Source organism: Ruegeria sp. F12 (assembly GCF_056533885.1).
In genome coordinates, this window is record NZ_JBQFOV010000005.1 from 113700 (window position 1) to 167280 (window position 53581).

The window sequence follows — 53581 nt, forward strand, 5'->3', positions numbered from 1 at the left end:
CTTGTGGCTCTTCCGGGATCGAGGCCGACAGCGCTGCGCGCCACGCATCCAGCCGCTGCGCCAGAGCGTCATCCTGCAAAGCCAGAATGCCAGCTGCCATCAGGCCTGCATTGGCCCCACCGGCGGCGCCAATCGCCATGGTCGCCACAGGAAACCCCTTGGGCATCTGAACGATGGAATAGAGGGAATCGACACCCGACAAGGCGCGCGTCTGTACCGGCACGCCAATCACTGGCACGCGGGTTTTTGAGGCCATCATACCCGGTAGGTGCGCCGCCCCTCCGGCTCCTGCGATGATCACATGCAGGCCACGCGACACTGCGGTCTTGCCATAGTCCCATAGACGGTCAGGGGTACGGTGGGCGGACACGATACGCTTTTCATAGGCAATGCCCAACTCGTCCAGAATATCGGCGGCCTCTTTCATCGTGGGCCAGTCCGATTGGCTGCCCATGATGATCCCCACTTTCACATCGCTCATCCGCTTTACGCCCCTGCCTGATGAAAGAGCGCGCACTATAGCCAAATCCGCATTCGTGGCAATGCGTCAGGCGATGATGTCAGGGGTCAGACGGTCTTCGATCAGACGAATAATGTCCTTGAGCCGCAGTTTCTGCTTTTTCAAGCGCTTGACGGTCAGTTGATCGGCCGTTCCGGTGGATTGCAGCGCCTCGATCGCTTCGTCCAGATCGCGGTGCTGGCGGCGAAAAACCTCCAGTTCGACCCGCAAAACGTCATCGGTTTTCATCGAAAGATCGGTGGGCGCGTTCATGAGCGACTCAGTGATTATTGTGGTGCTTGTCACACAAGATAGTGTGTCAGGGTTTATCCTGCCAGACCTTGTGGACATCCAGGTACATTCCCATATTCTATTGTACGCGGTTGCCGGAACGGGGCCGCTAAACACGTCGCTTTGGCAATAAAGGACGAAATACGTGTCTAAACTTACCTTGGGCTCATACCCGCATCTTTTGGGGTTCGAGCAACTGGAACGCCTTCTGGAACGGTCTGCAAAGGCCGGAAATGAAGGATATCCGCCCTATAATATCGAACAGACCTCGGACTATTCCTATCGCATCACACTGGCGGTAGCCGGGTTTGCCGAGCAGGATCTGTCGATCACCATCGAGGATCGCCAACTGGTGATCCGGGGCCGTCAACGCGACGACAGCGAGGGGCGCATCTTCCTGCATCGCGGCATCGCGGCACGTCAGTTCCAGCGAATGTTCGTGCTGGCCGACGGAGTCGAGGTGGGCGAGGCGATCATGGAAAACGGTCTGCTGCATGTGGATCTGACCCGCGCCGTGCCGGAAACCGTGGTGCAAACGATCAACATAAGAAAGGGGTAAGAGCAATGAATACACCGGTACAAATCGACGCCAATGGCGACCGTATCGTCTATGTGAAGAAGGTCGAGATTACGGACCTGCCGCGCGAGGTGCGCGAACAGGCGGGTGATCTGGATACGCTCTATGCGGTACATGATTCTGATGGCCAACGCCTGGCTCTGGTCGCCGACCGCAAGCTGGCGTTCAACCTCGCGCGCGAGCATGACTTTTCGCCGGTGGCCGTGCACTGACACGGCCCCTGAGGCGTTTTCCCCGTGACATCCGCCGCTCGCCGGGCCAGATATGCCGTGCAATGGCATGGGATGCGCGGGAATGAGCTGGTTCGATTTTGACTGGGTGGATGCTTTTACCGACCGGGCGTTTGGCGGCAATGGATGTGCTGTGGTGCATAACGCAGCCCATCTGTCGGACACAACCTGCATGGCCTATGTGCAAGAGACGTCTTTGGTCGAATGCACCTTTACCGGCCCCTCTGACGTGGCCGACATCCGGGTTCGGTATTTCCTGGCCAGCCGTGAAATTCCCTTTGCCGGACATCCCACCATTGCCACCGTCGCGGCCATGCGGTCGCGTGGTCTGTTTCAGGGCGATGCCCTGACGCTTGAGACCGGTGCCGGGATCGTCGATATCCGCCTGAATGGTGATGAGATCGAGATGACGCAGATCGCGCCCCAATTCGGCGCGCAGGTCCCAGTTGAACTGGTGGCCGAAACGATCGGCCTGCCGACCGATGCCATCATTTCCCCGCCGCAATTCGTGTCTACCGGTCTGCCGTTCTGCATCACGGTTCTGCGCGATCACGCGGCGTTGCGCGCCGCAAAACTGGTGGAAGGTCCATTGCGAGAGGTTGCGGACAAAGCAGGCTTTTCCGGATCGGACATGGCCGAGCCATTTCTTGTGACGCTGCAAGGCGCGACCGGGGCGGGTGACACGTTCTCGCGCCTGCTGCTGGCCCCACCCAGCCCACCCGAGGATCCGTTCACAGGTTCTGCCACCGGTGCGATGGCGGCTTATCTGTGGAAATACCGGCTGATGGACAAGGACAGCTTCATCGCCGAACAGGGCCATGACATGGGCCGTCCGGGTCAGGCCACCGTCACGCGCGTTGGCCCACCAGAGGCAATGACCGGTATCAAGGTCGCCGGACGCGGCCATGTGCTGATGCGTGGGCAGGTCGACCTGCCCGAGGGGGTCTGATGTCCGAGCCCGCGATTGCCATTCTGCCCTATGGGCACCGGTTGGGGCCGAAACTGGCCGCGGTTCCCCTCAGCGATCTGATCTGGCCCGAGGGTTGCCCGGATCGCCTGATCGGTAAAACCGTCAGAGATCTTGAATCTACCGATCACCTGATCATGTATCCCAATTCTACCGTGCATCTGCGGTTGCGCCGGGGTACCCGGGCGCAGATTTCGCTGATGATGGGGGAACCCTCGGCCATCCACGCAAAACACGACCGGATGCTGCGCTGGACATGGCGTCGGTTCTTTCGTGTGCTGACCTTCCATGACGTCCTGTTGCAAGGCATCCCGAATGCGGTCTTTCTGCCCTATGGCGTCACCATGGTGCCGGACTGGCAGAAGTTGCCCGTCGCAAAGACCAAATCTTGTTCGCTGATCGCCTCGGCCAAGCGCGATCTGGAAGGTCACCAGTTGCGCCATGCGGTGATCGACTGGGTGCGCGAAACGGGCGCGGATGTCGATATCATGGGCCGTGGTTATATGCCGTTTGACCAAAAATCCGACGGGTTGGCGCCTTATCGCTATTCCGTGGTGATCGAGAATGTGCGGGAGCGGAATTATTTCTCGGAAAAACTGACCGATGCAATCCTCTGCGCCACCGTTCCGATCTATTGGGGCTGCCCGAATATCGAGGATTTCTTCGACACATCGGGCATGATCCTGTGCGAATCCGAGGCCGATATTCACCGTGCCATTCAAGTCGCCTCGCCCGAGGACTACGCTGAGCGCCTGCCACATCTTCAGGCGATCCAGCCCAAAGCGGCCGAGTTCGGAGATTTCGAATCCCGCGCCGTTGCGGCCATCCGCGCCGCGCTTCGAACATGAAAAAAGGCCCCCGCGGTGCGAGGGCCTTTGACTGTTTGGATGCAGCTTAGGACGCGGCGATCAGGCCCATGCTCTCCAGTTTTAGCAGCACCTGATGGGCGCAGTTGTCGACATCGACGTTCTCGGTCTCGACGCTCAGTTCAGGGTTTTGCGGCACGTCATAGGGGTCGGAAATGCCGGTGAATTCCTTGATCTTGCCTTCGCGCGCGAGCTTGTACAGGCCCTTGCGGTCGCGGCGCTCGCATTCCTCGATACTGGTGGCGACGTGGACCTCGCAGAAGGCACCGAATTGCTCGACCTCTTCGCGCACGGCGCGGCGGGTGGTGGCATAGGGCGCAATGGGCGCACAGATGGCGATGCCACCGTTCTTGGTGATCTCGGACGCAACGTACCCGATACGACGGATGTTCAGGTCGCGGTGTTCCTTCGAGAAGCCCAGTTCCGACGACAGGTTTTTACGCACGATGTCACCGTCCAGAAGGGTCACAGGACGGCCGCCCATCTCCATCAGCTTGACCATAAGCGCGTTGGCGATGGTGGATTTGCCCGAGCCCGAGAAGCCGGTGAAAAACACGGTAAAGCCCTGCTGGCTGCGTGGTGGTTTGGTCTTGCGCAGCTCGGCCACAACCTCGGGGAAGCTGAACCATTCGGGGATTTCCAAACCTTCCGCCAGACGGCGGCGCAGTTCGGTACCCGAGATGTTCAGGATGGTGACGTCATCCTTGTCCAGAATCTCGTCATTCGGTTCGTATTGGGCGCGTTCCTGCACATAGACCATGTGTTTGAAATCAACCATCTCAACGCCGATTTCATCCTGATGCTGGCGGAACAGGTCTTGCGCGTCATAGGGGCCATAGAAATCTTCTCCGGCCGAGTTCTTGCCGGGGCCCGCATGGTCGCGACCCACGATGAAGTGGGTACAGCCGTGGTTGGCACGGATCAGGCCATGCCAGACGGCTTCGCGCGGGCCAGCCATACGCATTGCGAGGTTCAGCAGCGACATTGAGGTGGTCGAGGCTGGATACTTGTCCAGAACTGCCTCATAGCAGCGCACGCGGGTAAAGTGGTCGACATCGCCCGGTTTGGTCATGCCGACAACCGGGTGGATCAGCAGGTTGGCCTGCGCTTCCTTGGCGGCGCGGAAGGTCAGTTCTTGGTGGGCGCGGTGCAGCGGGTTGCGGGTTTGGAATGCAACGATGCGACGCCAGCCCAGCTTGCGGAAGAACGCGCGCAGTTCGTTCGGAGTGTCACGACGGGCGCGGAAATCATAGTGGACGGGCTGTTGAATGCCAACAACAGGGCCACCCAGATAGACCTTTCCTGCCACGTTGTGCAGGTAGTTCACCGCCGGGTGCGCATCGTCGTCAGCGCCAAATACTTTCTCGGCTTCGCGCGCTTTGTCCGGGGTCCAGCGGTCGGTCACAGTCATGGTGCCCAGGATGACACCTTCCTGATCGCGCAGGGCGATGTCCTGACCCAGTTCGATGCTTTCGGCAAAGTCTTCGCTAACGTCCAGAGTGATCGGCATCGGCCACAGGGTGCCATCAGCCAGACGCATATTCTCGACCACATTGTCGTAGTCGATCTCGGACAGGAAACCTTTGAGCGGGTTGAACCCGCCGTTCATCAGCAGTTCCAGGTCGCAGATCTGGCGCGGGCTCAGGTCCCAGCTGGTCAGGTCGGCAGCTTCTACTTTCAGTTTCTGCGCCGACTCGTAGGAAACATAAAGTTCAGGGATCGGAGCCAGATTGCTCAACATCGTCATGGGAATACTCTTGTCGAAGTTCGGTTTTTTTTACCGGTGGTTCAGTGTCTTTGCGGGGCGTTTGCCCCGACTGTGGGGCGAAGTCCATATACATTCAGGTAATTAAGGACGATATGCGCAGTTTTTACTGCGTTTGGAAGGATTTTTTGACCGGTAGAAGTTTTGAGGACGAAATTCCCGACGATTTACGGTTCGCAGGTGAATTCAGTACGTATGTTCTATTCTGCGGCGGTGGCTGCAAGATCGGTAGCGCTGGTCACAGGCAAGGCGGGAATCGGTCGCGTGACCCCGCGCAAATCAAACGACTTCAAGCCGCTTTGATCTCCGCCGAATCCGGCGGCCTGAAGCAATTCGGACGACACCAGCAGCTCGACCCCAAGGTCCTTGGTTTGCCCTTCTAGCCTGCTGGCAACGTTAACAGCATCGCCGATGATCGTGCGCGTTGCGGTGCCTGCTGCGCCAATTTCACCCAAAACCAGATCTCCCAGATGCAGACCCATTCCGATGCGGATACGTGGGCTGCCTTCCGCTTCTAGCCGCTGATTGAATTGAACGAGGGCGCGACTGACATTTATGGCTGCCTGCAACCCTGCGCGGGCCGAACTTTCTGTATCGGGTGTTTCAAACACCGCCAGCAGACCATCCCCCATGTATTTATCGACCACCCCGCGCTCGGCGGTGATGGCGGGCACGATGGCGTCAAAGAACCGGTTCAGCAGGAATACGATGTCATAGGGCAACTGACCCGTCGTCCGAGAGGTAAAACCACGCATGTCCAGAAAAAGAACGGCCAGTTTGCGCTCTTGTCCCTGGCTGGAATGTGCGCGTTGCCGACCGCCGTCGGGGCGGAACATGCGAAACGCGGTCAACGGTTCTGTTGGTCGAATCTGACAGGCCAGGCGCGCTTTTCTTGGAGCACCCACGGCTGCAAGGCTGCGCGCCTCGACCTCGCTAGGCGAGGGGAGGGCGTCTGCCCCATCCTCGACAATCACCCGACAGGTTGTGCAGCGTCCTTTACCCCCGCACAATGCAGTGTGCGGGATGCCATTGGCTTGCGAAATCTCCAGCAATGTCATGCCTTTTTCGGCGACGACTTCGGGGCCTTCCACGTATTTCACCCGGACCGAGTGCCTGCGCCGCAGCAATTTGCGCACTGCGAAAACAGTTAATGAGGCCCCCAGCGCGATCCAGAAAGCCGTGACAGCATTGCTCTTGATGCTGAACAGTGCCTGAAAGTCCTGTTGAGACGGCCAGTTATAGTGGTCGATATACTGGTCACGCAGAAACGGATCGGCGAAATCCAACCAGAGGCGCCGTCCCTCGGTCAGCAATCCGGCCAGCGCGAACGACGGGACAAACACCGCCAACCCGATCAGGTAGGGCGCAGTTTTTGACCACCAATCGGTCAGGCGCAGCCACATGTGAAGGCCAATGCAGCTGTGAATCCAGACAATCAGCAGCAATGCGCTTTGCAGCCAGATAGCGCTGCTGTTCCACATCAGGATGATGATATAGCCCATCTCGTCATTGACGTCATAGACCTCGTGCGCGTAGCGCGTATAGACGATATGAGTGATCAGCTGCAGCGGGATCAGCAGGCCCAGAACCACCTGCAGCGCCGTGCTGACCGGCATTCTGAGCGTCCTGCGCTGGCTGATCGAATACAGCGCCAAGCCTGTGTGCACAAACAACGCCAAATACAGAAACGCACTGCCGATGTCATGGCGCGTCACTGCGTGGCGGCCATCCTGCATCCCGTGCAGGTAATCGGTATGAAACAACCCCAACCCGATGTTGATGAAGTGAAAAAAGGCGAAGGCAAACAGGACCAGGCCGCTGCCGATCCTCAGCCGGGTTGCCCACCCGCCTTGCCATAGAACGCTACTCAATCAAATCACCTGCACGCGCTTTGTCTGAAGCCGAGTCTGGTACGGGGGAGGCGACGGGTCAAGAATAAGGCGGAACCCAAGCGGTCGCAGGCGCATCGACATGGATCACGTCAGCCGAAATTTTGAACAGCACGAGATGGCTGAGGTCTGGCCGGGACCGAGAGCTGTAGATCAGCCCGTCCGCCTCTTGCGCGCGGGCCGCTTCCGAGAACTGCCAGGTGGGCGAGGGACGGTCCATCTCCTGCCACACGACCGAGGCTGTGCGTTGTCCGCGCAGGTCGACAAGGCGTGCTTTGGTGATCCGGGCTTGTTGCAAAACACGCGGGGGATCATCCTTGCCGACATAGCGCCGGATCGCGACCGCAGCCCCCTCGGCGCTGAGCGACGCGTAAAGCGCTGTCTGCCCTGCAAAATGAAAACGCCCCTCGGGTGCCTTTGCGGGGGCCAGAGGGGCGCCGCATTGGGACAAAAACAGAATTCTCCAGACCGGGCCGGAGAATTCCAACACAGTGTTATTCCTGCTCTGCCAGGAAGCGTTCGGCGTCCAGCGCAGCCATACAGCCCATACCAGCACTGGTCACGGCCTGACGATAGATGTGGTCGGTCAGGTCCCCGGCGGCGAAAACACCGGGGATCGAGGTTTCGGTCGAGCCCGGCTTGGTTACGACATAGCCGCCCTTATGGGTTTCCAGCGTGTCCTTGACCAGCTCATTGGCTGGGGCATGACCGATGGCGACAAAGACACCCTTACACGGGATCTCGGTGATCTCGCCGGTTTTGACGTTCTTGACACGTACACCTTCGACGCCCAGCGGGGCATCAGTGCCGACGACCTCGTCCAGTTCATGAAACCAAAGCGGTTCGATCTTTTCGTTTTTGAACAGACGGTCCTGCAGGATTTTCTCGGCTCGCAACTCGTCGCGGCGGTGGATCAGAGTGACCTTGCTGGCGAAGTTGGTCAGAAACAGCGCCTCTTCCACGGCGGTGTTGCCGCCGCCGATGACCACGATCTCTTGCCCGCGATAGAAGAACCCGTCGCAGGTGGCGCAGGCCGAGACGCCAAAGCCCTTGAACTTGTCCTCGGACGGCAGGCCCAGCCATTTGGCGCGGGCGCCTGTCGCCAGAATGACGGCGTCGGCCGTATAGGTCGTGCCGCTGTCGCCCGTGGCGGTGAAGGGGCGTTTGCTGACATCCAGATCGCTGATGATGTCGCCGATGATCTCACACCCCATAGCTGCGGCATGTTCCTGCATCTTGATCATCAGATCGGGGCCCTGCACCTCGGTAAAGCCGGGGTAGTTTTCGACTTCGGTCGTGGTGGTCAGCTGACCGCCGGGCTCGATGCCCTGAACCAGAATCGGGTTCAGCATCGCGCGGCTGGCATAGACGCCCGCCGTGTATCCGGCAGGTCCCGACCCGATGATCAGAACCTTGGTGTGTTTCGTTTCGGCCATGGTACCCCCAACTCGATATGCCTGACTTGGGCGCTTGGCCCCTTGGCGATTGGATATAGCGACCCAGTGGCGGCGCTTAAAGCCCCTTCCTGATGGGTATCGGCCTTGCGGCTATGGAATGGCAATGAAACAAAGAATGTTGCGCAGAGGCGAAATATTATTGCGCATCAAGTGGGTGCTGATATAACAACTGAAAAAAATTCAGGAGCATTTTATGGTCACGACCCGGCTGGATGAGATTGACCGCAAGATTTTGGCGGAATTGCAGGCAGACGGTCGCATGACCAATGTCGAATTGGCGAAACGTGTCGGGATTTCAGCCCCTCCTTGCCTGCGTCGGGTTCGCACGCTTGAGGAATCGGGTTTTATTCGCGGGTACCATGCCGAGGTAAACGCGCGCGAATTGGGGTTCGAGGTTCAGGTCTTTGCCAGCGTCGGTCTGGAAAGTCAGGCCGAAACGGAACTGACCGCCTTTGAGGAACGCTGCCGCGAATGGCCCTTGGTCCGGGAGTGTCACATGCTGAACGGTGAGGTGGATTTCATCCTGAAATGCGTCGCCCCCGACCTCAGCAGTTTTCAACAGTTCCTGACCGGAGAGCTGCTGACGACGCCGAACGTAGCCAGTGTTAAAACATCACTGGTCATTCGTGGCGCTAAGGACGAGCCCGGCGTGCCTTTTGACGTGCTGGAAGAACGAATGAACCGGACGGCGTAAAGCGCGTCCGTTTGTGTGCGGCACAACACCTTGGTAAGATGGCCGTCACGTACAAAAACAGTACCCAACCCAATAGAATCTGCATAAAGCCCCCACTTAGCAGTATCTGGTAATTTTTAAGCTGTGATCGCGTCGACCTCACCATCGCCAGCGCGCGGCATCAGCAGCGGTCCGAAATCGTTCAGCGAATCGGCATGCGCGAACAGGTTCAGAAAGATCGACCTCAAGGAGTGGCTGATCATTCGCACCGCGTTCACGCCGGGATGATAGGTTTCAAACTGCAACCCATCGACTTTGATAACCGCGTGACGTTTCAGGCAGATGTGAAACAGTTCAACTGGCGTCGGCGGCAATGTCTCGATCACGTTCATTCCGTCCTGGAATTCGTGAACCGGGGTCAGGATCGTCTCATTCCCGTGTAGATGCCGAAGATGCGCCGGAGTGCCCACGATCCGGGCTGATGGCCCCGCGATCACGCCTGAAAGAGGTTTTTGCATGCCGAATGTGTCGGCCATGATGCGGGTCAGCGGACGGGTGCGCCCACGCGAATCTTCGCGCCCCGGTACCAGCGTGACCGAGCCTTTCCACAACACGATCTGCGAGGTGCCATCCTGCGTCAGAACAGTGTCTCCGGGCAGTAGGTCTTCGATGGCGACCGGCCCGGTTTCAGTGTCGACCAGAGATCCGCGGGTAAAGGCGCAAAAGGCATCCTCGAACATCGGCAGGGCTGGTGCGATATGGCGGGTTTGCGCAATGTCACCATTGGGCAGAAGCGCGCTGACCTCATAGCGCCGCAGCTGCGCCTTGGGTTTGTTCGGTGCACGTGACGCGTCGCGCAGCATCGCTGACGTATCAACCGCATTTCTGGCCGCCCGCGAGAGCGAATGTGGAATAGGCATTGTTATTCCGTCCCTTCTAAAGTCCGCTCAGACAGGTTGACCCCTCCGTCCATGCCCGTCTGACCAGTTTTCTTCTTTGTTTTGAATGAAAGGGCGACCTTGGGGCGATCGTCGCACTGACGTCGCATCGCAGCAGTATCGCGTATCCCTTTGGTCAACATCTTGACCCCCCAGACAAACTCACAACAACGCGGGCGGAAATTGCCTGCGCACACATGCCCCTCACCCGCGCCGCGTAAAATACCTGCGGCAGGGTACGCGTCAGGCCGGAGCACCCCTCTGACGCCGGTCTTGGCCCAGGGAACCGGCAGCTTGGTACCCTGAACATCGCGATCAACGCCGTGCCGCCAAGCGGCGGGCAACCCTGATCGAGTGGCTGGAAACGCCCTTCCACGGCATGTCCAGACCTTTCTCTCTGCTCGCCGCGATGACGGCGCTTAGAAAGCGAGATTTTCCCTTCATTCCTGTAGTCCTGCTCTTGTCGAGGTCGTGGCCTCAATTCCCTTTGGACCTAATCTGACGCCATATTGCGGCAGCGATAAGGCTGATCCGGGATCAATTCAGGACAAAATGAAGGATGGCAGCTCCTCTTTCTTTATGCTGTCCTGCACTGCTGGAGCATCGGCAGATAAGCACCTGAGACCGGACAATAAAACTTGGTTTCTTCCGACTCAGGTAGACACAAAGAATGTGGCGAAAAGGTGGCGATATCGCCACAATTCGGTCTAGGTTAATAATTTGATTGCAGAAATCAGGCGGCCATAATCTGCTTCTTTGGCGTGGGTGGCCCGGCGGTAGGAATAAAACCGGTCCGGGTCCGAATAGGTGCAATGGCGCGTCCATTCCGCTTGGCCGATTCCCGCCTGTCGCAGACGGTGCAGGCCAAAAGCGGGCAGGTCGAATTGCAGTCGGTCGCCTTCTCCATTGGCAAAGAAACGCAGGTTATCGGGTGATTCGGCGACAAAACTGTCCAGAAAATCCGGACCGACCTCATAGGCCCGCTGCGAGATCGTCGGGCCGATGACAGCGACTGTATTCGCGCGGTCCGCGCCAAGCGCCTCCATCGCGTCCAGTGTTGCCTCAAGCACACCGTCCAAGGCCCCGCGCCACCCGGCATGGGCGGCACCGATCACTTTGGCTTGAGCATCCGCAAACAGAACCGGCTGACAGTCTGCGGTCAGAATCGAAAGCGCCAGACCCGGTGTCGCTGTCACAATCGCATCCGCTTTTGGCCGGTCGCCGGTTTGCGGGCCATCAACGGTCACCACGGTCGGCGAATGCACCTGATGCACGCCGACCAGCGAGTCGGGGTCGACCTCCATCGCGTCGGCCACGCGGCCCCGGTTGATCGACACGACCTCGGTTTGATCCGAGGACCCGTAGCCGCAATTAAGTCCGGTAAAAATCCCCGAGGAGGCACCACCCCGGCGGCTGAAGAAACCGTGGCGCACGCCTGACAACATGTCCGAGGTCAGTATTTCCAGTGTCATGGTTCCAATCCCGGTGGAGGTGCCGCGTAGGAGGGGTAGAGACCCAGTAATTTGAACAGGTTTCCCATTTCATCGGGATGCGTCAACCTGCGATGTGCAGCCACCAGCATTTCAAGCTTCGCCCCGCCGAGCGGTTTGGCCAAAGCTTGCGCACGGGCGGTAATGCCCAGCCGTTCCAGAAACACGCCCTGAGGGGTCAGACGGGAATGGGCGCAACCCGCGGCACGCGCTGCCAATGCGAGTGGTTCGAAATCTACATGGGCGGTCAGATCGGCCTGACCGGGTGTATCTAGCGGATCCACACGCTCATGCCCGCGCAGGGCCTGAAACGTGTCGCCCAGTGAATGCCAGTCGCCATAATCCACGATCAGACCGGCACCGCCGTGGCTTGCGATTCGACCCGCGATGACGGTCAGGATGGGGATTGCCGCCGCGCAAAGCTCAACCAGATCGCCATCTTTCGTGTCTTGCAATCGGTCCGTCAGCGCAACCTGATCCGCCTGGGTCCCCAACCCGAAGGTCAGCGATTCGCCCTCGGCCCCGATCAGGCGCTCGCGCCACGCAGGGCCATCGCGCAGGAACTGGCGGATGGGCAGGGCGTCAAAGAACTCGTTGGCGACCAGAAACAAGGGCGCGTCGGGCAGGTCGGCAACCGTTGTGACCCAGCGCGGTGCAAATTCGTTTAACGTTTCTGCCTGAATGTCGCGCAGGGTCGGTGAGGCTTCGAACAGCACGATCTCAGCCGCGTCATGGAAGCCACGGACCCCGCGTGTGGCCCGGAGGATGTCCACCATCAGTGTTCCGCGCCCCGGCCCAAGCTCGACCAGAACGAAGTGATCGGGGTGGCCCTGATCCATCCAGCTTTGCGCCAGACTTAGGCCGATTAACTCACCGAACATCTGACTGATCTCGGGCGCGGTCACGAAATCGCCCTGCGCGCCGAAAGGATCGCGGGTGGTATAATAGCCATAGGTCGGGTGCAGCAGGCATTCGGTCATGTAGTCGGCCACGGTCATCGGACCGTCCTGCGCGATGCGCTCCAGCAGATGGTCGGTTAGGCTCATCGCGCGTGTCGCGCCCGAAGGGCGAACCACAGGCCAAGCGCAATCATGGGCAGCGACAAGAGCTGCCCCATGGTCAGGCCATACCCGCCAATATGCCACGCAAGACCCAGAGGGTTCCCGACCGAGATAAACTGTGCGTCCGGCTGCCGAAAGAACTCAACGATAAAGCGAGACGCGCCATACCCGGCCAGAAACACGCCCATAACCAGTCCGGGTTTGCGCAGCGCGCCCTTGCGGTAGACCAGCCACAGCAGCATGGCCCCCAGCAGCAACCCCTCCAGCGCGGCCTCGTAAAGCTGCGAGGGGTGGCGTGCGCACATTCCCACCAGCACGCCAGGGCAGTCTTGCGCGGCAGGGCCGGGGAAGATTATCGCCCATGGCACCTCGCTGGGGCGGCCCCAAAGCTCGGCGTTGATGAAGTTGGCCAATCGTCCCAGCAGCAGCCCGGGCGGAACAGTGTGGGCAATGAGGTCAGCCAGCGGCAGAACCGTTATCTGGTGACGGCGGGCATAGATGTAAGAGGCGACAATCACGCCCAGCAGACCGCCGTGAAAGGCCATGCCGCCTTGCCAGACTTTCAAAATGTCCTCCGGGTTCGCAAGGTAATAGGCGGGCTGGTAAAATAGCACGAACCCAAGTCGACCACCCAGAATCACCCCAAGGATGATCCAGGTGATCAGATCCTCAAGCTGCTGGAGTTTCATTGGCGGCGTGTTATCTGCCCAAAGTGCGGGGCGTTTCAGCGCCGCTGCCCCCAGCCTCCACGCGATCAGGATGCCCGCGATATAGGCCAGCGCGTACCAACGCAGCGCGAACTCCATCCCGAAGAGTGAGATCGAGAACAGTTCGGGCGACAGATCGGGGAAATTCAGAACAGCCTGCATGTGCGTCTCATTGCCCGTGCTTTGCAGGGCAAGTCAACCTTGAGCCTGACGCAAAGTTTACCCATATAGAGAACAACCGCGATTTCGGAGAAAAACTATGCAGACCCGCAACAAGATCCTCGACGATGTATCCCAACTGATGACCAACGCCATGGGCGTGGCGCAAGGTGCACGGGAAGAGGCCGAGAACGCGATGAAGTCGATGATCGATCGCTGGCTGGCCGACCGCGATTTTGTCACCCGCGAAGAATTCGATGCCGTCCGCGCCATGGCGCAAAAGGCGCGCGAGGAAAACGCAGCCCTGGAACAGCGTATCGCCGCGCTTGAGGCAAAGCTGGACAAGTAACGTCCGCTGCAAATTCATCGAAAACAGGAAAAGCACCGCGCAATCCTTAGTCGGGTTGTGCGGTGTTGTGCATCATGCCGCCTTGCGGAATTTAATCAAGACAAAGCTGTACCCGGCGCCAATATTTTGATCGCCGTGACCATTCGTCCACAACTTATTGCTGTTATCCCCAAGAAATAGGGTTGCCAGACGGGTGCGCGCGGCGCACCATATTTAGTACAGGCACATGGGGGAAGCCCGGCTTGTAGAGCAGGCAACTAGCGCTGGGGCGCTGCCAGCCCCAAATTGCTAGAGATAAGTGAGGTGGCATTATGGCCCTATCCGAGCAGTTTCTCGAAGAAGACCTTCATCCGATTGATATTGTTGAACACCTGGCCGAACATCACGACTGGGATTTTGATCGTATCGGCGACGATCAGATCGCCATGGCTGTCGAAGGACAGTGGCGCACCTATTCCATCACTCTGGCCTGGTCGAACTATGACGAAACCCTGCGCATGGTGTGCTCGTTCGAAATGGACCCGCCATCCGAGCGGGAAAGCGAGCTGTATGAGCTTCTGAACAAGATGAATGATCAGTGCTGGGCCGGGGCGTTTACCTATTGGGCCAACCAGAAGCTGATGGTCTATCGCTATGGTCTGGTTCTGGCGGGTGGTCAGACGGCCAGCCCTGAACAGATTGACACGATGATCACCGCAGCGGTTCTGAGTGCCGAGCGGTATTACCCGGCGATCCAACTGGTCACATGGGGCAATCGTGATCCCGAAGATGCGATGCAAGTCGCCATTGCAGAGGCTTACGGCCGCGCGTAAAGCTTTGCCCCAAGCCAGATAATGGGGAGGGGCAATCATGGATATGTCGCGTGTCGCGGATCAGGGGCTGGTGCTTCTGGGATGCGGTAAGATGGGATCGGCCATGCTGGCGGGCTGGCTGGAACACGGCCTTCCTGCCTCTTCGGTCTGGGTCGTTGATCCGTACCCCTCGGACTGGCTGAAAGCACAAGGCGTCAATATAAACACAGCATTGCCCGAAGCGCCCGCCGTGGTGCTTGTGGCCGTCAAACCGCAGATGATGGGCGAAGCATTGCCAGCGATCAAAGCGCTGGGCGGGGGCGGAAGCCTGTTCGTCTCGGTCGCTGCGGGGACGTCGATTTCCACATTCGAATCCGTGTTGGGCGCGGGCACGCCGATCGTTCGGGCGATGCCAAATACGCCTGCGGCCATTCGGCAGGGCATCACGGCTTTGATCGGCAACGCGCAGGCCTCCGAGGCCGATGTGACCCTGGCCGAAAACCTGCTGTCCGCGATTGGTGAAACTGTCCGGTTGGCGGAAGAGACGCAGATGGACGCAGTGACTGGTCTCAGCGGATCGGGCCCGGCCTATGTGTTCCACCTGATCGAAACGCTGGCCGCCGCCGGGCAGGCGCAGGGCTTGCCGCATGAACTGGCAATGAAGCTGGCCAAATCTACTGTTGCAGGGGCAGGCGCGCTAGCGATGGCCGCCGACGAAGACCCCGCGCAGCTGCGGGTCAACGTGACCTCGCCCAATGGCACCACGCAGGCGGCGCTTGAGGTGCTTATGCACGAAGAACAGGGTTTCCCCGATCTGCTGCACCGTGCCGTCAAAGCCGCCACCGACCGATCCAAGGAGCTGTCCCGTGAGTGAGATTACCTTCGACGATTTTTTCAAGGTCGATATCCGCGTAGGTGAAGTGATCCGCGCCGAGCCGTATCCCGAGGCCCGCAAACCCGCGATCAAGATGTGGATCGACTTCGGCGATGAGATCGGCGAGCGCAAGACCTCGGCCCAGATCACCGCGCATTACGACCCGGCCACTCTGGTCGGCAAGCAGGTGATGGCTGTGGTGAATTTCCCGCCGCGCCAGATCGGCAAGTTCATGTCCGAAGTCCTGGTGCTGGGCCTGCCCGACGAAAACGGTGAGATCGTTCTGATCGGACCGGATGGCAACGTTCCCATCGGCGGAAGGATGCACTGATGAAGGTATTTATTGCCCGGCCGATGACGCCAGCGGTCGAAGCGCGCGCAAGGGCTGAATTCGACGTTGAATTCCGGCCCGAGACTGCGCCGATGTCTGAGGAAGAAATGATCAACGCGCTGAACACGTTCGACATTGTCGTTCCGACGCTGGGGGATCAGTTCTCGGCGGATATCTTTGCGCAAGTGCCTGACCCGCGTTGCAAGCTGCTGGCCAATTTCGGCGTTGGGTATAACCATATCGACGTAAGCGCCGCGCAAGCTGCCGGAATCGCCGTCACCAACACCCCCGGCGCAGTCACTGATGCGACCGCCGATATCGCCATGGCGCTGTTGTTGTCCACGGCCCGTCGCGCGGGCGAGGGTGAGCGCCTGGTTCGCGCCGGTGCTTGGGAAGGCTGGCATCCGACCCAGATGTTGGGCCACCACGTCACCGGCAAACGGGTTGGTATCGTGGGCATGGGTCGCATCGGTCAGGCCATCGCGCGGCGTTGCCACTATGGGTTCTCAATGCAGGTGGCCTATCAATCGCGAAGCGCGAAGGATCTGGATTTTGCGGCAGAGTTCATTCCCGATCTGTCTGCTTTGGCGGCTTCGGTCGATTTCCTTGTGCTGGCGGTTCCCGGTGGCGCCGCAACCCGGCATCTGATCAATGCGCAGGTGCTGGAGGCGATGAACCCCAACGCCCTGCTGGTCAACATCGCGCGCGGAGAGGTCGTGGATGAAGCTGCCCTGATCGCAGCCCTTCAGGCGGGGCAGATCGCCGGGGCTGGGCTGGATGTCTATGAATTCGAGCCCAAGGTCCCACAAGCTCTGATCGACATGGACAACGTGACCCTGTTCCCGCATCTGGGTACCGCGACGGAGGAAGTGCGCACGGATATGGGCAACATGGCGCTGGATAATGTCGCCGCCTTTGTCACGGGGCGCGCGCTGCCGAACCCGGTTTAGTCGCCCATCGCCTCGCGCCAATGCTTGCGGCAAAGCGAGACATAGGTCTCGTTCCCGCCAATCTGAACCTGTGCGCCTTCGGTGATGGTGTTGCCGTTCTCGTCCTGCCGAATGACCATCGTAGCCTTGCGACCGCATTCGCAGATCGTGCGCACCTCGCGCATTTCATCGGCCAGCGCCAGCAGCGCGGCAGAGCCCGGAAACAGACGCCCCTGAAAGTCCACGCGCAACCCGTAGGCCAGAACCGGTATTTTCAGATCATCCACGGCACGCGCCAGTTGCCAGACCTGATCCTCGGTCAGAAACTGCGCCTCATCAATGAACACGCAGGCCACCTTGCCCTGTTTCAGGCGCGCGTCGATCATGGCAAAAACATCGTCCTGCGCCCCGAATGTGTCGGCATCCGCCGCAATCCCGATGCGCGAGGCGATCTTGCCCACACCCGCACGTCCATCCAGCCGGGCCGTCATCAGATAGGTATCCATGCCGCGCTCACGGTAGTTGTGCGAGGCTTGCAGTAACACGGTCGATTTGCCCGCGTTCATGGTCGAATAATTGAAGTAGAGTTTTGCCATACGCCCGGGTCTAAAACGCCAGACCGGCGCGGGCAAGGGACCAATATCAGCCAAGAAAGCGTCGTCGCCGTTGTCGTTGCAAGGGTCGAGCGCAAGCTCATTGGGGATGGATACCCCCGCTTCAACAACAGCGACGCCGTCGGCCGTCATACGGCCTAACCATTGCAGGACCAGAAAAACGCCCCACGGATACTCATAACCGGCTGGAAACGCCGCCACTCACTCACAAAATCCCTTCAATTCTGAGGGATAGTCAATTTATGCCATTTCAATTATGACTCGAGTATGGGAAATTTCCGCACCGTTTCCCCCACACTGGCAGATGTGGTGGTGAATCCAGGCAGCAAAGGTTGAAACATGGCAGATATCGGGGCCTACCTGAAAAAGCATACCGAGGCATTGGTCAAAGACGTGGGCATCGAATCCGCCTGCGAGATCACCGGGAAATCCAAGGCGACCCTGGGCCGATATTATTCGGACAATGCCGAGCACGCCGACCGGTTTATGCCGGTGGACGCCGTTGCCCGACTTGAGGCCGTGTCCAACTTTCCGCATGTGACCTCGGCTTTGGCGGACCTAAAGAACATCACGCTGTCCTATGATGGTCGCAACTCGGACGCGCCCCGAACCGGAGGGGTGAATGCAGACGTTATCGCGCTAAGCCAGCGCTTTGCCATGCTGATGACCGAATACCAGGCCGCCATCGAAGACGGCATCATCACAGTGAACGAAGCCAAGCGTTTGTTGAAAGAGACCAGCCAGTTGCAGCAGGTTTTGATCGAGATGAAGCTGCATCTGGAAGAGGAAAGCGTGAGCTGAACGCTTCTCATATCTTCGAGCAAAAAAAACTTGAGCGGCGCGTTCTACGAACGGCTATGCCTGCACTTGAGCTATTCCTCTTCCTGACAGCGTTCGTAGCTATCGCCCTGCGTTCTCAAAAAACGGCTTCCAACGGGTTCTGACAGGAGATGAACAAAACTGTCATCACGGTTTAACACCGCACCAATAGCGACATAGCTGCATGGCGTGTCATCGTATTCTTCTTGCGACAGTTGTTCTACATCCGCGCGGATGCGCCAGCCGGTATCGGGATACTTGTCTTCTTCTTCATGTTCGGAATCTTCACGATAAACATATCCCACGCGGGCGCGCCGTTCCAAAACTGCGTCATCAACGAAACAGCGGCCAAACCACTTGTTGAAGTCGTTTGAAAAACGCATTTGCAATTCCGGGTCATCCCAATCTATTCCAACTATGTGGTGGATTTTGAACTCGACCGGATCGCCGAGTGTCAATGCGGGTATGTCTTCTGGGGTGTTGTCGAGCCTACCTAGCAAATTTGAGCCGTCGCGGCGTTCTACGATAACCCACATTCTCTCCGCATCGTATTGTTCGGATTCAGGAACAGCGCTGAAAATCAGCTTTACGATTGTTCCAATACCGACTTCAGCAAGCTCTTCTTCGCTTGGTAAATGGAACGTGTATGGGTTTTCTTTTTGCGTTGGGCGCGGGTCGTGAAGGCGAAAACTGGGGCTTGTCACAAATGCAACCTTGATCTGCTTTACATTTCATCTTCTTGTTTGTTTTCAGCGCTAATGTGGTCAAGCTGCGGGTTAAAGGTAAGAATACCCTGCTGTGAAAGTCGCCACTTGCAGATGATGTTTATCCGCATCGCTTCACGATCACTGAACCCACGGAATACCCCGCCCCGAAGGAGCAGATCAGACCGACATCGCCATCTGCGAAATCGTCCGAGTATTTCGAGAACGCGATGATCGATCCGGCCGAAGATGTGTTGGCATAATCTTGCAGGATGTTGGGCTGTTCGCCCGGTTCGGGTTCGCGGCCCAATACCTTTTTGCCGATGAAATCGTTCATCGTCTTGTTGGCCTGATGCAACCAAAGACGTTTCAGGTCCGAACTGTTCAGCCCTTCGGAATCCATATGGTCGGCGATGTGCTTACTGACCATCGGCAGCACTTCCTTGAAGACTTTGCGTCCGTTCTGCATGAACTGCATATCACGCCGGTCGACCACGCCATCAGGGCGCGAGCGGCGCAAGTAACCGTTATTGTTGCGGATATTGTTGGAAAATTCGGTGGCGCAGCGGGTTGAGAGAATCTCGAAATAGGGGCCGGTTGCGTCCTCGACGCGTTCGATCAGGGTGGCGGTGGCGACGTCTCCGAAAATGAAATGGCAATCGCGGTCGCGCCACTCTAGATGACCCGAGCAGATCTCGGGGTTCACCACCAGCGCAGATTTCACCGATCCCGACCGGATCATATCCGCCGCCGCCTGAATGCCAAACGTGGCCGAGGAACAGGCTACATTCATATCAAAGCCAAAGCCTTTGATCCCCAGCGCCTGCTGGATTTCGATCGCAATCGCTGGATAGGCACGTTCGTGGTTCGAGGCGGCGCAGATCACCAGATCCACGTCCTCGGGTGCGCGCCCGGCTTGCGCCAGCGCCTTTTTGCACGCATCTACGGCCATCTCGGTCATGATGCCGGGTTCATCATCACTGCGCTGACGCAGCAACGGGTGCATCACGTCGGGGTCAAGCACGCCGGTCTTGTCCATCACATAGCGGTTGTGGATGCCCGAGGCCTTGACGATGAATTCTTCCGAGGAATGTTGCAGCGGTTCCATGTCACCTGCGGCAATCGCGTCGGCATGCTCGGCATTGACCTTGTCGGCATAGGCGTTGAAGGCGGTGACGAGTTCTGCGTTGGTGATGATGTTCTCTGGCGTGAATACACCGGTGCCGGTGATTGCTGGCGTGTGCATATGTGAACCTGCGTTTTTCGGATTTGCTCAAAATGCCGCCAATACCCGGTCAGTTCAAGAGAGATTGACCCAAGGGAATGCCAAAGTTGGCGTCCGTATGCGCTTCAATTCTTGAATAGTTCATTTTTTGAAGTATATGCGGTCGCGAGGTCTCTAAGGGATTCGGTCCATGACATTCGATGACAGTGCGCTGGTAAAACGGCTCAGTCCTGAAATGCAGGCCATGATGGGCGTGTATGCCTTGTACTGGAAGCTTGAAGAAAGCTTTGACTCGTTGGAAATCGAGCTGACCCATCAGGAATGCCACATGTTGATCAAGCTAGACCAGCCCAAGCGCATGGGGGTTCTGGCGTCGGATATGCTGACGGTGCCCTCCACGATCACCTCTACGGCGGACGCGTTGGAAGCATCGGGGTATCTATCGCGGCAACGCGACCCTGAAGATCGCCGCGCCTGGTTGTTGGTGCTGACCGACAAGGGGCTTGAAATGCGTCAGGCCCTGGTGGCCGAAGCGGGTGCTTTGTTTCACCGCGCGTCGGGTTTGGATGCTGATGAGACGGCAGAATTTGCGCGTCTGGCCCGGAAAATCCGGGAAAACATATTGAAAACGGGAATACCCGAGGGGTTGAAGAAATGAAATTGATCTCTGTTTTGGGCATTGCCCTTGCCCTGCTGGCCACCTCTGCCACAGCGCAAGAGACGGCCAAACCAGTCAAGCTGATGGTTGTGCAGGAAACTACACCGGGGTTTTCGCGTCAGTTCTTTGGTCGTGTGGCTGCGCGCCAAACGGTCGATCTGGCGTTTCAGGTGGCTGGGCAGATCATGGACATGCCCGTGACCGAGGGGTTCGTGATCCCCAAGGACGAGTTGATTGCCGAGCTAGACCGTGAGCCGTTCCAGCGCCGCTTTGACCGGGCTGTGTTGCAAAAAGAACAAGCCGATCGAACGCTGGCACGCTTGTCGCGTTTGCGCGGTACGGCGGCCAGTCAGGTTGCTGTGGATGACGCCGAAACAGCGGCACAACTAGCCGATATCGCTGTGCGCGATGCCCTTTATGATCTGGAACAGGCGACGCTGACCGCGCCCTTTGACGCGCTGGTCTCAAGCCGCGCGGTGGAATCCTTTACAACCGTATCGGCCGGAACCCCCATCGTTCGTATCCACGACATGTCCGAGCTGCGGATCGAAGTGGATGTGCCCGAAATTCTGTTTCAACGCTCGGGCCAGCAGGATGACATCACCATCACCGCCAAATTCCCTGTCAGCGATGAGGTGTTCCCGCTGCAAATCCGCGAGTTTGATGCTGAATCTTCGAGCGTTGGTCAAACCTTCCGCATTCAGTTCGGCCTGACCCCGCCGGAAGGGCTGCAGATTCTGCCGGGGTCTTCAGTGACGGTGAACGTGCAGGTACAGGATCAACGCACAGGCATCGTGGTCCCGGCGACCGCGATTGTGGCGGATGCCGAAGGAACGCTTGGCATTTTCGTCTTCACGCAAACAGGGGCCGATGAAGGCACGATCACGCGGGTGCCGGTGACGATCGAACCCACGGAAAGTGGGGACGTGCGCGTTCTGAGCGGGCTGAACAATGGCGATGAGGTCGTGGTCGCAGGCGGTGGCGCATTGACCGACGGGCAGACGGTGCGCCGCTTTGCCGGTTTTGCGAATTAAAGAGGGCAGGGTCATGAACATCGCGCGCGCATCCATTGATCGGCCGATCTATACGTGGCTGATCATTCTGATCGCTCTGTTTGGCGGCATCTGGGGGTTCCTGTCGCTGGGTCGGCTGGAAGACCCGGCCTTTACGATCAAGAACGCGGTCATCGCCACGCAATATCCCGGTGCCACTGCCGAACAAGTGGCGCTTGAGGTCTCGGAACCTCTGGAATCGGCGATCCAGCAGATGGGAGAGGTCAAAACCATTACTTCGGTCAACCAACCGGGGTTCTCGCTGATCGAAGTTGAGGTGAAGTCTACCTATGACGGAACCGAATTGCCCGAAATCTGGACCAAGCTGCGCGCTAAGGTCCGCGATGCGGCTCGCGCGTTGCCGTCAGGTGTCAGCCAGCCGCTGGTGAATGACGGGTTTGGTGACGTGTTCGGGCTGTTCTATGCGGTCACCGCGGATGGATTCTCGGATGCAGAAAAGCACGAGTTGTCGACCTTTCTGAGGCGCGAATTGCTGACCGTCGAGGGCGTAGCGGATGTCGAGGTGATGGGCCTGCCGGAAGAAGCTATTTTCGTGGAGCCCGACCTAGCCATCTCGGTCAATCAGAATGTGCCGTTGCAGGCGATCAACGATGCCATCGTCAATGCGGATTCGGTGAATGCATCGGGTTCGCTGCGGTCAGACAATGACCGTACCACGGTCCTGACTGCCGAAGGGTCCGATACGGTTTCGGCCATCGCGGGGCTGTCGGTTGGCTCGCAAGGGCAGGTGATCAACCTGTTTGATATGTCCAATGTCTATCGCGGGCGCCAAACCGACCCCGAGGTCATCATCCGCTTTAACGGCGCCGAGGCGTTCACGCTGGGCATCGCGGGCCTGTCGACCGAGAACATTGTCGAGGTCGGCAAGCGCGCCGATGCGAAATTTGCCGAACTGGACGGGCAGATTCCCTATGGTGTCGAAATCCTGCCGATCTATCAGCAACATGTTGTGGTCGAGCAGGCCTCGAACGATTTTCTGGTGAACCTGGCTTTGTCGGTGGCGATTGTAGTGACGGTTCTGGCCATCTTCATGGGCTGGCGCGCCGCGATTGTGGTGGGCTCGACCCTGCTGCTGACCGTGGTGGGAACGCTGCTGTTCATGGCCATCTTCTCGATCGAGATGGAGCGGATTTCGCTAGGCGCGTTGATCATCGCCATGGGGATGCTGGTCGACAATGCCATCGTCGTGGCCGAGGGGATGCAGATCGCCATGCTGCGCGGCAAAAACGCGCGCGATGCGGCGGATGAGGCTGCGTCCAAAACACAAATCCCGCTGTTGGGCGCGACGATCATCGGTATCATGGCGTTTGCTGGTATCGGTCTCAGCCCGGACGCATCGGGTGAGTTCCTGTTCTCGCTGTTTGCGGTCATCGCGATCTCATTGCTGCTGAGTTGGATTCTGGCACTGACGGTGACGCCCATGCTGGGACACTATTTCTTCAAACAGGGTAAAGAAGGCGCGGTGGATGCTTATGGCGGACTGATGTTCCGTATCTACGGGACCGTCCTGCGCTGGGCTTTGCGGTTCCGCTGGCTGGTGATCGCCGCCTTGGTGGGGGTGACGGTGGCCTGTTTCGCCGGGTTCGGTCTGGTCAAGCAGCAATTCTTTCCGGATTCGAACACGCCACTGTTCCTTGTGCACTATAAATTGCCGCAAGGTACTCCAATTTCCCGCACCGCTGATGATATGGCCGTGTTTGAGGAATGGCTGACCAACAGGGATGAAGTCGTGTCGGTCGCAACTTTTGTCGGACAGGGCGCGACCCGGTTTTTGCTGACCTATTCGGCCGAAAAGCCGAACCCCAGCTATGGTCACCTGATCATCCGAACCGAAACCCTTGAAGACATCCCGCAACTGCGCGCGGATCTCGAAGAATTCGGCTCGGCCCAGTTCCCTGAGGGTGAGTTTCGCACCCGCCGTTTGATCTTTGGTCCGGGTGGCGGCGATCCGATCCAGGCGCGGTTCTCGGGCAGCGATCCGGTAGTTTTACGGCAACTGGCAGAGGAGGCGGTCCTGCGGATGCGCGCCGCGTCCGATAATGCCCTGCACGTGCATCACAACTGGCGTGAAAAAGAGCTGGCGGTTCAACCGATCTACGCGACCGAGCGCGCCCAAACTGCAGGTGTCAGCCGCGAAGACATCGCAGCCACGTTGCAGTTTTCAACCGATGGCATCACCGGCGGGGTGTTTCGTGAACGCGATCGCCTGATCCCAATCATCCTGCGCCGCGCTGCGAATGGCGATTACTCGATCGTGGATCAGGTGGTGTATTCCGATCAGTCCGAACGCTTTGTTCCGATCGAGCAGATGGTGGACGGGTTCGAATACAAGGCCTTGAACACGCTGGTACATCGGCGGGACCGGGTCCTGACCATCACTGTTGGTGCAGATATCCCGGCAGGGTTCACGGCGGCTCAGGTCCATTCCGAAGTCCGGGCGGCCATCGAAGACATGGATTTGCCCGCCGGATACCGGATGGAATGGGGAGGTGAATTTGAAAATGCCGGTGAGGCCAATGAAAGCCTTGGACGGCAACTGCCCTTGAGCCTGCTGATCATGGTCTTGATCTCGGTGCTGATCTTCAACGCGATCCGGCAGCCGATCATCATCTGGCTGCTGGTGCCGATGTCGGTAAATGGGGTAGTCATCGGGTTGCTGGGCACCGGGTTACCATTTACCTTTACGGCGCTGCTTGGGCTGCTGAGCTTGTCGGGGATGCTGATAAAAAACGGCATCGTTCTGGTGGAAGAGATCGACCTGGTTCGCGCAACCGGTAAGGGACTGCACGAGTCGATCGTCGAAGCCTCGGTCTCGCGTTTGCGCCCGGTAATGCTGGCGGCGATTACGACCATTCTGGGGATGGCACCGCTGTTGACGGATGCGTTCTTCAAATCGATGGCGGTGACGATCATGGGGGGGTTGGCCTTTGCCACGATCCTGACCATGGTGGCCGCGCCCGTTTTCTACATGGTGTTCTTCCTGCCGGAATACCGGCGCAAATCAGCGCCGCAACCTGTTGTTTAAATGAAAAACCCCCGGTCAGAGACCGGGGGTTTTGCTTTATTCTGCAGCCGGGCGGTGGGGTTAACCCTGCAGGGATTTGACCTCGACATCGCCCTCGGCCTGCGCCTTGATCGCCAAAGCTGCGGCATGGCTAGCGGCCGCAGTGGTGAAATAGGGGATCTTGTCATACAGCGCGATGGAGCGGATGGACTTGCTGTCTTCGACCGCCTGTGCGCCTTCGGTGGTGTTCATTAGCAGCTGCACCTGACCGTCTTTGAGCATATCGGCCACGTCGGGTCGGCCTTCATAGACCTTGTTTACCACGTCGCAGTCGACGCCTTGCTCTGCCAGCCAGGCTTGCGTGCCGCGCGTTGCAACCAGTGAGAAACCCTGTTCGGTCAGCACCTGCGCCGCCTCAAGCATTGCGGGTGTCTTGTCGGCATCCTTGATCGAGATAAATGCGCGGCCCTCGGACGGCAGCACCATACCAGCGCCCATCTGCGCCTTAAGGAAGGCGCGCGGGAAGTCGCGGTCCCAGCCCATGACCTCGCCGGTCGAGCGCATTTCGGGCCCCAGAATGGTGTCGACACCGGGGAAGCGGGCGAAGGGCAGCACGGCCTCTTTCACCGAGAACCACGGCATGTCCGGGTCGGCCAACGTCATCTGGTCGGCAATCTTGGTGTCCTGACCTTCCTTGTACGCGGGGCGCATCGGGAAGGTTGAGAGCTTCTCACCAGCCATGATACGCGCTGCGATGGACGCAATCGCGCTGTCGGTCGCCTTGGCGACGAAGGGCACGGTGCGTGAGGCGCGCGGGTTCACTTCGATCAGGTAGATCTCATCGTCTTTGATCGCGAACTGAACATTCATCAGACCAACCACGTTCAGAGCCTTAGCCAATTTGAACGCCTGATCCTTGATCTGATCGAGGATCTCCTTGGACAGCGAGTAGGGCGGCAGAGAACAGGCCGAGTCGCCCGAATGCACGCCGGCCTCTTCGATATGCTGCATGATACCTGCCACGTGCACATCGGTGCCGTCGCACAGCGCGTCCACGTCCAACTCAACCGCGCCCGCCAGATAGCTGTCCAGAAGAACGGGGCTGTCGCCCGAGACGACGACGGCCTCGTTGATATAGCGCCGCAGCTGATCCATATCGCGCACGATTTCCATGGCGCGCCCGCCCAGAACGTATGAGGGGCGGATGACCAGCGGGAAGCCGATCTCGTCTGCAATCTCAAGCGCCTGTTCGTCGGTCGAGGCGATGCCGTTCTTGGGCTGTTTCAGGCCTAGTTCGTTGACCAGCGCCTGGAAGCGTTCGCGGTCTTCGGCAAGGTCGATGGCGTCGGGCGTGGTGCCGAGGATCCGAATGCCTTCGGCCTCAAGCGCGTTGGCCAGTTTCAGCGGGGTCTGACCGCCGAACTGAACGATCACACCGTGCAGCGTGCCGTTTTCCTGCTCTTTCGTCAGGATCTCCATGACGTGTTCGAAGGTCAGCGGCTCAAAGTACAGGCGGTCCGAGGTGTCATAGTCGGTGCTGACGGTCTCGGGGTTGCAGTTGACCATAATGGTCTCATAGCCCTGTTCGGTCAGCGCGAAACAAGCGTGGCAGCAGCAATAGTCGAACTCGATCCCCTGACCGATCCGGTTGGGGCCACCGCCGAGGATGACAACCTTTTTACGGTCGCTCGGGCGCGCCTCACACTCGACCTCACCCATCATCGGGGCTTCGTAGGTCGAGTACATGTAGGGTGTCTGCGCTTCGAACTCGGCGGCGCAGGTGTCGATACGCTTAAACACGGCGGTGACGCCTAAGTTGAGACGGGCACGGCGGACATTGCTCTCATCTCGGCCGGTCAGGCTGCCCAGACGGGCATCGGTGAAGCCCAGCATTTTCAGCTTGCGAATACCGTCCTCGGTGACGGGCAGGCCATCTTTGCGCACCTGACGCTCGGCTTCGATGATCTCGCGGATGCGGGCCAGGAACCACGGGTCGAACTTGGTGACGCCGAAAATCTCGTCGTCGGTCAGACCATGGCGCATGGCCTGCGCGATGGTGCGCAGGCGATCCGGTGTCTGCTGGCTGATGGCCTTGATCACAGCGGCCTTGTCGTCGGCTTCATCCCATAGACCAACGTTCAGACCGGGGATTTCAATCTCATCAAAGCCGGTCAGGCCCGATTCCATCGAGGCCAGCGCCTTTTGCATCGATTCGTGGATCGTGCGGCCGATGGACATGGCCTCACCCACCGACTTCATCGCGGTGGTCAGGTAGGGTTCCGAGCCGGGGAATTTCTCGAAGGCGAATTTCGGGATCTTGGTGACCACATAGTCAATGGTCGGTTCGAAGGACGCAGGCGTGACCTTGGTGATGTCGTTGTCCAGCTCGTCCAGCGTATAACCCACGGCCAGTTTCGCGGCGATTTTCGCAATCGGGAAACCGGTCGCCTTGGACGCCAGCGCAGACGAGCGCGACACGCGCGGGTTCATCTCGATCACGACCATGCGGCCATCGACGGGGTTGATCGCCCATTGCACGTTCGATCCGCCGGTCTCGACCCCGATCTCGCGCAGCACGGCAATCGAGTGGTTGCGCATGATCTGGTATTCTTTGTCGGTCAGCGTCAGGGCCGGGGCCACGGTGATCGAGTCGCCCGTGTGCACACCCATGGGATCGACGTTTTCGATGGAACAGACGATGATGGCATTGTCGGCGGTGTCGCGCACCACCTCCATCTCATATTCTTTCCAGCCCAGCAGGCTTTCGTCGATCAGGATCTGACCCACGGGGGACGCATCCATGCCTGTGCGGCAGATATGAATGTAATCCTCGCGGTTATAGGCCACGCCGCCGCCGGTGCCGCCCAATGTAAAGGCGGGGCGGATGATGGCGGGCAGACCGACGGTCTCCAGTGTCTCAAGCGCCAGCGCTACGCCCGCGTCCAGATCTTTTTTGCCGTCCGCGTCCTTGGGGGCGGTTACAATCTCGGCTTTGGGGTTTTCGATGCCCAGCCTGTCCATCGCCTCGCGGAACAGTGCGCGGTCTTCGGCCATCTCGATGGCGTCACGCTTGGCACCGATCATCTCGACGCCGAACTTATCCAGCACGCCCATCTCTTCCAGCGCCAGCGAAGTGTTCAGCCCGGTCTGCCCGCCCATGGTGGGCAGCAGCGCGTCGGGGCGCTCTTTCTCAATGATCTTAGCAACAACTTCGGGGGTGATCGGCTCGATATAGGTGGCGTCGGCCAGACCTGGGTCGGTCATGATCGTGGCGGGGTTCGAGTTCACCAGAATGACCCGGTAGCCTTCTTCGCGCAGCGCTTTACATGCCTGAGCGCCGGAATAGTCGAACTCGCATGCCTGACCGATGACAATGGGCCCCGCCCCGATGATCATGATCGACTTGATGTCGGTTCTTCTCGGCATGGCCACGTTCCTTCAATTGTTCGCGAGTCAGGGCACCCCCAAGCGCCCAAATTGTCCTGCGTTATAGGGACAGCGCGAAAAGGTTCAAGGGGTATCGGAAACAGGGGTGAAATTGCCGCTTTCCCCTCTTTCCCTCGGCACCGTATTCTCTATACCGCGCAGCACGGCAAATGAGGATGCAGGTGCGTATTCGTTTCGATCAGGGCCCGGCCGGGCAGGGGACCACTTTTGACCGGCCCACGCAGGTGATCCGCGCCGACCGCGCGGAAGATGTGCCCCACGCGTTGGAGGCGCTGGATTCCGCGCGCGCGGATGGTGCGTGGTTGGCCGGTTATGCCAGCTATGAGCTTGGTTATGCGCTGGAGCCGAGGTTGTCCGCGCGGATGCCCGAGGGCCGCCGCCTGCCATTGCTGTGCTTTGGCGTCTTTGACACGCCAGCCCAAAGGGACCTGCCTGCGCCTGCGGGTGGAGTGACCGGTTTCGCGCCTCGCTGGGACGAGGCGCGCTATACCCAAGCCTTCGCGCGCGTGCATGAAGCCATCGGCGCGGGCGATATCTATCAGGCCAACCTGACCTTTCCGATTGACCTGATGGTCGAAGGCACCAGCGCCGCTTTGTATGCCGCGTTGGCGGCAGGTCAGCCCGTGGGCCACGGCGCGCTTGTGCAGCAGGACGGTTTGCCTGACTTGCTCAGCCGCTCGCCCGAGCTGTTTTTCCGTACCGATGCCGACCGTTTGATCGAAACGCGCCCGATGAAAGGCACCCAACCGCGCAGCGAGGATTTGGCCGAAGACGCCCGCCGCCGCGATTTCCTGTCGAGTGACGCAAAGAACCGGGCCGAGAACCTGATGATCGTCGACCTGCTGCGCAACGATATCAGCCGTGTGGCGCTGCCCGGTTCGGTCAACGTGCCCGAACTGTTCAAGGTCGAAACTTATGCGACCGTGCATCAGATGATCTCGCTGGTGCAGGCGCAGCTGCATCTGGGGGCCGAGCTTTCGGACATTCTGATGGCGCTTTTCCCCTGCGGCTCGATCACAGGTGCGCCCAAAATCCGCGCGATGGAGATTCTATCCGACCTCGAACCTTGGCCGCGCGACATCTATTGCGGCGCGATTGGCTGGGCCGCGCCGGATGGGCGGTCGGAGTTTAACGTGGCCATCCGCACGCTGATGGTCGAGGGCGGCAAAGCCACCCTGAATGTGGGCGGCGGCGTGGTCTGGGACAGCACTGCCCCATCCGAATATGAGGAGGCGCTATGGAAAGCCCGCTTCGCCCGCCAGATGACCCTGACTTTCGCCTGATCGAAACGCTGGCCTTCCGGCCGGGGCAGGGGTTTGTGCGCCGTGATCGCCATCTGGCGCGCATGGCGCGATCGGCTGAGGCGTTGGGAGTGCCGTTTGATCGGGCCCGCGCCGTGGCCGCTTTGGAAGATGTCGCGGGTCCATCCCCTCTGCGTTGCCGGCTGACGCTAGATATGGCAGGCGCTGTGGAGGTGACGACCGGTGCGCTGCTCGAGAACCCGCCGTTCTGGCGTGTGGCAATCGCGGATCAGCGTTTGCGGGCCTCGGATGTGTGGTTGCAGCACAAGACCACACAACGCGCGCTTTATGATGACGCCCGCGCATCGCTGCCACCGGGAATTGACGAACTGCTGTTCCTGAATGAACGCGACGAACTGTGCGAGGGCACGATCAGCAATCTGTTTCTGCACATGCCTGATGGACGCGGCCTGACGCCCGCGCTGTCCTGCGGCGTGCTGCCCGGCATACTGCGCGAAGAGGCGCTGGATAATAAACAGGTGACTGCCGCGGTGTTATCCTTGACCGACCTGAGCGATGCGACAGAAGTATATGTCGGAAATTCCTTACGCGGCCTGATCCGGGCGGAGTTGGTAGAACAGTGAGCAAACAAACCGAGTGGGCCGAGAGCGCGCCTCAAACGCTGCGGCTGCGTGTCGAGTTTGGGCTGTTCTTCATCGCTGTCCCGGTGCTGATCGCAGTGTTCTTTCCGCCCAGTTGGATGTTCCCGTCACTGTTCAGCTTCACGGCGCTTGGCATCTTGCTACTGCACTATACGCCGGGCTTTGAATGGGCCGAGCTTCGATACAACAAAGACAACTGGTCCTGGATCGAAGTTGCCCTGTTCGCCGTTGCGATGACGTTGTTCTGTGTGGCAGTTGTGATACTCGCCCGCCCCGAGGCGACCTTTTTCCTGCTGCGCGAGCGGCCCGAAATCCTGCTGATGATCTGGGTCTTCTACCCCTTCATCTCGGCCCTACCGCAAGAGCTTCTGTTTCGGTCGCTGTTCTTCCGCCGCTATCATGCAATCCTGCCGGGCGAGCGCGCGGCCTATCTGCTGAACGCCGCGCTGTTTTCGCTGGCGCATCTGATGTACTGGAGCTGGATCGTCGCTGTCATGACATTTGCGGGTGGGCTACTGTTCACTTGGGCCTATCGCAAACGCGGCTCATTTTTCTATGCGGTGCTGTTGCATGCGATTGCGGGCAATATCATCTTTGCGGTCGGTCTGGGCATCTATTTCTACTCGGGCAACGTGCAAAGGCCGTTTTGAGCGGGATACCTGCCTTGACTTTCGCGGCCCGACGGGGTGTATCGGCGCGACGAATTCTGCGCCCGAAGGGATATGATCCATGCACGCCTATCGCAGCCACACCTGCGCCGCTCTGACCGCCGCCAATGTCGGTGAAACCGTCCGCCTGTCTGGCTGGGTGCATCGGGTCCGCGACCACGGTGGCGTGCTGTTCATCGACCTGCGCGATCACTTTGGTGTGACGCAAGTTCTGTGCGACGGCGACAGCGCCGCCTTTGCCGAGCTGGAAAAAGTACGCTCCGAATGGTGTATCCGCATCGACGGTACCGTCAAAGCGCGTGACCCCGAACTGGTGAACCCAAAACTGCCCACAGGCGAGGTTGAGGTCTACGTGCGCGAGCTGGAAGTTCTGGGCGCAGCCGACGAACTTCCGTTGATGGTGTTCGGTGATCAGGAATACCCTGAGGAAACCCGCCTGCGATATCGCTATCTGGACCTGCGCCGCGAGGCGATGCAGCAGAACATGACCCTGCGCTCGGACGTTGTCGCCTCGATGCGCCGCCGCATGTGGGATCAGGGCTTCCGCGAATACCAGACGCCGATCATCACGGCGTCCTCTCCCGAAGGCGCGCGCGACTTTTTGGTGCCCTCGCGCCTGCATCCGGGCAAGTTCTATGCGCTGCCGCAGGCCCCGCAGCAGTTCAAACAGCTGATCATGGTGTCGGGCTTTGACAAGTATTTCCAGATCGCGCCGTGCTTCCGCGACGAAGACCCGCGGGCCGACCGCTCGCCCACCGATTTCTACCAGCTTGACCTTGAGATGTCCTTTGTCGAGCAGCAGGACGTGTTCGACACGATCCAACCGGTTCTGACCGGTGTTTTCGAAGAATTCGGCGGTGGACGCAAAGTGGATCAGGAATGGCCGCAGATATCCTACAAGGACGCGGCCCTGTGGTACGGCAGCGACAAGCCCGACCTGCGGAACCCTATTAAAATGCAAGTGGTCTCCGACCACTTCCGCGGGTCTGGCTTTGCGATTTTCGCAAAGCTGTTGGAGCAGGAGGGTACCGAAATTCGCGCTATCCCGGCGCCGACCGGCGGCAGCCGCAAGTTCTGTGACCGTATGAATGCGTTTGCGCAGAAAGAGGGTCTGCCGGGAATGGGCTACATCTTCTGGCGCGATCAGGGCGACGGGATGGAAGCCGCAGGTCCACTGGCCAAAAACATAGGCCCCGAGCGCACCGAGGCGATCCGTCAGCAACTGGGCCTGGGTGTCGGGGACGCGGCGTTCTTCCTGGGTGGCAAGCCGAAGGCCTTTGAAAAGGTGGCTGGTAAAGCTCGTGACGTGATCGGTGATGAGCTGGGTCTTACCGAAAAAGACCGCTTTGCCTTTGCCTGGATCGTCGATTTCCCGATCTATGAGCAGGACGAAGAAACCGGCGCGATCGACTTTGAACATAACCCGTTCTCGATGCCGCAGGGCGGCATGGAGGCGCTAAACGGCAACCCCCTGGACGTGCGCGGCTATCAGTACGATCTGGCCTGTAACGGGTATGAGTTGGTCTCGGGCGCGATCCGGAATCATAAGCCCGAGATCATGCTGAAAGCTTTTGAGCTGGCAGGCTATGGCGCGGATGAGGTGAAATCTCGCTTTGGTGCTTTGTTCAATGCGTTCCACTATGGCGCGCCGCCGCACGGCGGCTGTGCTGCCGGCATCGACCGGATCGTGATGCTGCTGGCGGATGAGGCCAACATCCGCGAGGTCATGATGTTCCCGATGAACCAGCGCGCCGAAGATCTGATGATGGACGCGCCGTCCGATCCAAGCTCGGATCAGTTGATGGAGCTGGGATTGCGGATCATCCCGCAGGACTGACAAGAAAACCCGTCGCAACGCTTGCGGCGGGTTTTTCCTTTGGTCGAATGTTTCGCGACAAGGTCAAAGCTGTCCGGTTTGCTCCAGTGGATCGTTGACCAAGGCACGGGCGGCGCGGATGTTGCGGGCCGCCGCGCGGGTCTGGCAATAGATCCAAAGGCTCAGCAGCGTAGCCGTCGCGAAATAGGCTGTTGCCATCTCAGATCGCCTCACGCTGTTCCAAGCGGGCTTGAACGATCCCGGCGACCTGAGCGGCCAATGCGGTGACGGGCGTTCCTTCGGCGCGGGACGCAGCCAAGCGTTTCGCCGCGTCGGCAAGCACTGCATCATCGGCATCGCGGGCAACCCCCCGCAGGAACTGGGCGGCATAGTCCAGCGTGCGGTGATCATTCGGGCCAGCCAGCACATCGGCGATATGGGCCATGTCATCCTGATAGGCCAGCGGATCGGGGTTAATGACCTGATCCCGGACAGCGTTCAAGCTGCTGGGGCGGCGATCCTCGGGCAGGTGCTGCAGCACCATGGATTGAAAGTAGGAAAGCGATTTCAGCGGCTTGGCCAGAAAACCGTCAGCCCCGGCCTGCGTGGCTGCGTTTTCGGTATAGGTGTCGCCGGACATCGCCAGAATGGCCCCGATACGCGGCGATGCTTCGGTCAATTCGGCAATTAGCTCGGCCCCTGAGCCATCCGGCAGCCCTATATCGACCAAGATGACCGAGGGACGGTAGATCTGCAAATGGCGCCTTGCCGATTTCAGGCAATCCGCGCGCCGGATCCGGGCACCAGAATGCAGGCACATCAAGCGGATCGCGTCGCAAGCATAGCGGCTGTCTTCGACAACCAGAATGGTTTGTCCCAGCAAAGGCCGCATCGCCGTTGGCTGTGCGGCTGAGGTGAAGGGGCTCGAATCGTCCATGGCAGAACTCCTAATCAGCAGATGCCTCACGCTAGGAACTTCTGGCTAACACGACGTTAACGGCAATTTGGCGCACTTGTTCTTTGATTGAACTGCCCCCATAACCGCTGCAACGCAGAATAGAGGAGAGTTCTATGATCGGTCGCCTGAACCATGTTGCCATCGCCGTGCCTGACCTTGAGGCCGCGTCCGCGCAATATCGCAATGCATTGGGAGCCAAGGTCGGCGCGCCTCAGGACGAACCCGATCACGGCGTAACCGTGGTGTTCATCGAACTGCCAAACACCAAGATCGAACTGTTGTACCCATTGGGCGATGATAGCCCGATCAACGGGTTTCTGGAAAAGAACCCGGCTGGTGGCATTCACCATGTCTGCTATGAGGTCGAAGATATCATCGCGGCCCGTGACCATCTGAAGGAAACCGGTGCGCGCGTGCTGGGCTCGGGTGAACCCAAGATTGGGGCTCATGGCAAGCCAGTGCTGTTTTTGCACCCCAAAGACTTTAACGGCTGTCTGGTCGAGCTAGAACAGGTCTAACCCAAGCGAGGCTGCCATGACGATCACCGCTGCATTGGTTCTGTTTGCCGTTATCTGGTTTCTGACATTGCTGGTCGTATTGCCGATCCGCATCAAGACTCAGGGCGATCTGGGCGAGATCGTTCCGGGCACCCATGCGGGTGCGCCGGAAGTGCATCATATGAAGAAAAAGCTGTGGATCACCACCGGGTTGACGGTGGTGCTTTGGGCGATCATCGCGGGGATCATCATTTCGGGCGTCATCTCAGTGCGGGATTTCGACTGGTTGAACCAGCTTGAGCCGCGCGGTTGAGCCTCAGACGGACAGCCTGTGGTAGATATGGGTGAACGTGGCCACTCCGACAATCGGGATGACAAGGTTCACCAGCGGCACGGTCAGAGGAATGGCCATCAAAGTGCCCGCCAGCCAGATCGTGACCATATGTTTGCCCCGTAGCTTGCGCGCGCCTTCGCGCCCGATCCGCCGCATCGCGACCAAAGTGAAATATTCCCGACCCAGCAGAAACCCGTTCATGCCCCAAAAGATGAACGGGGCCAGCGGCGTGAAGATTACATAGAGGATCAGTGCCAGCAAGTTGGCGACGATCAACACACCCATAAAGCTGAGCGAATCGCGCAACCCGTCACTGATGGCAATTCCGGGCACCTTTGGCAGGGTGGGATAGTGTTTGTCCTCGACCGCCTGCGCGACCTCTTCCAGAAACAGAGAGATGATGGCCGAGGCGACCGGCATCATCAGGAAGACCGGCAGAATCACCACCGCAAAAATACCGGAATAATTCAACACGTCGTTCAGCCACGGAACGGCTCCGACGAAGGGCAAGGTGATTTCATCGCTGGACAGCCAGTTGATCAACCAGATCGCGCCTGCGCAGGCCGCGATCAGCAACACGATCGTCAGGCCCACGCCCCGGAACAGAACCGAACGGAATTTGGGATCTCCGATCTGTCCGATTGCCGCGAAAAATGCGTTGAGGATGATCATTCAGGAACCCATTCGGTCAGTGCGGCCACGTCCGGGCGGGGACGTTCTGGCGGGGCTGCGGATTCGGTGGCAATGTGAATCAGACCAGCGATCCGTTCATTGTCTTGCAGTCCAAAAGCGGTGCGGCAAAACTCGGCGTCATGTGACTGCCAACCCGACAGCCAGTTCGCGCCCCAGCCCGCCACTAAGGCTGCGTTCAGCAACGCCAGACACACCGCACCGGCGGAATAGGTCTGTTCAATCGCGGGGACTTTTTCGGATGGTTTTTGAACCTCGACCACTGCTACGGCCAGATGACCCATGTCGAACTGGCTGCATGCTTTGGCGATCTCTTCAGGCGATTTACCCAGCCGTTCGCCGCATTCCCGCGTCAGCGCTGACAAACGGGGCATCGCGCCGCTTTCCAGCACTATGAATCGCCACGGCTCCAGCTTGCCGTGATCGGGACTGCGGGCGGCGGCGGTCAGCAATGGGATCAGTTCATCCCGCGACGGGGCAGGAGCGATCAGTGTTTTCGCAGGGCGGGACCGGCGGGACAGCAGAAACTCAAATGCGGCCGGATTCTTCAAGGACATATGTTAACTTCCTTTACATGGGCTTTCTGTATCTGGTTGAGCCTCTGGCGGGTTTCAAGTGCAAAGGGCTGGGCTTGGTGGATCAATTCCATCCCGGGGCCAGTCGTGCAACAGTGTTTTGGGATCGGAGGATGAGATGGCTAAACCTAAACTGCGCAATCTGCCGGATCTGAGCGATCTGACCGACGCGGGGGCCGAGATTGCGGTTAAGGTGACGCCTAAGGCAGCTTCGGACCGGATCACGCGGGATGGGAGCGTAGTGCGCATCCATGTGACCACTGCGCCCGAAGACGGCAAGGCGAACGAGGCTGTGCGCCACATCCTCGCTGCGGCCATGGGGGTGGCCACGTCTTCGCTGACCCTGAAGCGCGGACATACGGCGCGGGACAAGGTCTTTGTCTACGATCCTTAATCCGGTGTTTCGTGGATTTGGTACACCCCCTCGGGCAAATCCAGCGCAGCGGCCAGATCGCGGACCTGTTCCGGCGACAGCGTGATTTTCTGGACCTGATCGGTTCGAGGATCAAACTGCTCTAGCGTCACGCATTCTGCGAAATTGTTGATCACCACATCCTCTTGCAAAGGCTTTTCGCCTTCGTCCACCAGCGTAATGACCGTCGAGTCGAATTCATGCTCAATCGAAAACATGATGGCAGAGTGCAGGGCGATGTTCCGCTTGGCAACCCGTACTATCGCATTCAACCGGTGGCAGTCCCAAGGGGTCTGCGCTATGGTCAGCCAAACGGCGTGACCGTTTCAAAGGATGATCCATGCACCGTTTGATGTACCTGTTATTTCCCGTGTTTCTGGCCGCCTGCGACGCCAATGCGCTGCTGGTTCAACCTGCCGAGGACTGGATACAGGGCGAGGGGGATTTCAGGGTCGAAGCCGCCACTTTCCAGCAGATCAGCCAAAGGGTCGGCGAACAGGCCAGGGTCGAATGTTTGCGACGTGCCAATGTCAAGAATTGCGACTTTACCACATTGGTCGATCTGGACCCGAAAGCCCCTGCCAACGCATTTCAAACACTGGATAAAAACGACCAGCCGGTGATCATTTTTACCCGCGCGATGATCGAATCCGCTCAGAACGCGGATGAGTTGGCCTTTGTGATGGGGCACGAAGCCTCCCATCACATCCTGCGTCATATTCCGCGCCAATCGGTGAATGCACGCGAAAGTGCCGAGATTTTCGGCGATCTGGCGCGATTGGCCGGTGCCGAAGGGGCCGCCGTGGAAGAGGCGCAGAAACTGGGCGCGCGGGTGGGGACGCAGGTCTATGTGCGTGACTTTGAACTTGAAGCTGATGAGCTTGGAACGATCATAACCTTTCGCGCCGGGTATAACCCTTTGATCGGTGCGAAATATTTCGACCGCCTGCCGGATCCCGAAGACAGTTTCCTCAGCACCCATCCCCCCAACGCCAAACGGGTCGAGGTGGTGAAGCAGACCGCCCGCGGGCTTGGGTTGACGCAATGACCGCAGTGAAAAAGCTGGGGGTGATCCTGACGGATCGGGGCTCGAAATACGCAGTATCCGGTGCGCCCGTGTCATCGCGGACCGAGGTCGACGCTGTGCTGCATGCGCTTAAGGCGGATAAATCATATGCCAAGGCCACACATAATACATGGGCGGCGGTACTGCCCACTGGGGCGCTCAAGGCGGATGATGGGGAAAGTGGCGCGGGGATGGTGATCCTTCGGATGATGGAACGGGCCGACGTGCAGAACCACGTCGTAATAGTCACCCGCTGGTATGGGGGCAAAAAGCTGGGCGGGGACCGCTTTCGGCGGGTGCAGGACGCAACGCGAACCTATCTGGATCAGATCGACACCGGGGCTTGACCTGTATCAAGGGCCTGCGCCGCCGCATCCGCTAACCTGATCGAAACGCATCAGGGAAAGGGTGCCATATGTCCAACAGAGAGACCCTGAAACATCACGCGGGCCTCGTCGATCAGATGGCAACGCGAGTAGGCATCGACCTGGAAGACGCAGCGCTTCGGGGTGATGTCTCGATCGATGAGATATCCGAAGCGGTTCTGCGCTGCACAGGATGCGCCAATCCCGGACATTGCGAAGCGCTGCTGGCGCAAGTGGCGGTATCGCAGGACACGCCGGAATATTGCCGCAACAAAGGCCTGTTCGCCCAGATCAAGCCACGTAAGGGGCGGTGATGCAAACGCTTGGGGCTGTCATGACGCACCTACGGCTTGTCCTGCGCATGGGGCAGGCAACAGGCGCGGACGTGGTTTCAGCGCATCGGCAGGGCCGCTTGAGCCAGAAGGACTGGGCCAGCATGGTACGGGCCTGTCAGGGATGCGCTTGGGCCAGATGCTGCCCCGATTGGTTGGATCAAAACAAGGGCGCGACCCAGGCACCTCGAACCTGCCCGAATCGGGCCAGATTTGCCACGCTTAGGTCCGGGAAAACTCGAGAGGGTTGAGAATGAATGATATTCTTGGGGACGTCGAAAAACACTTCTGGCTGACGCGGTCCGTCGCGCGCTGCATGAATCTGTCCCTGACCGAGGCGATGACCGAAGGGCGTCTTAGCGCCGAACGCTACGCGGAAATGGTCACGAAATGTCGCGCTGCCGATTGCAGCCAGACATGTGCGATTTGGTTGGCCGAACAGCAGGCCAAGGCGGACAAAGCGCCTGAGTTTTGCGTGAACGCGCAGGCTTTGAACGCGCTGAAACCCTAAATTTTGGAATGCGAGCCGTCACATAGCGGCGGGTTGGCGCTGTGTTTGCATCCGCAAAAGAACACTTTCTTGTCTGCCTCTGCGTTGTATTTGACCGGTTCAATCCCCGTTCCCTTATGTGAACCGTCACAAAAAGGCTGACGCGAGGATTTACCACAGGCGCACCAGAAATAGTTTTTCCCCTCGGTCACTTCGACGGGATAGGGAGCTTTCTGAGAAATGATCGGTGCGTCTGACACGTGGCTTCTCCGGAGTTTGCTGATGTCTGCTGGTCAGACAGTTTAGCGTCCGATTTCCGTTCTGCCATGGCAGCGTGGATTTGCCGTTTTCACATTCACGTGATCAGATTTGTTGCAAAAATGCCAGCGAAGTCGTATTTTGAGACTGGCCCCGAATTTCTGGGCAAAATCAGAAAATTATTAGAAGGAATGACGGACATGAAACTTAGATTTGCCGCCGTTGGTGCGTTTGCTTTGGTCGTTGCAGCCTGTTCTCAGCAGGAAGAACCAGCTCCGGTTTATATTACACCCGAATATGACAAGTTTGGTACGCCAAGCTGTCCGGCCGGAACCGCATTGGCCACGACTGAGGCAGGCCAGACTGTCTGTAACCCGGTCGCGCAATAACAAACCTTCAGGCGGCTCGCGCGCGGGCCGCCTGCTTTCAGATAGATGCCGCCCACTGGGCGGTTTTTTCTTGCCTGTAATTGCCGGTTTGGGCTTTTGTCTGCGAGAGCGCTGTGCAGGGAACACATGAAAAACTTTCTAATCCGTCTAAAACATCGCACAGCCTGGAGCTGGCAAGGGCTGGCCGCGACGTGGCGCGATGAGTACTCGTTTCGCGTATGGGGATGGGCCAACCTGATCTCGGTGGGGCTGGCAATTGGACTACCCCTCAGCGGCGGTATGCGCGCGTTGATTGTCATCATGGGAATTTTGGTTTTGGTCGCCGAACTTTTCAACACGGCGATAGAACGGGCCGTGGATCACACATCTACAGACCACAACACTTTGGCCGGCCAAGCCAAAGACGCCGCCAGCGCAGCGGTTGCGCTGACGGCCATTGCCGCTGCGGTGGCATGGATGGCGGGTCTTGTAGCTATGCTCTGACGGTCGTCATTACTTGATTCGATACCGCCCGTACCCGCGATGAGATCTGTGATACCGGACTCCTCGATAAGATCTTTGGTGCCGGAACGCGTGTTTCTTCGGCACATAGTACCGATGGTAACGTTTCTTGCTGTGTTTGAACTTCGACCGGTGGTGCTTTTTGACCGGCTTGGCATGATGCACCTTGGCTTTTGCGACCGGCTTGTGGACCTTTTTCTCATACACTTTGGGCGCAACGAAGTGTTTGTGGACACGATGTTTGCCGCGATAGTGGATGCCAAAGGATTTCCCTCCGACCAGCGTGAACTGAGCCGTGCTGCCCGAGCGCACTTCTGCAAAAGCAGGCGCTGCAAATAGTTGTACCGCCAGGAGCGCGACGGCGCATTTCGTTGCGAAAGGACGCAATTTAGACATGGTAACCCTCCTTTTTAGACGTGTTTGGGTTCTGTCTAAATCTGGGGCCTGATGCGGGGGATCGCCAATAAACTTGGCTCACGCTTGCCCTATCGGTGGTTACATTGCCTCAGCGCAGCGTGCCCCACAGGTCATATTCCCCAGCCTCGTCCACCTCGACCGAGACGATGTCGCCGGGTTTGAGGTCTTCGAACCCTTCGTCGACGAACAGGTTGCCGTCAATTTCGGGGGCGTCGGCCTTGGTGCGGCAGATGGCAGCCTCGTCATCGACCTCATCCACGATCACGTCTAGCCTTTGTCCGACCTTTGCGGCCAGCTTCGCCTCGGATATCGCCTGCGCTTTTTCCATGAACCGTTCCCAGCGGTCCTGTTTGACTTCGGACGGGACATGATCGGGCAGGTCGTTCGAGCGCGCCCCGGCCACGTTTTCGTATTGAAAACAGCCGACACGATCCAATTGAGCCTCGTCCATCCAATCCAGCAGGGTCTGGAACTCGGACTCGGTCTCGCCGGGATAGCCAACGATAAAGGTCGAGCGTAGGGTGATATCGGGGCAGGTCGCGCGCCATGCGGCGATCTCGTCCAGCGTTTTGGCAGCCGCCCCCGGGCGGGCCATGCGTTTCAGAACGTCTGGGTGGGCGTGCTGGAACGGAATATCCAGATAGGGCAGCACGTTGCAGCCCGCATCGGCCATCAGCGGAATCAACTCGCGCACATGCGGGTAGGGATAGACATAGTGCAGGCGCACCCACGCATCGAACTGCCCCAACTCTCGCGCCAGATCGGTGATGTGGCTGCGAACCTCGCGGTCTTTCCACGGGTTGACATCATACTTGCGATCCAGCCCATAGGCCGAGGTGTCTTGGCTGATCACCAGCAGTTCGCGCACGCCGTTTTCGACCAGCTTTTCGGCCTCACGCAGCACGGCGTGGGCGGGGCGGCTGGCCAGTTTGCCGCGCATGTCAGGGATGATGCAGAACTTGCACTTGTGGTTACAGCCCTCGGATATTTTCAGATAGCTGTAGTGGCGCGGGGTCAGTTGCACGCTGGCGGCGGGCAGCAGGTCTACAAACGGGTCGGGATCGGGTGGAACGGCTTGATGTACGGCGTCCAGCACTTGTTCGTATTGATGCGGCCCGGTGACGGCCATGATGCGGGGGTGATGCTCGCGGATGTAATCCGGTTCGGCACCCAGACAGCCGGTGACAATGACCTTGCCGTTTTCCACTAGTGCCTCACCAATCGCGTCCAGCGACTCGGCCTTGGCGCTATCCAGAAACCCGCAGGTGTTCACGATCACGGCATCTGCGCCTGAATAATCGGGCGAAATCCCGTATCCTTCGGCCCGCAGGCGCGTCAGAATACGCTCACTATCCACCAAAGCCTTGGGGCAGCCCAAAGACACCATACCAATGGTGGGCTGGTTCGGACGGGGCGTGTCGGTGATCCGGGCGGCAGGCGCCAGGTCGGGGCGGAGGTTCGGCGGGTTCGTGGTCATGGCGCGGCATATAGTGGGGAACGCTTCCCCTTGCAAATGGCCGCTGGGCTTAGAATGATAATTTCAACGCATAACAAAAAGCAAAGAGCGGTAAAATGAAGTGGCTGGTGCGCATTCTCTTTCTCATCGTGGCCGTGATCGGGCTGGTTATCGGGGCCTTGCTGATGATGCCCGGCGACAAGCTGGCGCGTATCCTGGCCGAGCAGGTCAAGGCCGAAACGGGCCGGGATCTGACCCTGACAGGAGATGTGAAACTGTCATTCTGGCCAGTGCTAGGGATGGAGACCGGGCCTGTGACGTTCAGCAATGCCCCTTGGGCCGGGTCCGAGCCGATGCTCAGCGCGGATCATCTGGCCGTTGGTGTGGATGCGGCGGCGTTGATGTCAGGGGATTTGCGTATCCGGCGGGTGATTGCGGAAAACCCGACGCTGCGGTTGGAACTGTCTGACGGGCGCGGCAATTGGGAGTTTGGCGCGTCAGCGCCTGCGGCGGCGTCCTCGGGATCTGGCACCTCTGCCGCCCCGCAGGGGCAACCGGGTGTCGTAACGCTGGATAGGCTGGAATTAACAAATGCGCGTCTGCTCTATCTGGAAAACGGGGCGGTGACGTTCGATTTCTCGCAAGTCGACCTGTCGGCAAGCTGGCCCGAGGTCACAGCACCGCTGTTGCTAGAGGCGAAAATGGCGGTGCCAGGGGGCGCGGTTGAGGTGGATATGAAAATCCCAGATCTGTCCGCTTATGCAACCGGCGCGGCCACCCAGTTGGATCTGTTGCTGCGCGCGCCCGGGGGTGAAGTCGACTTTGACGGTCGCGTGAATCTTGCCGGAGAGATGGACGGCGACCTGCACCTTAAAACCCAAAATACCGAGACATTGCTGGCCGCTTTCGGACAGCCCGGTACAGCCGTGCCTTTGGGTCTGGGTCGCCGCGCGGAACTGGTCGGTCGTATGACCTATACGCAGGACGGGCGTCTGTCGGTGCGTGAATTGGTGGCGCAACTGGACGACAACCGCCTGACCGGCGAGGCGGATATCGTGATCTCGGACCCACCACAGATCACCGCGCGGTTTGACGCGGGCGATTTGGATCTGTCCCGATTCAACGAGTCTAATGGAGGCTCGGGCGGTGGTGGCGGCGCTGCGCCAAGCCAATCCGATGGCTGGTCGACCACACCGATTGACGCCTCGGCGCTGGCTTTGGCGAATGGGCAAATCCGGCTGAAGGCGAATTCGATAGCAGTGCCCGACCTGACCCTTGGTCCCAGCGATCTGACCTTGAATCTGGACCGGTCACGCGCGGTGTTGCAGATGAACCCGGCCACCTTGTTCTCGGGTCAGTTGACCGGTCAGGTCGTCGCGAATAACCGCAACGGGCTGTCTGTCGGTGGCAACATGAAGGCAGACGGGATCGACATCCAACAGGCCCTGATGACGCTGGCTGATATTGACCGATTGTCCGGCACGGGCACCGGTTCGTTCGAGTTTCTGGGCGTTGGGCAAAGCGAGGATCAGATCATGCGTTCACTCAGCGGCAAGGGTCGCGTGGATGTGGGGCAGGGGGTGATCAACGGGTTCGACCTGGACCGCCTGATGGGGCGTGGCGAAGGGTCAGGCGGCACCACCGTGTTCAATAGCCTTGCGGCCAGTTTCACCATTGATCAAGGCGTTCTCAGGAATGATGACCTGCTGATGTCATTGGACAATTTCCGTGCCGATGGCGCCGGTCGCGTCGGCTTGGGCGAGCGCAATATCGACTATCTGTTCACCCCCACAGCGTTGCGGGCAAATTCTGGTCAGGGCCTGTCGGTGCCGGTGCGCATTGTTGGACCGTGGAGCAATCCGTCGATCAAACCCGACCTCAGTAAAGTGATCGAAGCGGCCGCCGAAGGCAAAATCAAAGAACTTGAGGACGACGCCAAACAACAGGTGCTGGACAAGGTCAGCGATGAGCTTGGGACTGCCGTGACAGACACCGAAAGCATCGAGGATGCGGTGAAGAACAAATTGCAGGAAGAGGCCACGAAAGGGCTGCTGAAATTGCTGGGCGCGGATTGAGCGGCGGGGCGCAAGACGCGCCCCAAGGCTCTAGATTGTCTGATCGTAGTCGCCCACGCCGGGTTCTGTACGGATGACAGCGTCGATATCGGCAAATATCGCGCGCATTTCATCCTCGCTTTCGCTGCTTTCGCAGACCACGACCAGATTGGGCGTATTCGAGGATGCCCGCACCAGACCCCAGCTGCCATTGTCCAGAATGACCCGAGCGCCATTGACGGTGACGACCTCTTTGATCGCGCGTCCGGCAAAGGAATCTCCCGCCTCGGATTTGGCCACCAGCTTGTCGACCAGACGGGCGAGTATGTCATATTTCTCGGTATCTGCCGCATAGGGCGACATGGTGGGCGTCGACCATGTCTTGGGCAGGGCCTTGCGCAGATCGGACATACTCTGATCGGGGTTGCGGTCCATCAGTTTGCAGATCTCAACCGCCACGCGCATGCCGCAGTCATAGCCACGCCCGATCGGTTCAGCCAGAAAGTAGTGGCCCGACTTCTCGAACCCGGCCAGCGCATTGATTTCCTTGACCCGACGCTTCATGTGGCTGTGGCCAGTTTTCCAGTAGTCGGCCTTGACCCCATGGGCCTGCAACTGCGGATCACTGGCGAACAGACCGGTTGATTTCACATCAGCCACAAAGGTCGCGTTCGGGTACAGTTTGGCCAGATCGCGGGCCATGATCACACCGACCTTGTCGGCGAAAATCTCTTCGCCCTCGTCATCGACAACACCACACCGGTCGCCGTCGCCGTCAAACCCCAGCGCCAGATCGGCACCGCTGGATTTCACGCTGTCGGACATGTCGTGCAGCATCTCCATCGCTTCGGGGTTCGGGTTGTAGTTGGGGAACGTGTAGTCCAGCCGGTTGTGGCTGGGCACAACCTCGACCCCCATTCGTTCGAATATCTTGGGCGCAAAGGCCGAGGCGGTGCCGTTCCCGGTGGCGCAGACCACTTTCAGCGGGCGAGACATTTTGAAATCGCCGACCAGATCGTCGATATAAGCCTCTTTCACGCCGTCCACGAACTCATACGAGCCACCCTCATGGGGTTGTCCTTCGCCATTCAGGACGATATCGCGCAACTCGGACATCTCATCAGGGCCATGGGTCAGAGGACGCTCAAACCCCATCTTGACCCCGGTCCAGCCGTTGGGATTGTGGCTGGCAGTGACCATAGCAACCGCCGGCACGTCCAGATGAAACTGCGCGAAATAGGCCATGGGGCTGAGCGCTGGGCCGATATCCTTGACCTGAATGCCGGCCTGCATCAGCCCCAGGATCAGTGCGTTCTTGATGGCCAGCGAATAGTCGCGGTAGTCGTTTCCCACCGCGATCACCGGTGCAATCCCGCGCCTGCGCATCTGCGTCCCAAGCCCCAGACCCAGCGCGGTCATGCCGGGCAGGTTGATTTCCTCGGGGTATTTCCACCTGGCGTCATATTCACGGAAACCCGTGGGTTTGATCATGGCATCGCGCAGAAAGCTCCAGGTGTTCGGGGTCACCTCGGGGATTGGTTTGGTCATAGAAAATCTCAATCGTTAAATCTGAATGGGGTTTGCCTTGGCCAGCGCATCAAAGCGCATCAAAGTGTCAATAAGTTGCGGCATCTGGTCAAGATAGATCATATTGGGGCCGTCAGATGGCGCATTGTCAGGGTCCTGATGGGTTTCAATGAACACAGCTCCGACACCCAATGACACTGCCGCACGCGCCATGACCGGCGCAAACTCCCGCTGACCGCCAGAGGACCCACCTTTGCCACCTGGTTGCTGTACCGAATGCGTTGCGTCCATCACGACCGGGTAGCCCGTTTTCGCCATTTGCGGCAGGCCGCGCATATCAGCAACCAGTGTGTTGTATCCAAAAGATGTGCCGCGTTCCGTCAGGAGGATATTCGTGTTTCCCGTGCTTTCGATCTTGTCAACGATGTTGCCCATTTCCCAAGGCGCAAGAAACTGACCTTTCTTGACGTTAACGGCTTTCCCGGTTTCACCAGCAGCCAGCAACATATCCGTCTGGCGGCAGAGGAAGGCGGGAATCTGCAAGACGTCTACGGCCTCGGCCGCTAGGGCACATTGGGATTCAGTATGAACATCAGTCAGAACAGGAATACCCATCGAGTTGCGAATATCGCTCAGAACTTTCAATCCAGCGTCAATACCCAGGCCACGGACACCGGACAAGGAAGTACGGTTAGCTTTGTCATATGACGCCTTGAAAACGTACTGTGCTCCGGCCGCATCGCAGGCCTCTTTCATTTTGCCGGCGATCATCTGGGCATGATCGGCGCTTTCAAGCTGACATGGACCGGCAATGATTGTCAGAGGCAGATCATTGCCGACCGTGAGATCGGAGATTTTTACATGTTTCATGTGTCTTACGAGGATACCTGTTCACGAAGGACCGACGCGGTAAGCGAGATCAACAGGTAGATACCAGCAAACAACAGGAATGCCAAAATCGTATTTTCGAATTTCCTCGGATAGGTCGGATCCTGGCTGGGAACCGGGTTCACTGAGACGGTCAGATACCGCACCTTGCGGTTGGCCTCGGTCCGGGTGGTTTCCATTTGCTGCATGGCTGCTTGCAGCATCATGTCCCGTGCGGCCAGATCAGCCTGTGCAGTCTGGATTCGCAAGGTCAGACGCACCAGCGAGTTTTCGCCAGCCGAGACATCCAACATCTCGGCGTTCAGCTCCTCCAGCACTTCTTCGAAGCGCGCAATTTCGGCGCGTACACCGTCCACTTTGGCCTGATTGGGCCGCAGATTGTCTAAAAGCGAAGCCAGTTGCAGTTCTTTATCCTGCAATTGCGCCTCAAGCGTGTTTATTCGGCCGCGTAGGCCGGCAAGCACGTTTTCTGGGTCTAGCAGAGCGCCTTGCAGCTGCGCTTCGATCAGGGCTTCCTGCGCTTTGTTGCGTGCCTCCTGCGCCAGTTCGAAACTGGCCACGGCGTCGCGCATCTGGTCTTCGCGTTTCAGTTCGGACAGTCCGTTGATGGTGTCTTCGGCATAGGACAGCAACCTGTCCGAGATCGCGACTGCGATATCAGGTGTGGGCGCGGCGACCTCCATGCGGATGATGCCGTCGCTGGGGTCATAGCCGATGGTGATCATCCGCATGTACAGCTTGTGGGTCTCTTCCAGACTTGCGTCGGGCGACAGACGCTGGATCGGATCAATCCAGTCCTGTTTGAATATCTCGGAAAACCCCATATCGCGCTCAAGCCGTAGCAGAGCGTCCTTGGATTCCAGAAATTCCTGCGTGGCAACCGAATCCTGCGCGGTTGCGTATTGGGTGCCCGCCAAGAAACCTCCGAATGAGGCTCCGCCGCCATCCGCTTGAAGTATGGAGAAGGCCGAATCGCTGGCATACATCGGCGTTGCAAAGCGATAGAAATAAGTCCCGACCACAAGCGTCGGCAGCAATACAAACACTGCCAAACGCGCAAACAGAGCAAACAGTTTGCGTCTGCGGCGGCGCGCGATGTCCTTCTGAATTTGCCCGATCTCATAGTTGCGCCGTTCCGCGGGGCTCATCTCGGGGCCGGGCAGAGTTTCGGGCGATTGCAGAATGGGCTGAGGCAGTTGGATCGTCACCTTGTCTTTGGTTTCATCTTCGACACGCTTTTTCTCGGCGGCAAGGTCCAGCAGACTGCTGCGTTCGAATGGGTCGATACCCTTTTTGCGCAACAAGCGCACAGCATCATAATCCGAGTCCGCCTCGATCCCGTTTTTCTGCGCCAGCTTTCGCGCAATGCGAAGCTGCCGACCGGTTAGCCCCTCAGCCTTGATCTTTTCCAGCTCAGAGGTCTGTGCATCATTGGCCGCCTCGGGTGGTTGCGTCGCTTTGCGAATGCGTGAGATCGCGTCGGCGCGGGCCTCGGCATCTGCCGGACCCTGACGTTTGCGTCGCCAGTTGTATATTCTAGCCTTGGGTTTGGTAGTCATACAGTTGTTTTGCCTCTTCCAAGGAGTCGAACACATGAAGTTGCCCATCGACAAGGACAGCGGCCTTCTGTGCAAATTTTTCTAACACGGTCGGGTTGTGCGACACGATCACCAATGTCGTCGTCCGAAGCCTTTCTTGCAGGATATCCCCTGCTTTTCTGTTAAATTCGACATCCGTCGTGGCGGGCATGCCCTCGTCAATCAGGTACATGTCGAAGTCCAGCGCCAGCATCAGCGCAAAAGTAAACCGCCCCCGCATCCCCGAGGAATAGGTCGCCATCGGTTGATCGAAATACTCGCCCAGACCACATAGCCACTTGCAATAGGCTTCGACATAGTCGGGGTCCATACCATAGATCTTGGCGATATAACGCGCGTTTTCCAGTGCCGACAGTTTGTTGGCCACGCCACCCGTAAACCCCATTGGAAAGGACACCCGGCAGGATTTGCGGATGACGCCTTCATCCGGCTTTTCCAACCCCGCCATCATGTTGATCAACGTGGTTTTGCCCGTCCCGTTCGGGGCGAGAATGCCGATTGAGGTGCCAAGTTCGACCCGGAACGAGACCCGGTCCAGGATTACCTTGCGGCGTGTCCCGGTCCAAAAGGACTTACTGACATTCTCGAACTCAAGCATTTTGGGCCTGTCTGCTTATTCTCGCCGCAGCCGGACGGCGTGATCTCATGACTCATGTCCGGCCATGTTGGCGGCATTATGTCCAGTTTTGCACATGATGATCAATCCGCGCTGCCGCAGGTTGTTGTTATTGTGACTTTTCCATCTGTTGGTTCTCGCCACTGCGGTGACTATCTTTGTTGCCAGGTGTCAACCACTGTGCTTCAGGAAACCTTGCGATCTGATGAATTCCCTCGAAAAAGACATCGCCGCCTGCAGAATCTGCGCCGACAGGTTTGCCGCAACCGAAACGGCGCATGAACCACGCCCGGTCGTCTGGTTTCGGCAAGGTACCCCGATCCTGATCGCAGGGCAGGCGCCGGGCGCGCGGGTTCATGCCTCGGGCCGTCCGTTTACGGACCCCTCGGGGGATCGTCTGCGCGACTGGTTGGGGATCGGGGAAGACGTGTTTTATGACCGCGCTCGTGTCTCGATCGTGCCGATGGCCTTTTGCTTTCCGGGCTATGACGCGCGCAAGGCCGATCTGCCGCCGCCACCGATCTGCGGGCAGACGTGGCATGACAAGGTGATGCAGACGCTGGGTGATGTGCCGCTGACTGTGTTGGTCGGGGGGCATGCGCATAAATACCACCTCAAGGCGCGCGGGTCCGTGACCGAGACGGTACGCAACTGGCAGGACCATGCGCCGCGCGTCTTTTCCTTGCCTCATCCGTCGTGGCGGAATACGGCATGGATGAAGAAAAACCCGTGGTTCGAGGCCGACCTTCTGCCGGTCCTGCGCGCACGGGTGCAAGAGGTTCTGAATGACTGACATGACCGCTCTGGACTCGGCCCATTCCGGGATGGAGGCCGCGCCGCAGGACGATGCCGCCCGGTTGCGGTTCTTTGAGCGGCTGGCCGATAGCGAACTGTTCCTGCTTCTGACCGAAGAGGCAAAGGGCGAAAACATCTCGCCCGAGTTGTTTGACGTGGCCGATGGCCGCTTTGTTCTGGCGTTCGACCGCGAGGATCGTTTGGCGCGCTTTGCTGAACGCCCTGTTCCCTACGTCGCCCTGTCAGGGCGGGTGTTGTCGAATATGTTGGCCGGGCAGGGCATCGGATTGGGCCTGAATCTTGAGGTCGCACCGTCCTCGATGCTGATCCCGTCCGAGGCGCTGGGCTGGTTGGCGACCACCTTGCAGCACGCGCCGGAAGAGGTGCAGCAGCACTTGTCGGAATTCCTGCCCCCAGTCGGTTTGCCCGACGATCTACTGACGGCTTTGGATGCCAAACTGGCAACGGCCGTTGGTCTGGCGCAATCCGCCTATCTGGTCGGCACCAAGACATCTGAGGGGGGGACCGGCCACCTTCTGGGTTTTGTCGGCGCGGTTGAAGGGGCGGAAGCGGCCTTGGCCAAGGCCGCGTCCGAAGCGCTGACTTTTTCAGGGATCGAGGCGGGCGCAATGGATGTGGGTTTTTTTGCAGCCCACGACGCTGCCGCGTCCGCTCTGGCGCGGGTGGGGCTACGGTTCGATTTACCGCAGCCGAAAACCTCTAAGTTCCAGCGGATCGCGCCGGGCAGTGACCCGGAAAAGCCACCGATCCTCAGATAAATAGGGCCTCACCAGATCCCGGCGAGGCCCGACAGGTTTATTCCGCAGCAGCTTCCAGCTTGTCCTGCGTACGGGTTTCAAAGTCGCTGGCTTCGTGGCGCTCATGAAGCTGCAAGTGCTTTTCGCCAAAGGGGCGGTTCACCATGCGTCCGCGCAGAACGGCTGGGCGTGCGTCGATCGCTTTGGCCCAACGCATGACATTCTTGTAGGATTCGACGTCCAGGAATTCGGCCGCATCATAAAGGCGACCCAGAACCAGTTGCCCATACCAGGGCCAGATGGCCATGTCGGCGATGGTATAGTCTTCACCAGCAATATAGGTGTTCTCGGCCAATTGCTTGTCCAGAACATCAAGCTGACGCTTGGTTTCCATTGTAAAGCGGTCGATCGGGTATTCGAATTTCTCGGGCGCATAGGCGTAAAAATGGCCAAATCCGCCGCCCAGATAGGGCGCGCTGCCCATCTGCCAGAACACCCAGTTCATCACCTCGGTCCGCTCGGGTCCTGACTTGGGCAGGAAGGCGTCAAACTTTTCGGCCAGATGGAACAGGATCGAGGCGCTTTCGAAGACGCGCACTGGCTTGTCGCCGGATCGGTCCCACAGCGCAGGGATTTTCGAGTTTGGGTTGGCTTCGACAAAGCCCGACCCGAACTGATCGCCTTCGCCGATATTGATCAGCCACGCATTATACTCGGCTTCTTCATGACCCAGGGCCAGCAATTCTTCCAGCAGTACCGTGACCTTCACGCCGTTTGGCGTGGCCAGTGAATACAGCTGCAGGGGATGGCGTCCGACAGGCAAATCCTTGTCGTGGGTCGCACCGGCGATGGGGCGGTTGATATTGGCAAACTGCCCGCCATTCTGACTGTCCCATGTCCAGACCTTCGGGGGGGTATAGGTCGATTGCTCGCTCATCTCTTGCCTTTCTCAGCAAATCTGGGGTGAATTGTCCGTCCGTCACAACAGCTAATATTGCAAAGCGCCGAGTCCAACCCCGGTTGTTGGCTTCTTTCTGTAACATTCGGCAGGAATAGTCTCACGTTTCTTCATTCGACGTCACAGGCCCGCGAGCAGGACTGCTCTGTCGGCTGGAATCACCTATTGTCTGAGCAGACCCGGAACACGGGTGCCCCTTAAACCTGAGGACAAAAGGACGACCTATATGAAACGTTTTGCCCTAACCGTTGCAGCGACCCTGGCTTTCGCTGTTCCCGCTTTTGCCGGTGATCAGTATGTAGACGGTACCGGATTCGCTGTATCGGGTTACGATGTTGTAGCCTACCGCAGCCTGGATCAGGCCCCGGTTGGTCAGTCCCAGCCAGAAGGTGTGCGTGGCCGTTCCGACATCACCGCAGAATATAACGGTGCGACATGGGCGTTCTCGACTGAAGAGAACCGCGACAAGTTTCTGGAAAACCCCGCCTATTACGCACCGGAATATGACGGGCACTGTGCCTATGGTGTTTCGCGCGGCGGTAAGGTTCCGGCAAACCCGAACCTGTGGCGCATCGTTGATGACAAGCTGTACCTGAACATCACCGATGTAGTTGTTGGGTTCTTTGAAGAGGACATTCCGGGCAACATCAACCTGGCCGAAGGCAACTGGCCGGGGATCGAGCCTGCGAAAGCATCGACTGCAGTCATTCCGAAATTCACTTCGAAAGGCCCGATCTCGAACTAAGGGTCCACTCACAGAAAAGCCCGGCTGTTACTCGCCGGGCTTTTTTCGTTTTGATCAGCTTGCCAGGCAGAATTCGTCTCGCATCTGCTGGTCAGCATCGAAACGGATACGCACGCTTTTGGCGCCGGGGAATTTACGATCGCGGATCGTATCCGGAACGACAACCTCTCCACCGCCGGTTTCCTTGGCCTGAAAGCTCAGCACTTCGGTTTCGGTACGGCGTGCACCAGCCAGAACCGAAGTGGGCAAAGCCACCCGGTTTTGCCCCTGCCGAACGGGCGAGGACACGAAATAGGTCAGGTTACGGCCATGAAAGCCGACCGCCTCGGGGATGTGATCGGAATCGGCAATCGGGTCAGCGGTGCAAGTCTCGTCTGCGCCGCCGGCACCTTGCGGAAGCGCTTTGTTCAAAAGTGTCCGGCAGGCATCTATATCGGTAATATCCAGCGAGATGACCCGCTTGCGCAATTTCGGACGTCGTGGTTTGCCGGGCTGCGCGCCCTTGCTGACCAAACCTTCCAGCCGCAACAGGTCATAGGCTTCTTTCGCACGGGTAAATTCCGAGCTGTCGCCCCTGGTTCGATCAGAATGCACATTGAACGCAATGTTGCGCCACGCTTGTCTGATATCCTCAGAACCGGCGGTCTGATCTAGGCCAAGGGCGGCCAGCGCCGCAGCGCGGGCCTTCATCTTTTCAACAGCTTCCATACCCAAAACACTCGTTAAAACAACAACGTGCTCTTAGTGTTGGGATGGCCGCATTTTTGTCAAATTTGATGGTTTTTTGAGGCTAAACGTAGAACAATCCCGCCATGCACTGCGGGATTGTTCTTGTGTGTGTGCTTGTGAGAGCCGACTTTTCGCTCAGGCCACGTTTTGCAGATCGGCTTTAGGCGTAATGCCCAAGGCGAAACAAACGTCGCGGGTCAATTCGGGGCGATTAAGCGTGTAGAAATGCAGCTTGTCCACACCGCCCTCGATCAAATCCGAGCAGAGCTCGGTGCACAGTGCGGTTGCCAGCAAGTCTTCGCGGTCGTCGCGGATCGCCTTGTCAAAAGCCTGTTCAACCCACGCGGGGATACGTGTGCCGCAGCGTTTGGCAAAACTGCGCGCGCCCTTCCAGTTCTCGATGGGCAGGATGCCCGGCACGATGGGCTTGTCGATGCCCGCCTTGGCGCACGCATCGCGGAAGCGAAAGAACGTCTCGGCCTCGAAAAAGAACTGTGTCAGCGCCTCGTCGGCTCCCGCGTCCAGCTTGGCTTTCAGCCAGTCAATGTCCGTACGGGCGCATTGGGCCTCGGGGTGGATGTCGGGATAGGCACCCACGCGGATGTTGAAGTTTTCAGTGTCAGCCAGTGCCTTGATCAGCTCAACCGAATTGGCAAAACCTTCCGGGTGAGGCACGAACTTTTCCTGTCCTTTGGGGGGATCGCCGCGCAAGGCCACGATGTCCCGCACGCCTGCTTTTGCAAAGGAATCGGCGATTTTCAGGGTTTCTTCGCGCGTGGCATCCACACAGGTCAGGTGCGCGGCAACCGGCAGGCCGGATGATTTGTGCAAGGTGGCGACCGCGTCGCGAGTCAGCTCACGTGTTGTGCCGCCTGCGCCGTAGGTGACCGAGACGAATCGGGGCTCAAGCGGGGCGAGCGTTTGAACCGTATCCCAAAGGCGGAACGAAGCTTCGAGCGTTTGGGGCGGGAAGAACTCGAATGAAATCTCAGGTTGGGTCATCATGGCCTCGCATATTCCAGTTGTGGGTCTTGTGCCATGTGACGCATTGTGAGACAAACTCATATTCCTCAAGAACAACATGAGTTCCATTGAATGCATATCGAATTTCGGCACCTGCGCACAATCAAGGCGATTCATGAGTGTGGCGGGTTGGCCCGCGCGGCGGATCAGTTGAATATCACTCAGTCGGCGCTGAGCCATCAGATCAAAGGTCTTGAGGATCAGGCCGGCGTGGAATTGTTCCTGCGCCGCTCCAAACCGATGAAACTGTCTGCGGCGGGGCTGCGCCTGTTGCGGCTGGCCGAACAGATTCTGCCGCAGGTCGAAGCGACGCAGCAGGAGTTCACCTCGCTGCGCGATGGGCGCACTGGTCGAATGCATATCGCCATCGAGTGCC

General features: G+C 58.8%; 63 protein-coding genes (2 of these 63 only partly in view). 33 read left to right on the top strand and 30 right to left on the bottom strand.

Going from position 1 to position 53581, the window contains the following annotated elements; all coding sequences use genetic code 11:
* Together purE and ACR0CA_RS08910 are read right to left on the bottom strand one after the other, a co-directional pair.
* Positions 1-481 carry the 5' portion of a 5-(carboxyamino)imidazole ribonucleotide mutase gene (gene purE / locus ACR0CA_RS08905; protein WP_480503294.1) on the bottom strand. It extends 5 nt beyond the left edge of the window, so 481 of the gene's 486 nt are visible here — the first part of the coding sequence; it begins with the start codon at positions 479-481; the stop codon falls past the left edge of the window.
* A 66-nt stretch (positions 482-547) separates the two neighbouring features.
* Positions 548-772, bottom strand: coding sequence for a YdcH family protein (locus ACR0CA_RS08910; RefSeq protein ID WP_170736696.1), 225 nt, complete (start codon positions 770-772; stop codon positions 548-550).
* 163 nt (positions 773-935) lie between these two features.
* Between ACR0CA_RS08910 and ACR0CA_RS08915 the strand changes: the two genes are divergently transcribed.
* The 4 genes from ACR0CA_RS08915 to ACR0CA_RS08930 all read left to right on the top strand — a co-directional run bounded on the left by ACR0CA_RS08915 (position 936) and on the right by ACR0CA_RS08930 (position 3412).
* Positions 936-1349 carry an Hsp20 family protein gene (locus tag ACR0CA_RS08915; protein WP_170769031.1) on the top strand — a complete coding sequence of 138 codons (414 nt, stop codon included), beginning with the start codon at positions 936-938 and terminating at the stop codon, positions 1347-1349.
* A 5-nt stretch (positions 1350-1354) separates the two neighbouring features.
* Positions 1355-1579: a DUF1150 family protein gene (locus ACR0CA_RS08920; RefSeq protein ID WP_170769032.1), complete on the top strand. Its 225-nt coding sequence runs from the start codon at positions 1355-1357 to the stop codon at positions 1577-1579.
* Between the two features lie 82 nt (positions 1580-1661).
* Entirely contained in the window at positions 1662-2546 is an 885-nt protein-coding gene (locus tag ACR0CA_RS08925; RefSeq protein ID WP_480898418.1) for a PhzF family phenazine biosynthesis protein, read from the top strand.
* On the top strand, positions 2546-3412 hold the full coding sequence (locus tag ACR0CA_RS08930) for a glycosyltransferase family 10 fucosyltransferase (protein WP_480898421.1): 867 nt from the start codon (positions 2546-2548) through the stop codon (positions 3410-3412). The genes ACR0CA_RS08925 and ACR0CA_RS08930 overlap by 1 nt, the downstream gene beginning before the upstream one ends.
* A gap of 46 nt (positions 3413-3458) precedes the next feature.
* Here ACR0CA_RS08930 and ACR0CA_RS08935 read toward each other — a convergent pair whose 3' ends face one another.
* The 4 genes from ACR0CA_RS08935 to trxB form a co-directional block, all read right to left on the bottom strand.
* Entirely contained in the window at positions 3459-5177 is a 1719-nt protein-coding gene (locus ACR0CA_RS08935) for a bifunctional sulfate adenylyltransferase/adenylylsulfate kinase (protein ID WP_480898423.1), read from the bottom strand.
* Positions 5178-5395: 218 nt separating this feature from the next.
* Positions 5396-7066 (bottom strand): adenylate/guanylate cyclase domain-containing protein, encoded by a 1671-nt coding sequence (locus tag ACR0CA_RS08940; RefSeq protein ID WP_170788178.1) that lies wholly within the window; start codon positions 7064-7066, stop codon positions 5396-5398.
* Between the two features lie 58 nt (positions 7067-7124).
* Positions 7125-7574, bottom strand: a complete 450-nt coding sequence (locus ACR0CA_RS08945; protein WP_480898425.1) for an RES family NAD+ phosphorylase — start codon at positions 7572-7574, stop codon at positions 7125-7127.
* A 4-nt stretch (positions 7575-7578) separates the two neighbouring features.
* Positions 7579-8520 carry a thioredoxin-disulfide reductase gene (gene trxB / locus ACR0CA_RS08950; RefSeq protein WP_480898428.1) on the bottom strand — a complete coding sequence of 314 codons (942 nt, stop codon included), beginning with the start codon at positions 8518-8520 and terminating at the stop codon, positions 7579-7581.
* A 214-nt stretch (positions 8521-8734) separates the two neighbouring features.
* Between trxB and ACR0CA_RS08955 the strand changes: the two genes are divergently transcribed.
* Positions 8735-9235 carry an Lrp/AsnC family transcriptional regulator gene (locus ACR0CA_RS08955; protein WP_170783827.1) on the top strand — a complete coding sequence of 167 codons (501 nt, stop codon included), beginning with the start codon at positions 8735-8737 and terminating at the stop codon, positions 9233-9235.
* A 116-nt stretch (positions 9236-9351) separates the two neighbouring features.
* Here ACR0CA_RS08955 and ACR0CA_RS08960 read toward each other — a convergent pair whose 3' ends face one another.
* The 5 genes from ACR0CA_RS08960 to lgt form a co-directional block, all read right to left on the bottom strand.
* A complete protein-coding gene (locus tag ACR0CA_RS08960; RefSeq protein ID WP_170783829.1) occupies positions 9352-10134 on the bottom strand; it encodes a Hint domain-containing protein in 783 nt (260 codons plus the stop codon).
* A gap of 333 nt (positions 10135-10467) precedes the next feature.
* Entirely contained in the window at positions 10468-10596 is a 129-nt protein-coding gene (locus ACR0CA_RS08965; protein ID WP_269149749.1) for a hypothetical protein, read from the bottom strand.
* Positions 10597-10859: 263 nt separating this feature from the next.
* Complete coding sequence (gene pgeF / locus ACR0CA_RS08970; protein WP_170769041.1) at positions 10860-11624, bottom strand: peptidoglycan editing factor PgeF; 765 nt, start codon at positions 11622-11624, stop codon at positions 10860-10862.
* The gene (locus ACR0CA_RS08975) at positions 11621-12688 is read right to left on the bottom strand and encodes a class I SAM-dependent methyltransferase (protein WP_480875595.1); all 1068 of its coding nucleotides are present in this window, start codon (positions 12686-12688) and stop codon (positions 11621-11623) included. Before ACR0CA_RS08975 ends, pgeF begins: the two co-directional genes overlap by 4 nt.
* The gene (lgt, locus tag ACR0CA_RS08980) at positions 12685-13572 is read right to left on the bottom strand and encodes a prolipoprotein diacylglyceryl transferase (RefSeq protein ID WP_480898433.1); all 888 of its coding nucleotides are present in this window, start codon (positions 13570-13572) and stop codon (positions 12685-12687) included. Before lgt ends, ACR0CA_RS08975 begins: the two co-directional genes overlap by 4 nt.
* A 97-nt stretch (positions 13573-13669) precedes the next feature.
* Between lgt and ACR0CA_RS08985 the strand changes: the two genes are divergently transcribed.
* The 5 genes from ACR0CA_RS08985 to ACR0CA_RS09005 all read left to right on the top strand — a co-directional run bounded on the left by ACR0CA_RS08985 (position 13670) and on the right by ACR0CA_RS09005 (position 16864).
* Complete coding sequence (locus ACR0CA_RS08985; RefSeq protein ID WP_170352360.1) at positions 13670-13918, top strand: accessory factor UbiK family protein; 249 nt, start codon at positions 13670-13672, stop codon at positions 13916-13918.
* Positions 13919-14229: 311 nt separating this feature from the next.
* Positions 14230-14730: a type III secretion system chaperone family protein gene (locus ACR0CA_RS08990; RefSeq protein ID WP_170352361.1), complete on the top strand. Its 501-nt coding sequence runs from the start codon at positions 14230-14232 to the stop codon at positions 14728-14730.
* 37 nt (positions 14731-14767) lie between these two features.
* A complete protein-coding gene (gene proC / locus ACR0CA_RS08995; protein WP_170788184.1) occupies positions 14768-15583 on the top strand; it encodes a pyrroline-5-carboxylate reductase in 816 nt (271 codons plus the stop codon).
* Positions 15576-15914, top strand: a complete 339-nt coding sequence (locus ACR0CA_RS09000) for a tRNA-binding protein (RefSeq protein WP_480898437.1) — start codon at positions 15576-15578, stop codon at positions 15912-15914. Before proC ends, ACR0CA_RS09000 begins: the two co-directional genes overlap by 8 nt.
* Positions 15914-16864, top strand: coding sequence for a 2-hydroxyacid dehydrogenase (locus ACR0CA_RS09005; RefSeq protein WP_480898440.1), 951 nt, complete (start codon positions 15914-15916; stop codon positions 16862-16864). The genes ACR0CA_RS09000 and ACR0CA_RS09005 overlap by 1 nt, the downstream gene beginning before the upstream one ends.
* Here ACR0CA_RS09005 and ACR0CA_RS09010 read toward each other — a convergent pair.
* Positions 16861-17439, bottom strand: a complete 579-nt coding sequence (locus tag ACR0CA_RS09010; RefSeq protein WP_170769818.1) for a thymidine kinase — start codon at positions 17437-17439, stop codon at positions 16861-16863. The two genes, ACR0CA_RS09005 and ACR0CA_RS09010, sit on opposite strands and share 4 nt — an antisense overlap.
* Before the next feature lie 357 nt (positions 17440-17796).
* Between ACR0CA_RS09010 and ACR0CA_RS09015 the strand changes: the two genes are divergently transcribed.
* Entirely contained in the window at positions 17797-18258 is a 462-nt protein-coding gene (locus ACR0CA_RS09015) for a hypothetical protein (RefSeq protein ID WP_170769047.1), read from the top strand.
* 71 nt (positions 18259-18329) lie between these two features.
* Here the strand turns inward: ACR0CA_RS09015 and ACR0CA_RS09020 are convergent, their stop codons facing one another.
* Together ACR0CA_RS09020 and ACR0CA_RS09025 are read right to left on the bottom strand one after the other, a co-directional pair.
* Positions 18330-18980 carry an immunity protein Imm33 domain-containing protein gene (locus ACR0CA_RS09020; RefSeq protein WP_480898441.1) on the bottom strand — a complete coding sequence of 217 codons (651 nt, stop codon included), beginning with the start codon at positions 18978-18980 and terminating at the stop codon, positions 18330-18332.
* 121 nt (positions 18981-19101) lie between these two features.
* Complete coding sequence (locus tag ACR0CA_RS09025) at positions 19102-20226, bottom strand: beta-ketoacyl-ACP synthase III (RefSeq protein WP_480898444.1); 1125 nt, start codon at positions 20224-20226, stop codon at positions 19102-19104.
* Positions 20227-20395: 169 nt separating this feature from the next.
* Between ACR0CA_RS09025 and ACR0CA_RS09030 the strand changes: the two genes are divergently transcribed.
* The 3 genes from ACR0CA_RS09030 to ACR0CA_RS09040 are packed head-to-tail and all read left to right on the top strand — an operon-like array spanning position 20396 to position 24961.
* Positions 20396-20863: a MarR family winged helix-turn-helix transcriptional regulator gene (locus ACR0CA_RS09030; protein WP_170783850.1), complete on the top strand. Its 468-nt coding sequence runs from the start codon at positions 20396-20398 to the stop codon at positions 20861-20863.
* Positions 20860-21897, top strand: coding sequence for an efflux RND transporter periplasmic adaptor subunit (locus ACR0CA_RS09035; RefSeq protein WP_480898446.1), 1038 nt, complete (start codon positions 20860-20862; stop codon positions 21895-21897). The genes ACR0CA_RS09030 and ACR0CA_RS09035 overlap by 4 nt, the downstream gene beginning before the upstream one ends.
* A 13-nt stretch (positions 21898-21910) precedes the next feature.
* Positions 21911-24961, top strand: a complete 3051-nt coding sequence (locus ACR0CA_RS09040; protein ID WP_170783854.1) for an efflux RND transporter permease subunit — start codon at positions 21911-21913, stop codon at positions 24959-24961.
* 60 nt (positions 24962-25021) lie between these two features.
* Here ACR0CA_RS09040 and carB read toward each other — a convergent pair whose 3' ends face one another.
* Entirely contained in the window at positions 25022-28366 is a 3345-nt protein-coding gene (gene carB / locus ACR0CA_RS09045) for a carbamoyl-phosphate synthase large subunit (protein ID WP_480898449.1), read from the bottom strand.
* Positions 28367-28542: 176 nt separating this feature from the next.
* Here carB and ACR0CA_RS09050 point away from each other — a divergent pair, with 176 nt between their 5' ends.
* The 4 genes from ACR0CA_RS09050 (at position 28543) to aspS (ending at position 32795) form a co-directional block, all read left to right on the top strand.
* A complete protein-coding gene (locus tag ACR0CA_RS09050; RefSeq protein ID WP_480898451.1) occupies positions 28543-29670 on the top strand; it encodes an aminodeoxychorismate synthase component I in 1128 nt (375 codons plus the stop codon).
* Positions 29625-30272, top strand: a complete 648-nt coding sequence (locus ACR0CA_RS09055; RefSeq protein ID WP_480898453.1) for an aminotransferase class IV family protein — start codon at positions 29625-29627, stop codon at positions 30270-30272. The genes ACR0CA_RS09050 and ACR0CA_RS09055 overlap by 46 nt, the downstream gene beginning before the upstream one ends.
* On the top strand, positions 30269-30940 hold the full coding sequence (locus tag ACR0CA_RS09060) for a CPBP family intramembrane glutamic endopeptidase (protein ID WP_480898456.1): 672 nt from the start codon (positions 30269-30271) through the stop codon (positions 30938-30940). Before ACR0CA_RS09055 ends, ACR0CA_RS09060 begins: the two co-directional genes overlap by 4 nt.
* Before the next feature lie 79 nt (positions 30941-31019).
* Positions 31020-32795 (top strand): aspartate--tRNA ligase, encoded by a 1776-nt coding sequence (gene aspS / locus ACR0CA_RS09065; protein WP_480898458.1) that lies wholly within the window; start codon positions 31020-31022, stop codon positions 32793-32795.
* Between the two features lie 63 nt (positions 32796-32858).
* Here aspS and ACR0CA_RS09070 read toward each other — a convergent pair whose 3' ends face one another.
* Together ACR0CA_RS09070 and ACR0CA_RS09075 are read right to left on the bottom strand one after the other, a co-directional pair.
* Positions 32859-32993, bottom strand: a complete 135-nt coding sequence (locus ACR0CA_RS09070; protein ID WP_269149750.1) for a hypothetical protein — start codon at positions 32991-32993, stop codon at positions 32859-32861.
* A 1-nt stretch (position 32994) separates the two neighbouring features.
* Positions 32995-33711, bottom strand: a complete 717-nt coding sequence (locus tag ACR0CA_RS09075) for a response regulator (protein ID WP_480898460.1) — start codon at positions 33709-33711, stop codon at positions 32995-32997.
* 134 nt (positions 33712-33845) lie between these two features.
* Between ACR0CA_RS09075 and mce the strand changes: the two genes are divergently transcribed.
* A complete protein-coding gene (gene mce, locus ACR0CA_RS09080) occupies positions 33846-34250 on the top strand; it encodes a methylmalonyl-CoA epimerase (protein ID WP_170352375.1) in 405 nt (134 codons plus the stop codon).
* Positions 34251-34266: 16 nt separating this feature from the next.
* The gene (locus tag ACR0CA_RS09085) at positions 34267-34542 is read left to right on the top strand and encodes a DUF1467 family protein (protein WP_170769058.1); all 276 of its coding nucleotides are present in this window, start codon (positions 34267-34269) and stop codon (positions 34540-34542) included.
* 3 nt (positions 34543-34545) lie between these two features.
* Here the strand turns inward: ACR0CA_RS09085 and ACR0CA_RS09090 are convergent, their stop codons facing one another.
* Together ACR0CA_RS09090 and ACR0CA_RS09095 are read right to left on the bottom strand one after the other, a co-directional pair.
* The gene (locus ACR0CA_RS09090; RefSeq protein WP_480898463.1) at positions 34546-35235 is read right to left on the bottom strand and encodes an EI24 domain-containing protein; all 690 of its coding nucleotides are present in this window, start codon (positions 35233-35235) and stop codon (positions 34546-34548) included.
* Positions 35232-35810, bottom strand: a complete 579-nt coding sequence (locus ACR0CA_RS09095) for a nitroreductase family protein (RefSeq protein WP_480898466.1) — start codon at positions 35808-35810, stop codon at positions 35232-35234. Before ACR0CA_RS09095 ends, ACR0CA_RS09090 begins: the two co-directional genes overlap by 4 nt.
* 136 nt (positions 35811-35946) lie before the next feature.
* Here ACR0CA_RS09095 and ACR0CA_RS09100 point away from each other — a divergent pair, with 136 nt between their 5' ends.
* Entirely contained in the window at positions 35947-36222 is a 276-nt protein-coding gene (locus ACR0CA_RS09100) for a DUF167 domain-containing protein (RefSeq protein ID WP_480857052.1), read from the top strand.
* Here ACR0CA_RS09100 and ACR0CA_RS09105 read toward each other — a convergent pair.
* On the bottom strand, positions 36219-36458 hold the full coding sequence (locus tag ACR0CA_RS09105) for a hypothetical protein (protein WP_170769820.1): 240 nt from the start codon (positions 36456-36458) through the stop codon (positions 36219-36221). The two genes, ACR0CA_RS09100 and ACR0CA_RS09105, sit on opposite strands and share 4 nt — an antisense overlap.
* A 122-nt stretch (positions 36459-36580) precedes the next feature.
* On the opposite strand from ACR0CA_RS09105, the gene ACR0CA_RS09110 reads away from it, so the two are divergent.
* The 5 genes from ACR0CA_RS09110 (at position 36581) to ACR0CA_RS09130 (ending at position 38514) form a co-directional block, all read left to right on the top strand.
* Positions 36581-37288 carry a M48 family metallopeptidase gene (locus ACR0CA_RS09110; RefSeq protein ID WP_480898470.1) on the top strand — a complete coding sequence of 236 codons (708 nt, stop codon included), beginning with the start codon at positions 36581-36583 and terminating at the stop codon, positions 37286-37288.
* Positions 37285-37653 (top strand): YigZ family protein, encoded by a 369-nt coding sequence (locus ACR0CA_RS09115; protein WP_170783879.1) that lies wholly within the window; start codon positions 37285-37287, stop codon positions 37651-37653. The genes ACR0CA_RS09110 and ACR0CA_RS09115 overlap by 4 nt, the downstream gene beginning before the upstream one ends.
* 68 nt (positions 37654-37721) lie before the next feature.
* On the top strand, positions 37722-37985 hold the full coding sequence (locus ACR0CA_RS09120; protein ID WP_170769064.1) for a DUF6455 family protein: 264 nt from the start codon (positions 37722-37724) through the stop codon (positions 37983-37985).
* A complete protein-coding gene (locus ACR0CA_RS09125) occupies positions 37985-38254 on the top strand; it encodes a DUF6455 family protein (protein ID WP_480898472.1) in 270 nt (89 codons plus the stop codon). Before ACR0CA_RS09120 ends, ACR0CA_RS09125 begins: the two co-directional genes overlap by 1 nt.
* A 2-nt stretch (positions 38255-38256) precedes the next feature.
* On the top strand, positions 38257-38514 hold the full coding sequence (locus tag ACR0CA_RS09130) for a DUF6455 family protein (RefSeq protein ID WP_480898475.1): 258 nt from the start codon (positions 38257-38259) through the stop codon (positions 38512-38514).
* On the opposite strand, the gene ACR0CA_RS09135 is transcribed toward ACR0CA_RS09130, so the two are convergent.
* Positions 38511-38753: a CDGSH iron-sulfur domain-containing protein gene (locus ACR0CA_RS09135; protein WP_480898478.1), complete on the bottom strand. Its 243-nt coding sequence runs from the start codon at positions 38751-38753 to the stop codon at positions 38511-38513. The two genes, ACR0CA_RS09130 and ACR0CA_RS09135, sit on opposite strands and share 4 nt — an antisense overlap.
* A gap of 198 nt (positions 38754-38951) precedes the next feature.
* Between ACR0CA_RS09135 and ACR0CA_RS09140 the strand changes: the two genes are divergently transcribed.
* Together ACR0CA_RS09140 and ACR0CA_RS09145 are read left to right on the top strand one after the other, a co-directional pair.
* Positions 38952-39140, top strand: a complete 189-nt coding sequence (locus ACR0CA_RS09140) for a hypothetical protein (RefSeq protein ID WP_170769067.1) — start codon at positions 38952-38954, stop codon at positions 39138-39140.
* Between the two features lie 126 nt (positions 39141-39266).
* On the top strand, positions 39267-39623 hold the full coding sequence (locus ACR0CA_RS09145) for a diacylglycerol kinase (RefSeq protein ID WP_480898481.1): 357 nt from the start codon (positions 39267-39269) through the stop codon (positions 39621-39623).
* A 9-nt stretch (positions 39624-39632) separates the two neighbouring features.
* On the opposite strand, the gene ACR0CA_RS09150 is transcribed toward ACR0CA_RS09145, so the two are convergent.
* Entirely contained in the window at positions 39633-40037 is a 405-nt protein-coding gene (locus ACR0CA_RS09150) for a hypothetical protein (RefSeq protein WP_170788200.1), read from the bottom strand.
* Positions 40038-40146: 109 nt separating this feature from the next.
* Positions 40147-41535, bottom strand: a complete 1389-nt coding sequence (gene rimO, locus ACR0CA_RS09155) for a 30S ribosomal protein S12 methylthiotransferase RimO (protein ID WP_480898482.1) — start codon at positions 41533-41535, stop codon at positions 40147-40149.
* 95 nt (positions 41536-41630) lie between these two features.
* Here rimO and ACR0CA_RS09160 point away from each other — a divergent pair, with 95 nt between their 5' ends.
* Positions 41631-43589: an AsmA family protein gene (locus tag ACR0CA_RS09160; protein ID WP_480898485.1), complete on the top strand. Its 1959-nt coding sequence runs from the start codon at positions 41631-41633 to the stop codon at positions 43587-43589.
* A gap of 30 nt (positions 43590-43619) precedes the next feature.
* On the opposite strand, the gene ACR0CA_RS09165 is transcribed toward ACR0CA_RS09160, so the two are convergent.
* From ACR0CA_RS09165 to ACR0CA_RS09180, 4 genes are read right to left on the bottom strand one after another with little or no spacing between them, the layout of a single operon-like run.
* The gene (locus ACR0CA_RS09165) at positions 43620-45116 is read right to left on the bottom strand and encodes a phosphomannomutase/phosphoglucomutase (protein WP_480898487.1); all 1497 of its coding nucleotides are present in this window, start codon (positions 45114-45116) and stop codon (positions 43620-43622) included.
* Between the two features lie 15 nt (positions 45117-45131).
* Positions 45132-45965 carry a 3-deoxy-8-phosphooctulonate synthase gene (kdsA, locus tag ACR0CA_RS09170; RefSeq protein ID WP_170788204.1) on the bottom strand — a complete coding sequence of 278 codons (834 nt, stop codon included), beginning with the start codon at positions 45963-45965 and terminating at the stop codon, positions 45132-45134.
* Positions 45966-45970: 5 nt separating this feature from the next.
* On the bottom strand, positions 45971-47542 hold the full coding sequence (locus tag ACR0CA_RS09175) for a KpsE/RkpR family capsule polysaccharide export protein (RefSeq protein ID WP_480875550.1): 1572 nt from the start codon (positions 47540-47542) through the stop codon (positions 45971-45973).
* A complete protein-coding gene (locus ACR0CA_RS09180) occupies positions 47520-48179 on the bottom strand; it encodes an ABC transporter ATP-binding protein (protein ID WP_170783898.1) in 660 nt (219 codons plus the stop codon). The genes ACR0CA_RS09175 and ACR0CA_RS09180 overlap by 23 nt, the downstream gene beginning before the upstream one ends.
* A 223-nt stretch (positions 48180-48402) precedes the next feature.
* On the opposite strand from ACR0CA_RS09180, the gene ACR0CA_RS09185 reads away from it, so the two are divergent.
* Positions 48403-48990, top strand: coding sequence for a uracil-DNA glycosylase family protein (locus ACR0CA_RS09185; RefSeq protein ID WP_170788206.1), 588 nt, complete (start codon positions 48403-48405; stop codon positions 48988-48990).
* Positions 48983-49771 (top strand): SseB family protein, encoded by a 789-nt coding sequence (locus ACR0CA_RS09190; RefSeq protein ID WP_480857043.1) that lies wholly within the window; start codon positions 48983-48985, stop codon positions 49769-49771. The genes ACR0CA_RS09185 and ACR0CA_RS09190 overlap by 8 nt, the downstream gene beginning before the upstream one ends.
* Positions 49772-49808: 37 nt before the next feature.
* On the opposite strand, the gene yghU is transcribed toward ACR0CA_RS09190, so the two are convergent.
* Complete coding sequence (gene yghU / locus ACR0CA_RS09195) at positions 49809-50687, bottom strand: glutathione-dependent disulfide-bond oxidoreductase (protein ID WP_170769078.1); 879 nt, start codon at positions 50685-50687, stop codon at positions 49809-49811.
* Positions 50688-50934: 247 nt separating this feature from the next.
* On the opposite strand from yghU, the gene ACR0CA_RS09200 reads away from it, so the two are divergent.
* Positions 50935-51453 carry a YHS domain-containing (seleno)protein gene (locus ACR0CA_RS09200; protein ID WP_170783904.1) on the top strand — a complete coding sequence of 173 codons (519 nt, stop codon included), beginning with the start codon at positions 50935-50937 and terminating at the stop codon, positions 51451-51453.
* A 54-nt stretch (positions 51454-51507) separates the two neighbouring features.
* Here ACR0CA_RS09200 and ACR0CA_RS09205 read toward each other — a convergent pair whose 3' ends face one another.
* Positions 51508-52161, bottom strand: a complete 654-nt coding sequence (locus ACR0CA_RS09205) for a J domain-containing protein (RefSeq protein WP_480898493.1) — start codon at positions 52159-52161, stop codon at positions 51508-51510.
* Positions 52162-52317: 156 nt separating this feature from the next.
* Positions 52318-53184 (bottom strand): methylenetetrahydrofolate reductase [NAD(P)H], encoded by an 867-nt coding sequence (gene metF, locus ACR0CA_RS09210; RefSeq protein WP_480898769.1) that lies wholly within the window; start codon positions 53182-53184, stop codon positions 52318-52320.
* A gap of 93 nt (positions 53185-53277) precedes the next feature.
* Here metF and ACR0CA_RS09215 point away from each other — a divergent pair, with 93 nt between their 5' ends.
* Positions 53278-53581, top strand: partial view of a LysR family transcriptional regulator gene (locus ACR0CA_RS09215; RefSeq protein ID WP_170788211.1) — the 5' end (the start) only. 602 nt of this gene lie beyond the right edge of the window; the window shows 304 of its 906 coding nt (coding positions 1-304); the start codon lies at positions 53278-53280; its stop codon lies beyond the right edge, outside the window.

What these genes read in the sequence shown, in the direction of transcription:
- ACR0CA_RS08910 (WP_170736696.1), bottom strand. Translation starts at nt 772, where the DNA reads ATGAACGCGCCCACCGATCTTTCGATGAAAACCGATGACGTTTTGCGG.
- ACR0CA_RS08920 (WP_170769032.1), top strand. Translation starts at nt 1,355, where the DNA reads ATGAATACACCGGTACAAATCGACGCCAATGGCGACCGTATCGTCTAT.
- ACR0CA_RS08925 (WP_480898418.1), top strand. Translation starts at nt 1,662, where the DNA reads ATGAGCTGGTTCGATTTTGACTGGGTGGATGCTTTTACCGACCGGGCG.
- ACR0CA_RS08930 (WP_480898421.1), top strand. Translation starts at nt 2,546, where the DNA reads ATGTCCGAGCCCGCGATTGCCATTCTGCCCTATGGGCACCGGTTGGGG.
- ACR0CA_RS08935 (WP_480898423.1), bottom strand. Translation starts at nt 5,177, where the DNA reads ATGACGATGTTGAGCAATCTGGCTCCGATCCCTGAACTTTATGTTTCC.
- trxB (WP_480898428.1), bottom strand. Translation starts at nt 8,520, where the DNA reads ATGGCCGAAACGAAACACACCAAGGTTCTGATCATCGGGTCGGGACCT.
- ACR0CA_RS08955 (WP_170783827.1), top strand. Translation starts at nt 8,735, where the DNA reads ATGGTCACGACCCGGCTGGATGAGATTGACCGCAAGATTTTGGCGGAA.
- ACR0CA_RS08960 (WP_170783829.1), bottom strand. Translation starts at nt 10,134, where the DNA reads ATGCCTATTCCACATTCGCTCTCGCGGGCGGCCAGAAATGCGGTTGAT.
- ACR0CA_RS08965 (WP_269149749.1), bottom strand. Translation starts at nt 10,596, where the DNA reads ATGAAGGGAAAATCTCGCTTTCTAAGCGCCGTCATCGCGGCGAGCAGA.
- pgeF (WP_170769041.1), bottom strand. Translation starts at nt 11,624, where the DNA reads ATGACACTGGAAATACTGACCTCGGACATGTTGTCAGGCGTGCGCCAC.
- ACR0CA_RS08975 (WP_480875595.1), bottom strand. Translation starts at nt 12,688, where the DNA reads ATGAGCCTAACCGACCATCTGCTGGAGCGCATCGCGCAGGACGGTCCG.
- lgt (WP_480898433.1), bottom strand. Translation starts at nt 13,572, where the DNA reads ATGCAGGCTGTTCTGAATTTCCCCGATCTGTCGCCCGAACTGTTCTCG.
- ACR0CA_RS08985 (WP_170352360.1), top strand. Translation starts at nt 13,670, where the DNA reads ATGCAGACCCGCAACAAGATCCTCGACGATGTATCCCAACTGATGACC.
- ACR0CA_RS08990 (WP_170352361.1), top strand. Translation starts at nt 14,230, where the DNA reads ATGGCCCTATCCGAGCAGTTTCTCGAAGAAGACCTTCATCCGATTGAT.
- proC (WP_170788184.1), top strand. Translation starts at nt 14,768, where the DNA reads ATGGATATGTCGCGTGTCGCGGATCAGGGGCTGGTGCTTCTGGGATGC.
- ACR0CA_RS09005 (WP_480898440.1), top strand. Translation starts at nt 15,914, where the DNA reads ATGAAGGTATTTATTGCCCGGCCGATGACGCCAGCGGTCGAAGCGCGC.
- ACR0CA_RS09010 (WP_170769818.1), bottom strand. Translation starts at nt 17,439, where the DNA reads ATGGCAAAACTCTACTTCAATTATTCGACCATGAACGCGGGCAAATCG.
- ACR0CA_RS09015 (WP_170769047.1), top strand. Translation starts at nt 17,797, where the DNA reads ATGGCAGATATCGGGGCCTACCTGAAAAAGCATACCGAGGCATTGGTC.
- ACR0CA_RS09025 (WP_480898444.1), bottom strand. Translation starts at nt 20,226, where the DNA reads ATGCACACGCCAGCAATCACCGGCACCGGTGTATTCACGCCAGAGAAC.
- ACR0CA_RS09030 (WP_170783850.1), top strand. Translation starts at nt 20,396, where the DNA reads ATGACATTCGATGACAGTGCGCTGGTAAAACGGCTCAGTCCTGAAATG.
- ACR0CA_RS09035 (WP_480898446.1), top strand. Translation starts at nt 20,860, where the DNA reads ATGAAATTGATCTCTGTTTTGGGCATTGCCCTTGCCCTGCTGGCCACC.
- ACR0CA_RS09040 (WP_170783854.1), top strand. Translation starts at nt 21,911, where the DNA reads ATGAACATCGCGCGCGCATCCATTGATCGGCCGATCTATACGTGGCTG.
- carB (WP_480898449.1), bottom strand. Translation starts at nt 28,366, where the DNA reads ATGCCGAGAAGAACCGACATCAAGTCGATCATGATCATCGGGGCGGGG.
- ACR0CA_RS09050 (WP_480898451.1), top strand. Translation starts at nt 28,543, where the DNA reads ATGCAGGTGCGTATTCGTTTCGATCAGGGCCCGGCCGGGCAGGGGACC.
- ACR0CA_RS09055 (WP_480898453.1), top strand. Translation starts at nt 29,625, where the DNA reads ATGGAAAGCCCGCTTCGCCCGCCAGATGACCCTGACTTTCGCCTGATC.
- aspS (WP_480898458.1), top strand. Translation starts at nt 31,020, where the DNA reads ATGCACGCCTATCGCAGCCACACCTGCGCCGCTCTGACCGCCGCCAAT.
- ACR0CA_RS09070 (WP_269149750.1), bottom strand. Translation starts at nt 32,993, where the DNA reads ATGGCAACAGCCTATTTCGCGACGGCTACGCTGCTGAGCCTTTGGATC.
- ACR0CA_RS09075 (WP_480898460.1), bottom strand. Translation starts at nt 33,711, where the DNA reads ATGGACGATTCGAGCCCCTTCACCTCAGCCGCACAGCCAACGGCGATG.
- mce (WP_170352375.1), top strand. Translation starts at nt 33,846, where the DNA reads ATGATCGGTCGCCTGAACCATGTTGCCATCGCCGTGCCTGACCTTGAG.
- ACR0CA_RS09085 (WP_170769058.1), top strand. Translation starts at nt 34,267, where the DNA reads ATGACGATCACCGCTGCATTGGTTCTGTTTGCCGTTATCTGGTTTCTG.
- ACR0CA_RS09090 (WP_480898463.1), bottom strand. Translation starts at nt 35,235, where the DNA reads ATGATCATCCTCAACGCATTTTTCGCGGCAATCGGACAGATCGGAGAT.
- ACR0CA_RS09095 (WP_480898466.1), bottom strand. Translation starts at nt 35,810, where the DNA reads ATGTCCTTGAAGAATCCGGCCGCATTTGAGTTTCTGCTGTCCCGCCGG.
- ACR0CA_RS09100 (WP_480857052.1), top strand. Translation starts at nt 35,947, where the DNA reads ATGGCTAAACCTAAACTGCGCAATCTGCCGGATCTGAGCGATCTGACC.
- ACR0CA_RS09105 (WP_170769820.1), bottom strand. Translation starts at nt 36,458, where the DNA reads ATGTTTTCGATTGAGCATGAATTCGACTCGACGGTCATTACGCTGGTG.
- ACR0CA_RS09110 (WP_480898470.1), top strand. Translation starts at nt 36,581, where the DNA reads ATGCACCGTTTGATGTACCTGTTATTTCCCGTGTTTCTGGCCGCCTGC.
- ACR0CA_RS09115 (WP_170783879.1), top strand. Translation starts at nt 37,285, where the DNA reads ATGACCGCAGTGAAAAAGCTGGGGGTGATCCTGACGGATCGGGGCTCG.
- ACR0CA_RS09120 (WP_170769064.1), top strand. Translation starts at nt 37,722, where the DNA reads ATGTCCAACAGAGAGACCCTGAAACATCACGCGGGCCTCGTCGATCAG.
- ACR0CA_RS09125 (WP_480898472.1), top strand. Translation starts at nt 37,985, where the DNA reads ATGCAAACGCTTGGGGCTGTCATGACGCACCTACGGCTTGTCCTGCGC.
- ACR0CA_RS09130 (WP_480898475.1), top strand. Translation starts at nt 38,257, where the DNA reads ATGAATGATATTCTTGGGGACGTCGAAAAACACTTCTGGCTGACGCGG.
- ACR0CA_RS09140 (WP_170769067.1), top strand. Translation starts at nt 38,952, where the DNA reads ATGAAACTTAGATTTGCCGCCGTTGGTGCGTTTGCTTTGGTCGTTGCA.
- ACR0CA_RS09145 (WP_480898481.1), top strand. Translation starts at nt 39,267, where the DNA reads ATGAAAAACTTTCTAATCCGTCTAAAACATCGCACAGCCTGGAGCTGG.
- ACR0CA_RS09150 (WP_170788200.1), bottom strand. Translation starts at nt 40,037, where the DNA reads ATGTCTAAATTGCGTCCTTTCGCAACGAAATGCGCCGTCGCGCTCCTG.
- rimO (WP_480898482.1), bottom strand. Translation starts at nt 41,535, where the DNA reads ATGACCACGAACCCGCCGAACCTCCGCCCCGACCTGGCGCCTGCCGCC.
- ACR0CA_RS09160 (WP_480898485.1), top strand. Translation starts at nt 41,631, where the DNA reads ATGAAGTGGCTGGTGCGCATTCTCTTTCTCATCGTGGCCGTGATCGGG.
- ACR0CA_RS09165 (WP_480898487.1), bottom strand. Translation starts at nt 45,116, where the DNA reads ATGACCAAACCAATCCCCGAGGTGACCCCGAACACCTGGAGCTTTCTG.
- kdsA (WP_170788204.1), bottom strand. Translation starts at nt 45,965, where the DNA reads ATGAAACATGTAAAAATCTCCGATCTCACGGTCGGCAATGATCTGCCT.
- ACR0CA_RS09175 (WP_480875550.1), bottom strand. Translation starts at nt 47,542, where the DNA reads ATGACTACCAAACCCAAGGCTAGAATATACAACTGGCGACGCAAACGT.
- ACR0CA_RS09180 (WP_170783898.1), bottom strand. Translation starts at nt 48,179, where the DNA reads ATGCTTGAGTTCGAGAATGTCAGTAAGTCCTTTTGGACCGGGACACGC.
- ACR0CA_RS09185 (WP_170788206.1), top strand. Translation starts at nt 48,403, where the DNA reads ATGAATTCCCTCGAAAAAGACATCGCCGCCTGCAGAATCTGCGCCGAC.
- ACR0CA_RS09190 (WP_480857043.1), top strand. Translation starts at nt 48,983, where the DNA reads ATGACTGACATGACCGCTCTGGACTCGGCCCATTCCGGGATGGAGGCC.
- yghU (WP_170769078.1), bottom strand. Translation starts at nt 50,687, where the DNA reads ATGAGCGAGCAATCGACCTATACCCCCCCGAAGGTCTGGACATGGGAC.
- ACR0CA_RS09200 (WP_170783904.1), top strand. Translation starts at nt 50,935, where the DNA reads ATGAAACGTTTTGCCCTAACCGTTGCAGCGACCCTGGCTTTCGCTGTT.
- ACR0CA_RS09205 (WP_480898493.1), bottom strand. Translation starts at nt 52,161, where the DNA reads ATGGAAGCTGTTGAAAAGATGAAGGCCCGCGCTGCGGCGCTGGCCGCC.
- metF (WP_480898769.1), bottom strand. Translation starts at nt 53,184, where the DNA reads ATGACCCAACCTGAGATTTCATTCGAGTTCTTCCCGCCCCAAACGCTC.